The organism is Streptomyces sp. yr375 (assembly GCF_900110755.1).
Classification (GTDB): Bacteria; Actinomycetota; Actinomycetes; order Streptomycetales; family Streptomycetaceae; genus Streptomyces.
The window spans coordinates 280,824-337,481 of record NZ_FOFF01000002.1; the positions used below are offsets into that span (position 1 = coordinate 280,824).

At 71.3% G+C, this 56,658-nt stretch carries 51 protein-coding genes and 1 pseudogene (2 of these 52 running past the window's edge); 26 read left to right on the top strand and 26 right to left on the bottom strand.

All coding sequences use genetic code 11. The features are described from left to right. The 9 genes from BMZ82_RS03750 to BMZ82_RS03805 all read right to left on the bottom strand — a co-directional run. A protein-coding gene (locus BMZ82_RS03750) for a hypothetical protein (protein WP_143098815.1) crosses the window boundary here: on the bottom strand, window positions 1-80 show its beginning. 181 nt of this gene lie to the left of the window's left edge; only the first 80 of its 261 coding nucleotides appear in the window; its start codon is at window positions 78-80; the stop codon falls past the left edge of the window. Continuing rightward, the gene (locus BMZ82_RS03755; protein WP_177244361.1) at window positions 77-1,306 is read right to left on the bottom strand and encodes a Pvc16 family protein; all 1,230 of its coding nucleotides are present in this window, start codon (window positions 1,304-1,306) and stop codon (window positions 77-79) included. The genes BMZ82_RS03750 and BMZ82_RS03755 overlap by 4 nt, the downstream gene beginning before the upstream one ends. A 2,209-nt stretch (window positions 1,307-3,515) precedes the next feature. Next, a complete protein-coding gene (locus BMZ82_RS03775) occupies window positions 3,516-4,250 on the bottom strand; it encodes a hypothetical protein (protein ID WP_143098816.1) in 735 nt (244 codons plus the stop codon). Window positions 4,251-4,258: 8 nt separating this feature from the next. Further along, window positions 4,259-4,780 (bottom strand): phage tail protein, encoded by a 522-nt coding sequence (locus BMZ82_RS03780; RefSeq protein WP_093771588.1) that lies wholly within the window; start codon window positions 4,778-4,780, stop codon window positions 4,259-4,261. Window positions 4,781-4,794: 14 nt separating this feature from the next. Next, window positions 4,795-6,615 carry a phage tail sheath family protein gene (locus BMZ82_RS03785; protein ID WP_093771590.1) on the bottom strand — a complete coding sequence of 607 codons (1,821 nt, stop codon included), beginning with the start codon at window positions 6,613-6,615 and terminating at the stop codon, window positions 4,795-4,797. Between the two features lie 203 nt (window positions 6,616-6,818). After that, window positions 6,819-7,970, bottom strand: a complete 1,152-nt coding sequence (locus tag BMZ82_RS03790; protein WP_093771592.1) for a serine hydrolase — start codon at window positions 7,968-7,970, stop codon at window positions 6,819-6,821. Window positions 7,971-8,081: 111 nt separating this feature from the next. Beyond that, window positions 8,082-10,148 (bottom strand): SpoIIE family protein phosphatase, encoded by a 2,067-nt coding sequence (locus BMZ82_RS03795; RefSeq protein WP_093771594.1) that lies wholly within the window; start codon window positions 10,146-10,148, stop codon window positions 8,082-8,084. 101 nt (window positions 10,149-10,249) lie between these two features. Continuing rightward, window positions 10,250-11,800 carry an esterase/lipase family protein gene (locus BMZ82_RS03800; RefSeq protein ID WP_093771596.1) on the bottom strand — a complete coding sequence of 517 codons (1,551 nt, stop codon included), beginning with the start codon at window positions 11,798-11,800 and terminating at the stop codon, window positions 10,250-10,252. A gap of 15 nt (window positions 11,801-11,815) precedes the next feature. After that, complete coding sequence (locus tag BMZ82_RS03805) at window positions 11,816-12,040, bottom strand: hypothetical protein (RefSeq protein ID WP_107487634.1); 225 nt, start codon at window positions 12,038-12,040, stop codon at window positions 11,816-11,818. Window positions 12,041-12,262: 222 nt separating this feature from the next. On the opposite strand from BMZ82_RS03805, the gene BMZ82_RS03810 reads away from it, so the two are divergent. Further along, window positions 12,263-13,033, top strand: a complete 771-nt coding sequence (locus tag BMZ82_RS03810) for an AfsR/SARP family transcriptional regulator (protein ID WP_371271043.1) — start codon at window positions 12,263-12,265, stop codon at window positions 13,031-13,033. A 46-nt stretch (window positions 13,034-13,079) separates the two neighbouring features. On the opposite strand, the gene BMZ82_RS03815 is transcribed toward BMZ82_RS03810, so the two are convergent. Beyond that, a complete protein-coding gene (locus BMZ82_RS03815) occupies window positions 13,080-14,099 on the bottom strand; it encodes a hypothetical protein (RefSeq protein ID WP_143098817.1) in 1,020 nt (339 codons plus the stop codon). Window positions 14,100-14,159: 60 nt separating this feature from the next. Here BMZ82_RS03815 and BMZ82_RS03820 point away from each other — a divergent pair, with 60 nt between their 5' ends. After that, entirely contained in the window at window positions 14,160-15,842 is a 1,683-nt protein-coding gene (locus BMZ82_RS03820; protein WP_093771604.1) for a leucine-rich repeat domain-containing protein, read from the top strand. A 14-nt stretch (window positions 15,843-15,856) separates the two neighbouring features. Here the strand turns inward: BMZ82_RS03820 and BMZ82_RS03825 are convergent, their stop codons facing one another. The 10 genes from BMZ82_RS03825 to BMZ82_RS03870 all read right to left on the bottom strand — a co-directional run bounded on the left by BMZ82_RS03825 (window position 15,857) and on the right by BMZ82_RS03870 (window position 26,249). Beyond that, window positions 15,857-17,473, bottom strand: coding sequence for an MFS transporter (locus BMZ82_RS03825; RefSeq protein ID WP_093771606.1), 1,617 nt, complete (start codon window positions 17,471-17,473; stop codon window positions 15,857-15,859). Between the two features lie 93 nt (window positions 17,474-17,566). Next, the gene (locus tag BMZ82_RS03830; protein WP_093771608.1) at window positions 17,567-19,012 is read right to left on the bottom strand and encodes a DUF2252 domain-containing protein; all 1,446 of its coding nucleotides are present in this window, start codon (window positions 19,010-19,012) and stop codon (window positions 17,567-17,569) included. A 30-nt stretch (window positions 19,013-19,042) separates the two neighbouring features. Further along, on the bottom strand, window positions 19,043-19,369 hold the full coding sequence (locus tag BMZ82_RS03835; RefSeq protein ID WP_093771610.1) for a carboxymuconolactone decarboxylase family protein: 327 nt from the start codon (window positions 19,367-19,369) through the stop codon (window positions 19,043-19,045). 190 nt (window positions 19,370-19,559) lie between these two features. After that, window positions 19,560-20,138, bottom strand: a complete 579-nt coding sequence (locus BMZ82_RS03840) for a TetR/AcrR family transcriptional regulator (protein ID WP_093771892.1) — start codon at window positions 20,136-20,138, stop codon at window positions 19,560-19,562. Window positions 20,139-20,179: 41 nt separating this feature from the next. Further along, window positions 20,180-21,349 carry a pyridoxal phosphate-dependent aminotransferase gene (locus BMZ82_RS03845; protein ID WP_093771612.1) on the bottom strand — a complete coding sequence of 390 codons (1,170 nt, stop codon included), beginning with the start codon at window positions 21,347-21,349 and terminating at the stop codon, window positions 20,180-20,182. A 26-nt stretch (window positions 21,350-21,375) separates the two neighbouring features. Next, complete coding sequence (locus BMZ82_RS03850) at window positions 21,376-22,173, bottom strand: SDR family oxidoreductase (protein ID WP_256251741.1); 798 nt, start codon at window positions 22,171-22,173, stop codon at window positions 21,376-21,378. Window positions 22,174-22,241: 68 nt separating this feature from the next. Beyond that, window positions 22,242-23,246, bottom strand: coding sequence for a 5-oxoprolinase subunit C family protein (locus BMZ82_RS03855; protein WP_093771616.1), 1,005 nt, complete (start codon window positions 23,244-23,246; stop codon window positions 22,242-22,244). Beyond that, window positions 23,243-23,989 (bottom strand): 5-oxoprolinase subunit B family protein, encoded by a 747-nt coding sequence (locus BMZ82_RS03860; protein WP_093771618.1) that lies wholly within the window; start codon window positions 23,987-23,989, stop codon window positions 23,243-23,245. Before BMZ82_RS03860 ends, BMZ82_RS03855 begins: the two co-directional genes overlap by 4 nt. 29 nt (window positions 23,990-24,018) lie before the next feature. Beyond that, window positions 24,019-24,837, bottom strand: a complete 819-nt coding sequence (locus tag BMZ82_RS03865) for a LamB/YcsF family protein (RefSeq protein ID WP_093771620.1) — start codon at window positions 24,835-24,837, stop codon at window positions 24,019-24,021. A 35-nt stretch (window positions 24,838-24,872) separates the two neighbouring features. Beyond that, window positions 24,873-26,249: an MFS transporter gene (locus BMZ82_RS03870; protein WP_093771622.1), complete on the bottom strand. Its 1,377-nt coding sequence runs from the start codon at window positions 26,247-26,249 to the stop codon at window positions 24,873-24,875. A gap of 460 nt (window positions 26,250-26,709) precedes the next feature. On the opposite strand from BMZ82_RS03870, the gene BMZ82_RS03875 reads away from it, so the two are divergent. The 15 genes from BMZ82_RS03875 (at window position 26,710) to BMZ82_RS03940 (ending at window position 41,495) form a co-directional block, all read left to right on the top strand. Then, window positions 26,710-27,396 carry an RraA family protein gene (locus tag BMZ82_RS03875; RefSeq protein WP_093771624.1) on the top strand — a complete coding sequence of 229 codons (687 nt, stop codon included), beginning with the start codon at window positions 26,710-26,712 and terminating at the stop codon, window positions 27,394-27,396. Beyond that, window positions 27,393-28,460, top strand: a complete 1,068-nt coding sequence (locus tag BMZ82_RS03880; protein ID WP_093771626.1) for a D-2-hydroxyacid dehydrogenase — start codon at window positions 27,393-27,395, stop codon at window positions 28,458-28,460. Before BMZ82_RS03875 ends, BMZ82_RS03880 begins: the two co-directional genes overlap by 4 nt. 68 nt (window positions 28,461-28,528) lie before the next feature. Continuing rightward, a complete protein-coding gene (locus BMZ82_RS03885) occupies window positions 28,529-29,299 on the top strand; it encodes an SDR family oxidoreductase (protein ID WP_093771628.1) in 771 nt (256 codons plus the stop codon). 28 nt (window positions 29,300-29,327) lie between these two features. Continuing rightward, complete coding sequence (locus tag BMZ82_RS03890; RefSeq protein ID WP_093771630.1) at window positions 29,328-30,386, top strand: zinc-binding dehydrogenase; 1,059 nt, start codon at window positions 29,328-29,330, stop codon at window positions 30,384-30,386. Between the two features lie 94 nt (window positions 30,387-30,480). Then, the gene (gene gndA, locus BMZ82_RS03895; protein ID WP_093771632.1) at window positions 30,481-31,938 is read left to right on the top strand and encodes an NADP-dependent phosphogluconate dehydrogenase; all 1,458 of its coding nucleotides are present in this window, start codon (window positions 30,481-30,483) and stop codon (window positions 31,936-31,938) included. Between the two features lie 94 nt (window positions 31,939-32,032). Continuing rightward, window positions 32,033-32,323 carry a Crp/Fnr family transcriptional regulator gene (locus tag BMZ82_RS41510; protein ID WP_256251742.1) on the top strand — a complete coding sequence of 97 codons (291 nt, stop codon included), beginning with the start codon at window positions 32,033-32,035 and terminating at the stop codon, window positions 32,321-32,323. Continuing rightward, window positions 32,320-32,688, top strand: a complete 369-nt coding sequence (locus BMZ82_RS41515; protein WP_256251743.1) for a Crp/Fnr family transcriptional regulator — start codon at window positions 32,320-32,322, stop codon at window positions 32,686-32,688. The genes BMZ82_RS41510 and BMZ82_RS41515 overlap by 4 nt, the downstream gene beginning before the upstream one ends. A 151-nt stretch (window positions 32,689-32,839) precedes the next feature. Continuing rightward, window positions 32,840-33,781: a hypothetical protein gene (locus BMZ82_RS03905; protein WP_093771634.1), complete on the top strand. Its 942-nt coding sequence runs from the start codon at window positions 32,840-32,842 to the stop codon at window positions 33,779-33,781. Next, window positions 33,778-35,976: a hypothetical protein gene (locus BMZ82_RS03910; RefSeq protein WP_256251744.1), complete on the top strand. Its 2,199-nt coding sequence runs from the start codon at window positions 33,778-33,780 to the stop codon at window positions 35,974-35,976. The genes BMZ82_RS03905 and BMZ82_RS03910 overlap by 4 nt, the downstream gene beginning before the upstream one ends. Then, window positions 35,973-36,857 (top strand): hypothetical protein, encoded by an 885-nt coding sequence (locus BMZ82_RS03915; protein ID WP_093771636.1) that lies wholly within the window; start codon window positions 35,973-35,975, stop codon window positions 36,855-36,857. The genes BMZ82_RS03910 and BMZ82_RS03915 overlap by 4 nt, the downstream gene beginning before the upstream one ends. Window positions 36,858-37,032: 175 nt before the next feature. Next, window positions 37,033-37,209, top strand: a complete 177-nt coding sequence (locus BMZ82_RS03920; RefSeq protein ID WP_093771638.1) for an S-type pyocin domain-containing protein — start codon at window positions 37,033-37,035, stop codon at window positions 37,207-37,209. Next, complete coding sequence (locus BMZ82_RS40550; RefSeq protein ID WP_107487635.1) at window positions 37,199-39,328, top strand: hypothetical protein; 2,130 nt, start codon at window positions 37,199-37,201, stop codon at window positions 39,326-39,328. The genes BMZ82_RS03920 and BMZ82_RS40550 overlap by 11 nt, the downstream gene beginning before the upstream one ends. Window positions 39,329-39,385: 57 nt before the next feature. Continuing rightward, a complete protein-coding gene (locus BMZ82_RS03930; RefSeq protein WP_093771640.1) occupies window positions 39,386-40,099 on the top strand; it encodes a hypothetical protein in 714 nt (237 codons plus the stop codon). Continuing rightward, window positions 40,096-40,368, top strand: a complete 273-nt coding sequence (locus BMZ82_RS03935; protein WP_093771642.1) for a MerR family transcriptional regulator — start codon at window positions 40,096-40,098, stop codon at window positions 40,366-40,368. The genes BMZ82_RS03930 and BMZ82_RS03935 overlap by 4 nt, the downstream gene beginning before the upstream one ends. Window positions 40,369-40,445: 77 nt before the next feature. Then, window positions 40,446-41,495, top strand: a complete 1,050-nt coding sequence (locus BMZ82_RS03940) for a ferritin family protein (protein ID WP_093771644.1) — start codon at window positions 40,446-40,448, stop codon at window positions 41,493-41,495. Between the two features lie 55 nt (window positions 41,496-41,550). On the opposite strand, the pseudogene BMZ82_RS03945 reads toward BMZ82_RS03940, so the two are convergent. Continuing rightward, window positions 41,551-42,524: pseudogene (locus BMZ82_RS03945) on the bottom strand (alpha/beta hydrolase). 180 nt (window positions 42,525-42,704) lie between these two features. Here BMZ82_RS03945 and BMZ82_RS03950 point away from each other — a divergent pair. Beyond that, on the top strand, window positions 42,705-43,631 hold the full coding sequence (locus BMZ82_RS03950; protein ID WP_093771646.1) for a helix-turn-helix domain-containing protein: 927 nt from the start codon (window positions 42,705-42,707) through the stop codon (window positions 43,629-43,631). Here BMZ82_RS03950 and BMZ82_RS03955 read toward each other — a convergent pair. Continuing rightward, entirely contained in the window at window positions 43,525-44,574 is a 1,050-nt protein-coding gene (locus tag BMZ82_RS03955; protein ID WP_177244362.1) for a helix-turn-helix domain-containing protein, read from the bottom strand. The genes BMZ82_RS03950 and BMZ82_RS03955 overlap by 107 nt on opposite strands. Window positions 44,575-44,811: 237 nt before the next feature. On the opposite strand from BMZ82_RS03955, the gene BMZ82_RS03960 reads away from it, so the two are divergent. Genes BMZ82_RS03960 through BMZ82_RS40555 form a run of 7 tightly spaced genes read left to right on the top strand, consistent with a single transcriptional unit; the run spans window position 44,812 to window position 51,735 of the window. Further along, window positions 44,812-45,846: an SGNH/GDSL hydrolase family protein gene (locus tag BMZ82_RS03960; protein WP_093771650.1), complete on the top strand. Its 1,035-nt coding sequence runs from the start codon at window positions 44,812-44,814 to the stop codon at window positions 45,844-45,846. Between the two features lie 41 nt (window positions 45,847-45,887). Further along, a complete protein-coding gene (locus BMZ82_RS41520; RefSeq protein ID WP_256251745.1) occupies window positions 45,888-46,013 on the top strand; it encodes a hypothetical protein in 126 nt (41 codons plus the stop codon). Window positions 46,014-46,058: 45 nt separating this feature from the next. After that, complete coding sequence (locus BMZ82_RS03965; RefSeq protein ID WP_093771652.1) at window positions 46,059-48,317, top strand: iron-containing redox enzyme family protein; 2,259 nt, start codon at window positions 46,059-46,061, stop codon at window positions 48,315-48,317. After that, entirely contained in the window at window positions 48,314-48,931 is a 618-nt protein-coding gene (locus tag BMZ82_RS03970; protein ID WP_093771654.1) for a LysE family translocator, read from the top strand. Before BMZ82_RS03965 ends, BMZ82_RS03970 begins: the two co-directional genes overlap by 4 nt. Then, window positions 48,931-49,671 carry a YggS family pyridoxal phosphate-dependent enzyme gene (locus BMZ82_RS03975; protein ID WP_093771656.1) on the top strand — a complete coding sequence of 247 codons (741 nt, stop codon included), beginning with the start codon at window positions 48,931-48,933 and terminating at the stop codon, window positions 49,669-49,671. The genes BMZ82_RS03970 and BMZ82_RS03975 overlap by 1 nt, the downstream gene beginning before the upstream one ends. Next, entirely contained in the window at window positions 49,664-51,544 is a 1,881-nt protein-coding gene (locus BMZ82_RS03980) for a carbamoyltransferase family protein (RefSeq protein WP_093771658.1), read from the top strand. Before BMZ82_RS03975 ends, BMZ82_RS03980 begins: the two co-directional genes overlap by 8 nt. Before the next feature lie 26 nt (window positions 51,545-51,570). Continuing rightward, the gene (locus tag BMZ82_RS40555) at window positions 51,571-51,735 is read left to right on the top strand and encodes a hypothetical protein (RefSeq protein WP_177244363.1); all 165 of its coding nucleotides are present in this window, start codon (window positions 51,571-51,573) and stop codon (window positions 51,733-51,735) included. An 87-nt stretch (window positions 51,736-51,822) separates the two neighbouring features. Here the strand turns inward: BMZ82_RS40555 and BMZ82_RS03985 are convergent, their stop codons facing one another. The 4 genes from BMZ82_RS03985 to BMZ82_RS04000 form a co-directional block, all read right to left on the bottom strand. Beyond that, window positions 51,823-52,854: a LacI family DNA-binding transcriptional regulator gene (locus BMZ82_RS03985; protein ID WP_093771660.1), complete on the bottom strand. Its 1,032-nt coding sequence runs from the start codon at window positions 52,852-52,854 to the stop codon at window positions 51,823-51,825. Between the two features lie 75 nt (window positions 52,855-52,929). After that, window positions 52,930-53,766: an ATP-binding cassette domain-containing protein gene (locus BMZ82_RS03990; protein WP_093771662.1), complete on the bottom strand. Its 837-nt coding sequence runs from the start codon at window positions 53,764-53,766 to the stop codon at window positions 52,930-52,932. Further along, window positions 53,763-54,758, bottom strand: coding sequence for an ABC transporter permease (locus BMZ82_RS03995; protein WP_093771664.1), 996 nt, complete (start codon window positions 54,756-54,758; stop codon window positions 53,763-53,765). The genes BMZ82_RS03990 and BMZ82_RS03995 overlap by 4 nt, the downstream gene beginning before the upstream one ends. A 155-nt stretch (window positions 54,759-54,913) precedes the next feature. Continuing rightward, a complete protein-coding gene (locus BMZ82_RS04000; RefSeq protein WP_093771666.1) occupies window positions 54,914-55,930 on the bottom strand; it encodes a sugar ABC transporter substrate-binding protein in 1,017 nt (338 codons plus the stop codon). 201 nt (window positions 55,931-56,131) lie between these two features. Here BMZ82_RS04000 and BMZ82_RS04005 point away from each other — a divergent pair, with 201 nt between their 5' ends. Next, window positions 56,132-56,658 carry the 5' portion of a carbohydrate kinase family protein gene (locus BMZ82_RS04005; protein ID WP_093771668.1) on the top strand. It continues 436 nt past the right edge of the window, so 527 of the gene's 963 nt are visible here — the first part of the coding sequence; the start codon lies at window positions 56,132-56,134; its stop codon lies off the right edge, out of view.

Below are 56,658 nucleotides of genomic sequence, written 5' to 3' on the forward strand. Positions count from 1 at the left end.
GCGGCCGGGTCCAGCACGAGCCGGCGGATATGCAGTTCGACCCGGGTAGTGCCCAAGCCCATGTCGATGTCCATGCTCATGTGATCACCAGTGCCGTGTCGGCGTCGAAGCGCTCCGCGTCCGGGGCGGCCACCGGGCTGTCCACGCCGTCGACGCGCAGCCGCAGCGGATACCGCCCCGGCAGGCCGCCCGAGGCCAGCCGGAACCGCAGCTTGCGCGTGGCCCGCGAGAAGGGCTCGGCGAGCACGGGCAGATCCGCCACGAGCAGCTCGGCCCGCTGCCCGGGGTGCACGGCGGGAGTGCAGTCCAAGGACAGCACCATCGCCCCCTTCGGGCCCTTGGCCCCCTTCGCGGCGCGTACGACGGTCAGCGGCAGGGCGCTGGTGATGCGCGGCGCGATCTGGAGGGTACGGGGCGCGGTGGTCCGTTCGCTGCCGTCGGGAGCGGTGAGGACGACGACCACCGACCAGTGGCCCGCGCCGAGTTCCTCGCCCAGGGTGACCCGCACGGCGGCGGCCCCGTCGGAGCGGGCGGGCAGGACGACGGGCCCGCCGAGCAGCGGATGCGTAAGACGGACGCTGGCCACCCCCGCCCCCGCCCCGAACCCGCTGCCGCTGAGGACGACGTCGGTGCCCGGCGGCGCGATCGCGGGCAGTACGGCGTGCAGCACCGGCCACGGTTCGGCCGCCGTCGGCGCGGCCTCCGGACCGGCCCCGGCGGCCCCGCGCCGCAGGACCGGCAGGGGAGTGCGGCCCGGCACGGAACTGTCGACGAGCACGACCCGGGCCTCGTACGGCACGGACAGCCGGTAGTCGTGGCCGAGCGCCGTCCACAGCCGCCACATCTCGTCGGTCGGCAGCACCGCCGGGGTGACCTTCACCGGCTCGGGCTGTAGATGCAGATCACTGAAGTCGGCGGCGGCCTTGAGGGCCGTGGCGGGCAGCTCGGGCCGGTCGTGCAACGCCGACATCGCCGCGCAGAGCAGCCGTTCGGGGAGGGTGGAGTCCTGGTCGCGGGGCGCGTAGCCGGTGAGCAGGTAGTGCAGGACGAGGGGCAGCGCGGGGTGGTGGGTCTCACCGGGGTGCGTGTCGAGGGGGTCGGTGTTGCGCCAGGCCGCGTCGATGGCGGTGCGGTAGAGGAAGACGTTGAGCGTGGGCACCGGTCCGTGGCCCTCGTCGCCGACGTCGTCCATGCCGCCGGGATGACGCACCGTCACCACCCCATCCGGCACCGCCCGGCGCACGGCCTCCTGCAACACGGCCCGCAAAGTCTCCGTCACGGCGGCAACAGCCAGCACGTCACTCACGCCCGCCTCCCGAGGTACTCCTCCAGCGACATCTGCGACCGGCGTGGGGGAGTTGGGGCGGCGGAAGCGTTTGGCCGGGGGCGGGTGGTGTGGACGACGAGGCGGTCGATGGTGATGTGCAGGACGGTTTGGGTGGGGGCTGCTGTGGGTGCGTTGGGGGGTTCTGGAGGGGGTGCTGATTCGGGGGTGGGGGATGTTCGGGGCGTGGGGCGGGTGGGGTGCGCGGTGTGCGTGGGGCGTTCTGGTGCCGTGGGGGCGGCGGACCTCGCGGTGCGGACCTGGAGGTGAGGGTGCGGGGCGAGTGGCGGGGGGCTCGGAGGGGTGTTCGAGGGGGCGCTGACCGGGGGCGCGAGCGGGATGGGGGCTGCTTGGGAGGGGGCCGGGGAGGGGGCCGGGGACGAGGAGCGGGGCTGGAGCGGGGGCGGTTCCGGGAGGTGCGGGGGTGTGGCGGTCCGGGACGGGGGTGGCTCGGAGGGCGGCAAGGGAGGCATAGGTGAAGCGGTGTGGGACCGGTGTGGCTGAGTGGCGGCTGGGGGTGCGGTGGTCCGGGACGGGGCTGGTGGGGAGACGGGCGGACGTGTGCTGGCCTCGGGCGGGGACGGTTGGGAGAGGCGCGGGGGTGTGGTGATCCCGGACGGGGGCGGCTGCGAGACGGGCGGAGGTGAGGTTGTCTCGTATGGGGGTAGCGGGGAGGGGGACGGGGGTGTGGTGGTCCCGGATGGTGACGGCGGGGAAGCGGACGGAGGTGAGGTGGTCTCGGATGGGGGCAGCGGGGAGGCGGGTGGAGGTGAGGTGGTCCCGGATGGTGACGGCGGGGAGGCGGGCGGAGATGAAGTGGTCTCGCGCGAGGGCGAGGGCGAGGGCGAGGCTGGGGTCGGGGTCGGGGTCGGGGTCGGTTCGGTGAGGTGCGGAGGCGAGGCGGGGGCGGACCGGGATGGTTCGGCGGCGCTCGGAGACGCGGTGGCGATGGACGGCGGTGGGTCGGAGGCGACAGTCGTCGCTTCCGGTGCCGTCGGCCTCGCGGCAGCCTCGACCGGGGGCACCTTGTTGTGTGCCCGCTCGGCGATCGTCAAGGGGCTGGGCTGGACAGCGCGCTCGGCGAATCCTCCGACGCGCTTGTCGCCGGTTGCCGGGCTGTGGGGCGGTGCCGTGCCTGGGGACTGGGGCGACGTGTTCGGGCTGAGTGGCGGCGAGCCTGCGCCTGGAGGGCGCGGTGGTGCGTTCCGCCGTGTCTCCGGCGTGGCCAGATGCCCGCTGGACGAGGCCGGGTCACGCGGTGCGGCGTCCTTGACCTGGGAGGACGGGCTCGGCTTGCGGCGCGCGGTCGCCTCGGTGGCGCGGGGCGTTGCCGGGGTGCCCGGTGAGGTGTTCTCGGCCTCGGCCTCGGCCTCGGCCTCGTGAGATGCGGTGGGGCGGACGTGCTGCGAGGTGCCCTCGATCTGCGGGGACGGGGCCGTGCCGTGAGATGAGCTGGCCTCGGCTGGCGGAGGCGTGGCAGGGCTGTGGGGTGACGTGCGCTGGAGTGTGCGTGGCGTGGCCGAGTCCCGGGGCGGCGCGGATGGCTCCTGGGGCTGCGCGGCCGGTGCCCGACGCGGCGCGCTTTGCGCCTCGGGTGGCGCGAGGGCGGCTCGCCGGGATGTGTCGGGCGTCGTCCTTGGAACGGCGACCGGGCTGCTGTCCGCTGACGTGGCTCGGGGGGAGGCGTGCGGTGAGGGTGCCCCGGCCTTGGGCGGAGTTGTCGTCGGACCGCCGTGTGGGGACGGGCTCTTGGCCTTAGGGTGCCGGCTCGGTGTCTGTGGCGAGACGGCGGAGTTCTCACCGATCGCCTCGGCGCTCCGGCCCGGCGCGTGGCGCGGTGTCACCGGTGTGGTGCGGGGAGTCGGCCGTGCCCGTTCCGCGCCCTGGGGTGTGTGCCCCGGGAGGTCCGCACTCGGCGTGGGGCGCGCGTCAGCCGTGGGAACGGGAACCTCCACGGCTGGCCCCGCGCCGAGCAAAGAAGAGGAGTGCACGGAGACGTCCGACTCACCGGCCACGCCGACCTCTTGAGCCGCACCGGCATCCGCAACACCCGTACCCGCTTCCCCCACCGGCATGTCACCGCTCGGCACATCACCGCTCGGCAGGCGTCGTGCGCCCGGGTCGAAGATGTTCGGGGTGAGCGGCCTGAGCCGGGGCCCTGGTGCCCGCAGTACCCGGTCCACGAAGTCGTTCATCCGGCGCTCGCCTCCAGATAGAACTGCCGCCGCGCCGGACTGATCGACAGCACGTCGGCTTCGGACCAGCCGTAGGCCCGCGCCAGAGAGTGCACCTCGTGCAGCAACTTGCGTGCGTAGCCGGAGACTTCGGTCCACAGATGGTCGCCGATGTCGAGCGCGGCCTCCCAACGGTGCGCGCACTGCGGGCAGTTCAGCACCAGTACGGTGTCGGCCCCCGGGTCGAGTTCCGGGAGCAGCCGGGCCACCTGTTCGAGAACCTCTTCGGACAGGTCGTCGTCGACAGGCGGAGGACTGACGTGTACGACGCACCGGCGCAGCAGGCTGCGGCGCGCCCGGGGCGTGGTGGCGTCGACGGCCCGGACGTCGCGGCCGGTGAGGGCCCGGTACGTGACCGTCATACCGTCTGTGGTCAGCGTCGCCGTAGCGGGACTTGGACCCGCACCGGCGTCCGAGCCCACCGCGCAGGGCCGCAACTCCTCGGCCCCGACGGTGACATCGAGGCTGTCACCGCACTGCGGGCAGTCCGCCGCGCAAGGCAGCGCGTCACCGAACGCGCCGCGACGCAGCTCCAGCAGAAGGGCGTTGACGGCGCTCAACGGCAGGTCCGCGACGTCCTGACCGGGCGGTGCCGCCACCGAGGCGAGCAGGAGGGAGCGGGCCGCCGGGGTACCGCCGAGCCCGCCCTCCCACACCTCGAGGACGTTCGCCTCCGTCAGCCGACGCGGCATGCGGTCCGTCACCCGGCGGTGTCGCTGAACTGCGGCTCCTGCGGCGGGTTGGTGTGCTCCCGCACCCAGCCGTGGTGCTCCACCTTGATGTGCTCGAAGGCGACGGCGTTGGACCCGGCGTCGAGTTCGGGAAGCCCCTGGTACTCGGAGACCCAGGCCTCGTGGACGGAGTAGGACAGCACCTGCTGCCCACCCTCGTCGAAGACGTCGATGACGAGGTCCCGTCTGAAGTCCTTCAGGGAGGTCTCCAGACCGCCCGCCGAGTTCTTCAGGCTCCAGACCCGGTTGGCCCATTCCTCGAAGGCGGTGTCGATGGTGCAGCCGCGCTCCAGGGTGATGGCCTCGTACTCGGTGCGACCGGGCAGCTTACGGCTGGTGCCCGGGTCGCCGCCGTCGCGGTGCCGGATGACCTCCGTGGTGCGTTTGAGGCCGCTGACCTTGCTGATTCCGGCGATATAGGCGGTCTCCCCGCTGAACTTCACCCGGAAGCGGAAGTTCTTGAAGGGGTCCCGGCGCGTGACTTCCGGCATCGGTCGTCCTCCTCCTAGACCTGGATCTGTCCGGCGAGCTGCTGGATGTGCACGATCACGAACTCCGCGGGCTTCAGCGGGGCGAAGCCCACGTGGATGTTGACGATGCCGCGGTTGATGTCGTTCTGCGGGTTGGTGTCCTTGTCGCACTTGACGAGGTAGGCCTCCTGGGGAGTCCGGCCCTGGAACGCGCCCGCGCGAAACAGCGAGTTCATGAACGCGCCGACGTTCAGCCGGACCGACGCCCACAGCGGTTCGTCGTTCGGCTCGAACACCACCCACTGCGTGCCCCGGAACAGGCTCTCCTCGATGAAGAGGGCCAGCCGGCGCACCGGGAGGTACTTCCACTCGTCCGCGAGCCGGTCCGCCCCGCGCAGGGTGCGGGCTCCCCAGGCGACCGGTCCGGCGGCCGGCAGCCGCCGCAGACAGTTCACGCCGACCGGGTTCAGCCGCCCGATCTCCAGATCGGTCAGCGGCACTTCGAGATCACTGACCCCGCTCAACGAGGCGTCCGTACCGGCCGGCGCCTTCCACACACCCCGCTGGACGTCCGTCCGCGCGAGCACGCCGGCCATCACGCCGCAAGGCGGGAAGGGCTGGAGGGTGCCATTGAGGAGCGGGTCGGGGGAGAGGATGCGGGGGTAGTAGACCGCCGCGTTCTTGTCGGCTTCGTCGCCCTGGACTTCTACGAGCTTGTCGAGGACGGTGTCCAGGCCACCCGTCCAGCTCGGGGGCGGGTCGACCAGAAGGATCGCCCGGCGTTGGACGCACAGTCTCTTCGCCTCGCCCCGAAGGGACGCCGCGTTGTCGCCGAGCAGGTGGGCGTCGGGCAGACACAGGATGTTGAAGATGTCCGTCTTCAACAACTGGTACAGCCCTGTCTTCTGGGCCGGGTCGCCCCTGTACGCATTTGCGTCGGGGGGAGTCTTGTCTCCCGCGGCGCCGCCGCCCCCGGTCGGGGCGTAGTAGGTCGGCTGGGCCCCCGGTGGCTGGTCCTCCGGCGCGACCTTGAACGGATCGGGACCCTTGTCTTTCGGCGCTGGCGAGTTCTCGAGCGGCACCGCGAAGGGGGAGGAACTGGGGACCACGCGGACCAGCCGCGAAGACGCGAGGAGATGCTCCAGATTCTGCGGACTGTCCTGCTCGACGCTGACGTTGAGGTATCTCTCCTCGGCGCCGGTCTCCATGTCACGGACCGTCAGGTTGAACAGCTTGCGCTGCTCACCCTTCGGTGTGGGCTGCGTGTCGTGGTCGACCCGGGCTCGGAGATTCAGCCCCCATCGCCCCGGAGAGGCGGCGATGAGGACAGGGGTGTTGGGGGAGCCCACGTCGGCGCGGGCGGGGGGCGCTGCTTTGGTGCTGCTGCTGCCGCCCGCGTCGCCCGCGCTCCGCTTCTTGTTCTTGTCGTCGGAAGCTGAATCATCTCCCGAGGTGCCTGCGGGACCAGCGGCTTCCCCGCCCTCGCCCGCCGCTGCCGCAGCGGGTGCCGGTGCGGGCGCGGGCGACGACGGGGTGGGCCCCTTCGTCGACTGGCCGGCCGTGAGGGAGAAGGAGACCTGTTCCTCACCGGCCTTCGCGATCCTGACGATCTCGGCCTCGCTGCCACCGTTCAGATAGAACTGGTAGACCGCGTAACTCATCGGGCAGTTCGACTGCAGTCCGCCGAAGACGGCCTCGTAGTCGGCCCAGCCGGTGATGTGCACCGGCCGGTCGGCCGGGCCGCGCGGCGCGTAGCCGACGAAGGCGGCGATCGAGGTCGCCACCCCCGTGATCGTTCTGACGGAACTCTTGACCTCGTCGATGTACACGCCCGGATAGGTGGCGTTCACCGGCATGCCGGCCCCTTTCTCCATCCTGGACGCGCCTGTCCCGGCGGGGCCGGGCAGTGTGCGGGCGGACCGGGGCCGCGGGCGTCGACCTGGAAGGACGCTGGTCGTGATCCGCGTTCACCGTATACACACATAACGTGACACGGCGCTCCGAACGGGCATCGGCTGCGGCGACCAGGTGAAGAGGCGGCCGTCTGTCGCTTCTCGCGTCAGCAGACCGGCACGCCCGGCAGTTGGTTGTCGGGTGACCGGACGTAGATGTTGGTGAGGTAGCCGCCGTACAGCGGCAGATAGGCCCACCAGTCGTTGGCGTACGGCGGCACCTCGACCCGCTGGCCCTGCTTCTGGCAGCGGATCAGCACCTCCACCCCCGCCGGGAGCCTGGTCAGTTCGGCCGAGGAGGTGGTCGTACCGGCGCGGACGCGTACGTCCGAGCCCCAGGTGCCGAACCACGTGCCGGTCGGCCGCACGCCCCCGGGCACGTTCAGGGACCGGACCAGCCGGTTCAGGTTGGTGTACGCGGCGCCGAACGTGGTGCTCGTCGGCTGGAGGGTGAACACGGCGACGATCGTGCGGTCGCCGGCCCCGACGGTCCCGGTGCTGTGCAGCGCCCGCTGCGTCAGGTCCACGTCGCCCGCCCGGACGCCCGGGGCACCCGCGTCTCTACCCGTGACGGCGGCCGTGTCGGAACAGCTTCCGGAGTCGCCGAAGCCCGACCAGCCCTGCTTCACCGCCCACGGCCGTTCGAACGACGCCGGGATGCCGAAGCGCTGGTCGAACCCGTCCGCGCCGCACCGCGCGGACTGCCGCAGGTCGCCCATGACCATGGTGCGGACCGGCTCGGGGGCGCTGTCCAGGAGGTAGCGGTAGATCCGTACGGTGTCGGCCGCCGACAGCGCCGTGTACCCCCAGAACCCCGGATAACCGGCCGGCGGCCCCGCGGTGTCGGCGAGGCCGAGACGGGCGACCATCCGGTCGACGATCGCGCTGCCGCCGTTCTGCGCCCAGTAGTACGAGGCACTCGTGTCGTCGCTGGCCCGCAGCATGGCGTCGAAGCGGGCGCGGTCGGCCGCCGGGAGGCTGTAGTCGGGGCCGCGGTTCCACAGGTGGTCGAGGGCGATGAGCAGCTTGACGACCGACGCGGAGCGGAACCGCGTCCGGGGATTGAGCTGTTCGGTGAAGGTCGCGGTCTGCCGGTCGAAGACCGCGACCCCCGCCGTCACCCCGGGCGGCACCTCGACCGCCCGCACGGCGGCCGGCGCGGACGCGTGTGCCGGGGCCGCCGCCACGCCGACCAGCACCGCCGCCAGAACACACCACCTCAGGACGACCGCGAGTCTGTCCCGTACTGACGCGTACATCAGAAATCCCCCCACCCTCGTGTGCCCGGACCTTCGTGCCCGTGGAGCCTGGGAGCAGTGAACGTCGTCACCGCTCCCGCGTGAACCTCAGACATACGAGGGTCATGGGACTTACAGGGCGCGGGCGACGAGCAGGGCGACGTCGTCGTGGTCGTCGGGGTGGCGCAGGCCGTACAGCAGGAGGTCGCAGATCTCCTCCAGGGGCCGTTCGGGTTCGTCGAGGAAGGTGAGGAGGACGTCCAGGCGGTCGTCGATGGAGTGGTGCCGGGTCTCGACGAGGCCGTCCGTGTAGAGGACCAGCAGGTCGCCGGGGGCGAGGTCGGTCGTGGTGGTCTCGAAGGGGACGCCGCCGACGCCGAGCGGCGCGCCCGAGGGCAGGTCGAGCAGTCTGGGCGGGTGGCCGGGGCCGGTCAGCGCGGGCGGCATGTGCCCCGCGTTGGCCATGCGGCACCGCCGGGTACGGGGGTCGTACACGGCGTACAGGCACGTGACGATGTAGTGCTCCAGATCGCAGGTGATCTTGTCCAGGTGCTGGAGCACGGCGCCGGGGTCGAGGTCCAGGTCCGCGTAGGCGCAGGTGGCGGTGCGCAGCCGGCCCATGGTGGCGGCGGCGTCGATGCCGTTGCCCATGACGTCCCCGACGACCAGCGCGGTCTTGTCGTCGGTCAGCGGGATGACGTCGTACCAGTCGCCGCCGACCTCGCTGGTGGCCTGCGCGGGCTGGTAGCGGGAGGCGAGGTCGAGGCCGGTCTGATGCGGCGCGTGGTCGGGCAGCAGACTGCGCTGGAGGGTGAGGGCGGTGTTGCGCACGCTCTGGAACCAGCGGGCGTTGTCGATGGCCACCGCCGCCCGCCCGGCCAGCTCACCGGCGAGGACGACGTCGTCCTCGTCGAACGGCAGCGGGTTGCGGGTCCGCTTGAGGTCGAGCGCGCCGAGCACCTCGCCGTGCGCGATCAGCGGCACGGCGAGATACGAGTGGACCCCGGCGCGGGCCAGCAGCGAACCGGCCTCCGCGTCCCGGGCGATGCGCGGGAGGTCGTCGTCGCCGACGTGCCGCACCAGCACCGGCCGGCCGGTGTGCACGCACAGGGTGACCAGCCGGTCGCCGTCGTAGGCGGCGAGGTCGCCGGGCGGGTCGGCGGCGCGCAGCGCCACGGTGGGGTGGGACGCCTTGAGCGCGAGGGCCCGGAACAGCTCCGGGCCGTCGTCCGGCCGGCGCGAGCGGCGGCAGGCCAGCGCGGAGTCGAGGACGTCGACGGCGACCACGTCGGCGAGCTGCGGCACGGCGATCTCGGCCAGCTCGCGGGCCGTCCGGTCCACCTCCAGCGTGGTGCCGACCCGCGTCGAGGCCTCGGCGATGAGGGCGAGGCGGCGGCGGGCCCGGTCGGCCTCGGCCGCCGCCCGGTGCCGTTCGGTGACGTCGACGACCGAGGCGGCCGCGCCCAGGACCCGCCCGCCGGGGTCCTCCAGCCGGTAGAAGGACAGGGACCAGGCGTGTTCGCGGTCGGGGTCGGTGGGCGGCCGACCCACGTGGTACTGGTCGAGCAGCGGCGTGCCGGTGGTGAGCACCTGACGCAGCGCCGACTCGATGGTGTCGACGTCGGGCAGCGGCAGGGTCTCCCGCAGGCCCCGGCCGACATGGTCCTCGGCGGGGATGCCGTCGATGCGCTCCAGCGCCGGGTTGACCAGGAGATAGCGCAGGTCGGGGTCGAGGAGGGCGAGCCCGATCGGAGACTGGGTGATCAGCCGCTCGCACAGGGCGAGGTCGGTCTCGACGCGCTGGAGCAGGGTGTGGTCGGCGGCGATGCCCAGCGCGTACACGTCCCCGTGATCGTCCTGGAGGCGCATGTTGCGGAACTCCATCAGCCGGCTGCCGCCGTCCCGGTGCCGGACGGGGAACGTGCCCGCCCAGCTCCGGCCGGTCTCCAGCACCTCCGTGAACAGCCGCACCACGGCTTTCAGGTGTTCGGAGTGGATGAGCAGCCGCGCCGCGTACTTGCCGAGCGCCTCGTCGGCCGTGTAACCGAACAGCTCCTCCGCCTGCGGGGTCCAGAACACGATGCGCCCGTCGGCGTCGAGGACCATCGCGGACACGCTCAGCATGTCCAGCAGACCGGTGGGCGCGGACGTCTCGGGCTGGTACGCGTCACCGGCGGACCGGACGGGTTCGGCTGTCATCGCGGATCCTCCTCCAGCCCTTCCATGCTCCCTCCCCCCGGGCGCCCGGGGAAGCGGAGCGCAGTCCGCGGGAACCGCCGCCGCGCCGCTGACCGGGCCCGTCAGTTCCAGGGGGACACGGTGAGCCGGATCCGCGCGTTGTCGCCGAGGATCTTCTTGGTGGTGGCGGGCAGCCTGATGCCGGCGACCCAGGTGCCGACCTCGGGGTCCTCGTCGGCGAGGACCGAGCCGGTCTGCACGTACTCGCTGATGGGGCCCTTGATGGCGGAGTTCCAGGTGGCCCGGAGAGCGGGAGCCCCGTTCTCGTTGCCGACGTCGACGACGAGAATGTCGTCGAAGTCCGCCGTCTGCTCGATGTGGTCGTGGAAATCCAGGAAACCGTTGTCCTGTTTACGCAGCGACAGGATCCGCAGATGCAGCGCGTACCGCATGGAGCCGGAGCCGTTGGGACTGGCCAGTCTCTCGCACAGGAACGTGTGCGCCAGCGGCACCGCCCCGTCGGAGTCCGCGCCGGGCTCCCCGGGAACGCGCTCCGGGAGAACGCGCTCGGTTCCGTTCTGCAGTTGGATCGGACACCACTGGGCGCTCTTGCGCTCATGCATCACAATCTGCAGACCGCGCACCGACAGTCCGACCTCCGCCTGCCAGGCCGTGTCCTTCCGCAGCGGAATCTGGTGGTCGACGAGGTCGGCCGTCACCTCCAGGTCGCCGAACAGGAAACGCCGCAGATTCTGGTAGCCCTCCTCGGAGTTGACGAGCCCGTACCGTCCGCTGTGGCTGCGGTGCACATAGGCCCGATGCGCGCCGGGGACGTACGCGTTGTCGATCTGCACCAGGCCGTCGCTGCGCGGCCCGACGACGGCGGACGAGAGCCCGAACGCCACGTCGTAGTCGGCCGGATCGGTGCCGACCAGGCAGAACACCTGGTCCAGGGGGAAGGCGGACGCCGGATCGGCGGCGGCCATCGAGCGTGGATCCCAGCCCTTCTTCGGCTTCTGCTTGGCGGTGGCGCCCGGCGTCAGATACTGGAACATCCGCTCCGGGCCGAAGATCTCCGCGCCGTTGACGCCGATCGCGTCCCGCAGCCGCTCCAGCATGCCGAAGCCGAAGTCGAAGGTGATGCCCCCGTGCGGGGTGCCGTAGGTGAAGAGCTTGGCGACGACGTCGGTGGGCTTGCGCCCGGCCTCCGGCAGGATTTTCTGCAGCAGACAACGGCAGATCAGACCGCCCATGGAGTGAGCGACCAGATAGACGCCACTGGCCCCCGACTTCGTCGTCACCTTGTCGATCAGCGTGAGCAGATCGGCCGCGGCGTCCTCCATACGGAATTCCTTGGGATGCCCTCCCCAGGTACTCGCCGACGGATCGTAGAACCGGTGGATCCAGATGGTGTTCGACGGAATCTCGGGCTGGGTGTCCAAATAGACTTCCTGGCTGCCCTCGACGAGGATCTGGTACTCCTCGTCCATGTGCAGGCGCAGCAACGGGCTTTCGAACTGGTAGAAGTCCGGTTCGTCGTCCGGACCGACACGGATGTGCGTGGAGCCCTCGTTGAATCCGTAGAACGGATCCGACACCGCGTTGTTGATGGCCGACTGGCCGCCGGCGAATCCACGGACGTAAATGATGGGGAGTTTCGGCGAATTGGCCATGGGGTTCCGTCCGGGTCAGCATTCATTGACGTCCGGAAGCCAGGCGTCCGGGTGGTCGATGAAAAGGGTGGAGAGAAAACACGTCACCGTCACTCGCGTCGGCCCCGGCAGCACGGCGACGACCGGAGCGTCCAGCCGGGGCAGCGCCCGCACGCCGTCGGCCGCGACACCGCGCCCCGGGAAACGCGCGTCGATCCGATACCGAAGGGTCTCCGGACTGTTAGCGACTCGCCAGGACATCACGCCCTCCTCGACTGGGGATCAATGGGGATGAAGTCGTGGTCGCCGCCGCCCAAGGTACGCAACCGCCGTCAGCGCGGCGTCATCCCGTCGTCACCGGCCCCTGGGCCGACGGAGTTGCAGGGCCTGTGCGGGGGGCCGAAACTGAGGGAAGAGGGAGGCCTCCCCGACGGACGGCACGCCCCGGCGTGGCACGACACTGTGAGCGAGGCGATCGCGTTGGTGTCCCCTCCTCCCCGGCTGCGGTTGCTCGGCCAGTTCCGGCTGGACATCGGTACCGAGACCGTCGAACTGTGCCGCAACGGCCAGCGGCTCCTGGCGTACCTGGGACTGCGCGGCCGGGTCTCCCGAACGGTCCTCGCCGGCACGCTGTGGCCCGAGGTCACCGAGGAGCACGCCAGGGGCAGCCTGCGCACGACCCTGTGGAAACTGCCGCGCGGGCAACCGCCGTTGATCGGGTCCTGCGGAGACGCGCTGCTCGTCGCCCCTGCCCTGCGGGTGGACGTCCACACCCTCGCCCGGACGGCACTCGGCGTCGTCCAGGGCTGCGGCCCGCCCCCGACTTCCCGGCCGCCGCTGGGACTTCTGGTCGGCGAGGACCTGCTGCCGGGCTGGGACGAGGACTGGATCCTGCTGGAGCGCGAACGCCTGCGGCAACTGCGGCTGCACGCGCTCGACGCACTGGCCGAGGCCCTCATCCGGCAGGGGCGACCGGCCCTCGCGATCGAGGCGGCGTGGGCGAGCGTCCGCGCCGAACCCCTACGGGAGAGCGCGCACCGGGCCGTTGTGGCGGCGCACCTCGCCGAGGGCAACGTCGGCGAAGCGGTACGCCACTACGACGCGTTCCGCAGGCTGCTGTACGAGGAACTGGGCGTCGAGCCCTCCCCCCGCTTCGCCCGCATGCTCCCCGAGCGGCCACCGGCACGGACGTCGCCACCGGGCGGACGGCATCCGGGTCGCAACGACCTCGGACTCGGAGCCTGGCCGGGGTGACGCCCCCGCCCCGCACACCCTCCGCGCCGAGAACCCCGCGCCCGCCTCACCCGGCGACCGACCGCACCCACAACACGTCCACGTCCACGGGATCGACGCGCACGCCGTACCCGGCGGCGGCCAGGGCCTTGGTGTAGCGGGTCAACTCCGTTGCGGGATCCAGGGTTTCCGGCGCGCCCGGGGTGCCGGGTGTACCTGGTGTGCCGGGTTCGTCCGGCTCGTCGGCCTCGCAGAAGTACACCTCGTACGGCTCGTCGTCCCGGCCGGGGTCGACGACGAAGCCGTCGTCCCAACGGTCGTGCTCCCGGCACCCGGCCAGGCGCAGAACCTCGCGGACCGCGTCGGCGGGGGACCGGGGAGCCCGTGTCTGCCGATCGGCCGTGCGCAGCAGGGATCGTCCGGCTTTCATCGCCGTCAGGATCGCTCCGCCGTCCAGATCCCAGAAGTCGGGGTCGAGGGCGCGCAGTGCCCGGGTCGAGCGGGAACCGACGTCCGGCAGGAGCCGCCCCTCGAGGTCGCAGACGTACCCTGCCCAGCCGCCCACCTGGACCCGCGCCGGGTCCGCGATCCTCAGGAAGTTCCCGGCGGTGCACAGTTCGGCGGTCAGTCGGCCGTGGAACTCGGTGAGGTGCTGCTCGGTGACCACGACCTCGGCGCGGGCGTCGCCCTTGACGACCGTGCGGCCGTGGTTGTAGACGCCGGCGAGGGTCTGCGCCACGTGGAGGTCGCCCTCGACGAGGATCTCGCTGCCGGCCGTGGCGAGGTTCCTGACTCGTACGTCGCCCCGGACCAGCAGGAACGGGCCGAAGTCCCACTCCAGGTTGGTGATCCGGTCGGCGACCGAGAGATCACCGTCGACCATGACCCCCAGGAACGCGTCCGGGGAGGTCTTCGACAGCCCGCACCAGGCGTCGAGACGTGTGTGGTCGAGCGGCAGGCTGTCCAGGGTCGTGTCGCCGGTGAGGACGACGACCTCCGCCGCGTCGTTCGCACCGAGGGGGAACCGGGACCGGATGCCGAAGCGCTCGTCGGTCTCCGGGAAGGGGACTGCCTCCATGTGCCGCACGCCCGTTGGTCCTTTCCCGCGCGCACTGTGCTGTCAGTGGCGATCGTTACTATCCGGAGCATGAGCACAGAACCTTCACCAACCGCCGCCTACCGTGTCATCACCGCCGCCGAGGCGGAGGAGCGGTTCGGTGTCTCGGCCGACGTCAGCCATCCGTACCAGGACCTCGCGGCCGAGCAGGAGATACGCCTCTACGAGGGCGGGCTGCGGGTCGAAGGCGGTCTGGACGCGGAGCCCGACGGCGACTGGGTACCGTACAACACGATCGTCGACGGAGACCTGACGGTCGGCGGCGACCTGGAGTGGTGGGATTCGGCGAGCGGCAACTTCCTGCTGGTCACAGGCAGTCTACGAGCCCGCAACGTGCTGCTGTCCGGCTGCCCGGACGTGGTCGTGCGCGGCGACCTGACCGCGTCCGGCACCATCCAGGGCAGCTACGGCGACGACGGCGGAAACCTCACCGTGGCCGGTGACACGCACGCCCAGGCCGTCATCAGCTCCCTCTACTTCGTCATGTGCTTCGCCGGGCGGCTGGACGCACTCCTCGTCGCCGACCCCTACCGCGTCAACCTGCCCGTCGACTTCACCGACGACGAGCTGGACGACCTCGTCCTGCCCGGACTCCTCGGCAAGGACGACACCGCCGACGAACGCGCGATCAGCGCCGCCCTGCGCGCCGGGGAGCCGGTCCTGCGCCCCGGCATCCGGCCCCGGCACGTGGTGGCGCTGGAGGAACTCGACGCGCTGCTGCCCCGCGCCGCGGAGATCACCGAACTCGACCTGTCCGACCGCGGACTTCGCCGGCTCCCCGAGCAGCTCCACGCCTTCCCCCACCTGCGCGTGCTGTCCCTCGCCGGCAACGACGCCCTCGGCACCGGCAGCGGCACCGGCGGCACCGGCGGCCTGGACGAGCGCATCGGCGAACTGACCGCCCTGGAAGAGCTCGACCTCTCCGGGACGGGTCTCACCGCCCTCCCGGAATCCATCGGACGGCTGCGCGACCTGCGCGTGCTGAACATCTCCGGCAACGAGCTCACGGCACTGCCCGAGCGACTCGGCGACCTGCCCCGGCTGGAGACCCTCCGCGCCGCCGGACTGTGCTGCGCCGTCCCCGACGCCGTCGCCCGGCTGAGCACCCTGCGCGAACTGGACCTGTCGAACCTGCAACCCGGCGAGTACAACGAACGGGTCGCCTTTCCGCAGCCCGTGACCCGGCTGCCCGCGCTGCGCTCCCTCGACCTGTCGGACGTGTTCCTGGAGACGCTTCCCGACGAGCTGCTGGCGCTGACCGCCCTGGAGGAGCTGAACCTGAGCGGCTCGCTGTCGGCCCGCCTCCCGCGCCTGCCCGACCTGGCGAAACTGCCCCGCCTGCGCGTCCTGCGGCTGAGCGGCGGCACCCGATGGTCCTTCCAGCCCGAACCCGGCCGCGAACTCCTCGCCGGCGTCTGGCGGATCACCACCCTGGAACACCTGGAGATCGACCGCTGGGGCGAGAAGACCGCCCGCGACGAGGTCATCCGCACCGCGTTCACCGCACTGCCCGACGACGCGTTCAGCCGCATGCCGGGGCTGCGCCGCATCGGCCTGTCCTTCAACGAACTCACCACCCTGCCCGAGTCGTTCTTCGAGCTGCGCCACCTCGAAGCGGCCGACCTGCGGCACACCGCCCTCGACCGGCCCACCACCGACCGCCTGCGCACCGTCTTCCCCGACTGCCGACCGGACCTGCGCGACCCTTCCTGAGCCGGGCGACGCGGCTACGGCTCCGTCGAACGGGGCTGGGTCTTCGGGATCCGGTTCGTGAAGAACAGCGCGAGGAGCGCGGTGAAGGCGAGGATGGCGAGTGCGGCGCGCAGCCCGTCGATCCTGGCCTCGGTGTTCGCGTCGAGCGCCGCCTCCGTCACCGCGTCGCTCGTCCCCGCCTCGGCGAGGGCCGACTCGAGCTGGGCGTCCGACAGGAACGGCACACCGCTTTGGAGTTCGACGCTCGCCCGGCTCTTGACCTCGGCCGGGATCGCCGGATTCTGGTCCACGCTGGTCAGGAAGGACATCGTCAGCGCGGCGATCATGATCGACCCGGCGAGCGCCGTACCGATCGAGGCCCCGAGGTTGGTCACCGCGTTCTGGACGCCGCCGACCTCCGCGCTCTGCGACTCGGGCACCGCGGACACGGTGACCGACCCGAGCTGGGACGCCAGCGCGCCCATCCCCAGCCCGATCAGCAGGAGCGGGATCGTCACGATCTCCGCGCCCGCGTCCGCGTCGAGCGCCGCCATCAGGACCAGCGCGCCCGCGAGCAGCGCGAGGATCCCGAGCCGCACCACCCGCCGCGGCGAGACGTCCGGGAAGAGGCGGGGGATCAGGACGGCGGCCAGCAGCAGCGTCACGGAGAGCGGCAGGATGCGGGCACCCGTCTTGAGCGCGGACAGGCCCAGCGCCACCGACAGATAGAGCGGTACGACGAAGAACACGCCCATCTGGACGAGGTACTGGAAGAAGAACATCGTCAGCCCGCCGGTGAGCTGCTTGTTGTGCAGCATGGCCGGGTCGACGAGCGGCTCCGCGCGCCGCCGCACCATGCGCGCCTCCCAGCGGAGGAACAGCCAGACCAGCAGCAGACCGGCCAGCATCAGCCACACGACCAGCGAGACCCCGAGCCACGAGGGCGCGTCGGGCTTCGGCTTGAACCAGCCCCATTCGTCCGACCGGAGCACACCGTAGACGAAGATCCCGAGCCCCAGCGCGGACAGCACCGCGCCGACGAGATCGATGCGCGGTCGCGCGCCGACCGGCGCGTCGGCGATACGGCCGGCCAGCACCAGGATGCCGGCCACCATCACCACCTCACCGGCGAACACCCACCGCCAGGAGAAGTACGTCGTCGCGACGCCCCCGATGAGCGGCCCGACGGCGATCGCCACGGCCCCCGCGGCGGCGACGAGACCGTAGGCGGCGGGACGGCGTTCGGCGGCGAAGTTGCTCGCCACGAGCGCCACGATCGCCGGCAGGATGAGCGCCGCCCCGAGCCCTTCGAGGAACGCCCAGCCGAGCAGCAGCACGGGCAGGTTCGGCGCGAGCGCCGTGGTGAGGGAGCCGCAGCCGTAGACGGCGCAGCCGATCATGAAGGCGCGTCTGCGGCCGATCAGCGCCCCGACCTTGCCGCCGGGGATCATGAACATGGCCATCACGAGGGTGTAGGCCGTGATGGCCCCCTGGATGCCCGTCACGGTCGTGCCCACGTCCTCGGCCACCGTCGCGATCGAGACGTTCATGACCGAGCTGTCGAGCGCCATCAGGAACTGACCGGCCGCGAGTGCCAGCAGCACCACACGCGTCGTCGCCGGACCCTCGCTCGTGCCTGCTTTGGGTGCCATGGGGCGAATCGTCCCAGGCGTCCGGGACGGCGCGATCCACGACCCGCCACAGAGGTCGACCGGTTGGTGGACCTCTGGCCGGGGCCGTCAGGCTCAGGCGGCCAGCGGCAGTTGCTCCGCGGGCAGGCGGCCCGCGCGTACGGCGTCGACCAGGGCCTGGTGGTCACGCTCGTTCTGGTCGGCGTACGCCTCGGCGAAATCGGCCAGCGCCCGGTCGAACGCGTCGCCCTTGCCCAGGTACGCGGCGATCGCGATGCGGTCGCCGGACCGCGCGTGCGCACGGGCGAGGGTGACCCCGCACAGTTCACCGAAGGCCTTCATGCCGATCGGCCGCATGTTCTCCGGCTCGGCGATGCCCTTCCAGTCGCGCAACTGGCGTACGTAGAAGTCGCGTTGCTTGCCGTCGATGCCGTCCACCCGTTCCCAGCCGAGGAAGATGTCGCTGGTGGCCTGCATCAGCCGCTGGCCCGACACCACCCGTTCGCCCTGGTTGCGGTACCGGCTCGCGCCGACGTGGGCGGCGAGTACGGAGGTGTCGGCCTCCTTGGCCTGGAGGAACAGGGGGTCCTGGTTGTCCCGGCCCAGCAGCAGGAAGATCCAGCACCGGGTGCCGACGCTGCCGACGCCGACCACCTTGCGGGCGACGTCCGCGAGCCGGTAGTCCTCCAGGAGGGCGCGCCGGTCGGAGGCGAGAGTGCGGCCGTACCGCTCGACGAGACCGCGGAACTGGCGCTCCAGGGCGTTGCGTTCGATGTCCGGCAGCAGGTCGCCGGCCGGGATGAGCAGCGGGGGGTCCGCCGCGATCCTGGGCCGGCCGTCGACCGTCTCGGTGAGCTTGTCGAAGGCTTGCAGGCTGTCGCGGGTGCGGGCCTTGGCCATGGCGCGGGCCAGGTTCTTCTGACCGCGGTGGTGCAGCCGGCCCGCGGCCAGGGACTCCAGGAGATCCGCGTCGATCTTCGCGTACCAGACGTCGAGGCTGCGCATGCCCGCGAAGCGGATCATCGCCTCTCGGTAGGCGCGGACGGTGGCGCCGACGATGTGGGCGCGCTCGTCGTCGTCGAAGCCGTTCGCCCGGCCGGCGATCACGAGGCTCGTCGTCAGCCGTTTGACGTCCCACTCCCAGGGACCCGGCAACGTCTCGTCGAAGTCGTTGATGTCGAACATCAACTGCCGCTCCGGCGAGGCGAGCAGCCGGAAGTTCAGCAGGTGCGCGTCCCCGCACAACTGGGCCGTGAGTCCCGAGCGCGGGGTGCCTGCCAGGTCGGACGCCATGATCGCGGCGGCGCCCCGGTAGAAGCGGAACGGGGACTCCATCATCCGGCCGTAGCGGATCGGCACGAGCTCGGGCACCCGCGCCGCCGACTGCGCCTCGAGGATCCCCAGCGGGTCCGGCCGGTCGGAGGCCGGCCGGTACTCGGCGTGGCCCGACCGCGGCGACGCGCGCCGCGCGGCCTTGCCGAGCGCCGTGCGCTCCTCGGGCGTGGTGTGCGGCGATGCGCGCATCGCCGTGGTCGCGTTCTGGGACTGGGACTGGGACATCGAAGACCCTCCTGCCTGGTCCGGCGGCCGTCAGCCCTGAGCCTCGTCCTCGGCTTCGGCGACGGCGATGGCGATGCCCAGCGCGGCGGTGATGTTGCCCGCCGCCGTCATGACCCGGGCGGTGCCCACGATGGGCGCGACGGCCACCAGGACGTCCTGCAACTGCTCGGCGGTCAGGCCCGTCCTGAGCGCGGGGTCGATATGCGCCAGGTAGGAGACGGGCGGGGCGTCCGAGGCGGCGAGCGCCGCGATACGCGTGAGGATGAGCAGATCCGGAGCCAGCCCGCAACGCTCGACGGAGTCGACCGTCATGGCGGCGAGGGTGTCCAGGACAGGGGTACGCGATGCGGTGGACATGATGTGTGCCTTCCCTGGGGGTTACCGGGCCCGGGGATTCCCTCCAACCCTAGAACGCATCCGCCCCCGGCGCATAAGGAGCCCCGGGGCCCGAGGCCCGTGGCCTCCGGTGACACGCGGTACGGCCGGGGCGGGCGGGGCCGGACTCCCAGCCCGTCCCGCCCGCCCGTCCGCCCGGCCGTACGACGTCTCAGTCGGGTTCCGGGGTGGACCAGCCGATCAGGGCGCCGCGTAGGGCGGCCACCAAGCGGGTCGCCGCCTCGTTCTCGGTGTGGCCGGTCTTGATGAGGTCGAGGATGTCGCGGGGGTCGAACAGGGCGTTCCACAGGTACAGGGCTTCGTCGCCCAGGTCGCCGAGGCCGAGTTCCTCGGTCGTCTGCCGCAGTGGCTCGGCGAGCGCCTCGGCCTGTGGGGCGAGGTAGCCGGTGCCTTCGCGCAGCCGCTCCAGATAGCCGCGGTGCGAGCGCATCTGCGCCATCGCGCCGCCGTGTTCGAGCACCAGCGACACCCAGTACCGGGACACCGCGTCGAGTCTCGCCATGCCCCGGGTGGTCTGCCGGGCGCTGAAGTCCTGTAGTTCGGAGCCCACTTGGGCGCGGAAGGCGTGCAGGATCTCCTCGACGGACGAGAAGTGGCGGTAGGCCGTCGCGGTGGACACCTCGGCGTGCTTGGCGATCTCGGCGAGGCTGACGGGCGTCGGCGAGTTCTCGAAGAGCCGCGCCGCCGCCTTGATGAGCTGTCGGCGGTTGCGCTCGGTGTCACTGCGCATGGGACGCATGGGACGACTCCTCGCCTCGGACGGGACAGCGGTCATCGTAGGGCCGCGAGACCGTCGGCCAGCCGGCGGACACCCTCGGTGATGGCCTGCGGACCGGCGGCGTACGACAGCCGCAGATGTCCCTCGCCCGCCGCGCCGAACTCGCTGCCGGGCCGCACGGCGACCCCGTGCGCGCGCAGCGCCGCGACGACGTCCACGGAGGGCAGGTCGACGTCGTAGCGCGGGAACTGGTAGAACGCGCCCTCCGCCGCGCTGAGGGTGAGGCCGGGGACGGCGGCCAGCTCGCGCCGCATGATCTCGCCGCGTTCCACGTACGCGGCGCGCATCCGGGCCACGTCCTCGTCGCAGCTCCGCACCGCGACGAGCGCGGCGTCCTGGATGACGGTGTTGACCGAGCCGTTGAAGGTGTTGTGGATGCGCGCGGCGGCGTCGATGAGCGACGGCGGCCCCCAGAGGTAGCCGACGCGCCAGCCGGTCATGGCGTAGCTCTTGGAGAACGTCTGGCAGTAGACCGTGCGCTCGCGCAGACCGTCGATCGAGATCGCCGAGGTGAACGGCCGCCCGGTGTAGTCGAGGTCGGAGTACGCCTCGTCGGAGATGACGATCGTGGCGGTGCCGTCGAGCAGGTCGGCGAGCGCGGTGAGCTCCTCGCGGCTGTGCACGATGCCGGTCGGGTTGACCGGGTTGCAGAAGACGAAGAGCTTGGCGTCCGTCAGCGCGTCGGCGAGCCGGTCGAGGTCCCAGTGCAGGTCGGGCCCGAGCGGCACGGGGACGACGGTGCCGCCGGCCATCGCGACCAGGTCGGCGTACAGGGAGTAGGTGGGGTCGGGTACGACCACCTTGTCCCCGGGGTCGACCATGCCGAGGATCGCCGCGGAGAGACCGGCGGTGCCGCCCTGCGTGATCAGGATGTCGGCGGCGGACACCGGCGCCCCGGCGATCCCGGTGAGCTTCTCGGCGAGCGCGTCGCGCAGGGCCGGTTCGCCGCGCAGCGGTGAGTAGTGGGTGCGCCCGGCGCGGAGCGAGGCGTGGGCCGCCTCGGTCACCTGAGGGGGCGTGTCGAAGTCGGGTTCGCCCATGGCGAGGGAGACGAGGTCGCCCTTGGACTGCGGCTGCTGCGTCCGGCGGGAGGCCGCCTCGATCCGGGCGACGGCGGTCGCCGGGCCGAACAGCGGGGGGTGCGTGGTGACGGTGGGGGGCATGCCCTCTCCTCCTGGTAGTGGGATGTTCAGGCCTGCGGCGCGGCGCCGGCGGGCGCGCCCGCCCAACGGCTGATCTCGAGGTCGCCCGAGGTGTCGCGCTGCCGGGTGGGGGCGACGACGATCTCCTGGAGGACGACGCGCTGGGGCAGGGCGACGGCCAGCCGGATGGCCTCGGCCACGTCCTCCGGCTGCACCATGTGGGCCCGCTCCTCCGGCTTCGGGGGCCGGGCGCGGTTGTCGAGGATCGGGGTGTCCGCCTCGCCGGGCAGCACGGTGATCGCCCGCAGCCCCTGGTTGCGGAACGTGTTGTGCAGGAACGTCATGAAGTTGCGGACACCGGCCTTTGCCGCACCGTAGGCCGCGCCGCCGAGCAGGTTGGGGGTGACCGCGGCGAGCGAGGAGACGGTGACGATGGTCCCGGCGCCGCGCTCCAGCATGTCGGGCAGGACGGCCTGGCTGAGCTGGAAGACCGCGGTGAGGTTGACCTCCAGTACCTCGCGCCACTCCTCGTGGGGGAGCCACTGCGGGTTGAGCACGGACGACGCGCTGCCCGCGTTGTTCACCAGGACGTCCACGGGGCCCAGTTCGGCCCGCACCCGCTCCAGGACCCGGGTCACGTCGGCCGCGCGGGTGATGTCGGCGGCCAGGGCGAGGGCGGTGCCGCCTTCGGCGCGGATCGCGGCGGCGACGGCGTCGAGCGCGTCCTGCCTGCGGCCGACCAGGACGACGGCGGCACCGTCCCGGGCGAGCAGCAGCGCGGTCTCGCGGCCCATCCCGCTGCCGGCGCCTGTGATGAGTGCGGTTGTGCCGTTCGGCGTCGCCACCGGTCCTCCTCCATGAGTCATGCGTGAATGGACCATACGAGAATGAAACGTCAAGTGAGAATATCTTCTCAGTTCGTGTCGGGCAAGGGGACCCGGAAGCCGAGCGCGCCGAACGCCTCGGCGGTCGCGTGTCCGAGGGCGCGGACCTCGGCCTCGCGGTGCGCGAAGCGGCGCAGCGCGCTCTCCCGGTCGGTCCACCGGAACCGCAGCCGCCGCCCCGGTGCGGCCTGCCCGAGCAGGGGCAGGGACACCCGTGCGGCGACCCCGACGATGGGGTAGCCGGCGGTCAGGCTCCGGTACCGGCCGAGGACGATCAGCTCGTCCGCGTGCGGGATCTGGAGTGCTCCGATGGGCACGCCGTGGGACACGATCTCGGTGTCGGAGTCCGGGTGGCGCACCGGTCCTTCGAGCCGCAGTCCGACGTGGTCGGAGCGCGGGGTGACGGTGTACGTCGCCTCCTCGATCACCTCGCGGATCCCGGGGATCGTATGGATCCCGTGGCCGGGGACGACGTCGACGACCCAGGGGCCGTCGTCGAAGCGCGGGACGGGCACGGGGAGCCGGAACAGCGCCGGCTGGAACGGCCGGCGGCCGAAACCCCGGAACTCCGTGTCCAGCAGGACGCGCGAGCCCCGGGCGACGGTCTGCCCGAACCCCATCCGGGGGTCCGGCGCGGCGCTGCCCAGCAGGGTCGGCGTGTTCAGTTTTCCGTGCACGGCCAGATAGGTGCGGGCGCCGCGCGCCAGGTCGCTGCGGACCCGGACCTCGTGTCCCGCCGGCACGACCAGCGGCGACCAACTGTCGGCGGGGCAGCCCGCGACGGTGACCAGGGCGGGGGCGCCGGTCACCGCGAGCAGGACGTCGGCGTCGGGCACGAGCGCCAGTTCGCCGCCGAGGTTCTCGATCAGGGTCGCCTCGCGGGGGTTGCCCACGAGGAGGTTCGCGACCGTCGCCGAGTGCTGGTCGGCCGCGCCGCCGGTGGGGACGCCGCGCCGCTCGGTGTCGCGGCGGCCGAGATCCTGGAACGTGGTGATCCAGCCGGCGGAGGTGATCTCCAGCGCCACGGTGTTCATACGGACTCCTCCGTCGGCAGCAGGAAACCGGCGTCCAGCGCCGCCGCCTCGGCCCGGCTGACGGGGACGAAGCGCACGGTGTCGCCGGTGCCGAACGAGACGGGGTCCGGGCGGGAGATGTCGACGATGGTGTGCGGGGTGCGCCCGACCACCCGCCAGCCGGTCGGGCCGGGGAACGGCTGGATGATGGCGTTGGTCCCGGCGATCATGATGGCGCCGGGGGCGACGTCGGTGCGCGGCTCGGCCCGCCGGCGTACCGGCCTGGGCAGTTTGAGCCCGTCCATCATCGGGGCCATCGCCGCGCCGAGCAGCGCGATCGTGAACGTGGACCCGGCGATCGCCTCGACGACCTCGGCCGAGGTCAGGCCCGTCTCCTCGGCGACGGACGCCAGATCGGGCCCGTCCTCGTCGTCGAAGACCACCGGGATCGCGAACGCCCGCACCGCCCGCGAACCGGCGGAACCGGCCGGACCGTCCGACGGCGACGGCGCCCACCGTGCCACCAGACGGGCCGCGTACTCCACGTGCGGGAGCGCGGTTTGCAGCGGGTCGAACTCGATGAGCAGGGATTCGAGACCGGAGACGACGTCGAGCACGCCGTGCGGCCGGTTCGCCAGGAACCGGTCGCGGAAGGCGACGATGCCGGCCCTGCGGACGGCCTGGTCGGTGTGGGGGATGGTCACCATCACCGCCGAGTCCCCGAAGGGCTCGACGGTGACGGCGCCGTACGGTGCTGTGGTCATCTGGTCATCGCCTGATCGTGCGCCCGGCCTCAGCGCGCGAGAGCGGCCTCCGCTCCCTTCGCTGCCTTCTCGGCGAGGACGTCCCGCAGGCCCGTGACGTTGATGCCCTCGGCGTCGAGCGCGGCCCGCAGGGCGATGCCGTTCGCGAGGACGGACGGGTGGTCGCCGTGCAGGAGCAGGACGTCGGCGTCGTGGCCGAGCGGCACCACGTTGCCGTCGACCGAGAGCACGGTGCCTTCCCGTACGACCTGCGCGGACCGGCGGCCGATCAGCTCGGGGTCGTGGATCAGACCGCCCTCGTGCGAGCGGGACACGGGCATGCCGTCGTCGCCGTAGCCACGGTCGGCGAGGAAGACGTAACCGACCTCGAGACCGCGCTTGCGGGACTCCTCGGCGAGCAGCCCGCGCTGGCAGATCACGATGTAGTCGGTGTTGTACGCGGCGATCGCGTCGGTGATGGCCCGCGCGTGCTTGGCGTCGGTCTGCGCGATCGAGCCCATCCGGCCGTGCGGGGCGACATGGCTGATGGTGCCGCCGTGCACCCGCGCGAAGGCGTCGAGCGCGCCGAGCTGGTAGAGGACGTCGGTGCGGATCTCCTCCTCGGTCGCCTCGATGAGCCGGCGGCCGAAGCCGACGAGGTCGGGGTAGCCGGGGTGGGCGCCCAGTTCGATGCCGCGCTCGACGCAGTCGGCGACGGTCTTGTCCATGATGCGCGGGTCGCCGGCGTGGAAGCCGCACGCGATGTTCGACGAGGTGACGAGCCCGAGCAGGGCGCCGTCGTCGCCGATCGTGTAGTTGCCGAAGCTCTCGCCGAGGTCGGCGACGACGGCGACGGAGTTGATACCCATGCTTTCTCCTGGTGTGTGGGGGCGGGTGAGGCGGCTCAGCGGGCCACGAGGGGCCGGCCCTTGGTCTCGCGCAGGAAGGCGATGGTGACCAGTGTGATCAGCGCGGTGATGATGGCGGCGAACGCCGGCACCAGGTTGGAGCCGGTCGACTTGATCAGCTCGGTCATCAGCAGCGGCGCGCTGCCGCCGAAGATGATCGTCGAGATGCTGAACCCGATGCTGTAGGCGGAGTAGCGCACGCTGGTCGGGAACATCTCGGCGAGCACGGTGTGCACGACGGCGGCGTGCCCGGAGAAGGCGATCGCGAGCACGATGGTGCCGATACAGGCGAGCCCGAACTCACCCGTGGTGATGAGCCGGAACATCGGGTACGCGACGACGGCCGTCGCGACGGCGGAGATCGTGAGGACGGGCTTGCGGCCGATCCGGTCCGACAGCCGGGCCATGAGCGGGATGCAGACCGCGATGGCGACCAGGCTGAACGCGGTGACCGTGAGCGCCCGCAGCATCGAGAAGTTGTGCTCGCCGAGCGAGGTCTTCAAGTAGGTCGGCATGTAGACGAACAGCAGGTAGTAGCCGGGGCCGTTGAGCGCCGGCAGGAAGATCGTGAGGGCGATCGCCTTCAGGTGGCGCTTGGAGGTCAGGGCCTCGCGCAGCGGGTTGCGCGCCACGGTGTTCTGCGCGCGCAGCGCCACGAAGTGCGGGGTCTCCTCCAGTTGGCGGCGGATGTAGAAGCCGACGTAGCCGAGCGGGACGGCGAGCAGGAACGGCACCCGCCAGGCCCACGAGGTCATCGCGTCGTTGCCGAGCGTCGTGATGAGGATGGCGGAGAAGGCGCTGCCGAACATCAGGGCGATGAACGAGCCGACGGCGATGAAACTCATCATGTAGTTGCGGCGCGCGTCCGGCGCGTACTCGCCGACGAAGGACATCGCGCCGGCCACCTCACCGCCGGCGGAGAAGCCCTGGAGGACCCGGAGCAGGACGAGCAGGGCGGGCGCGGCGACCCCGATGACGCTGTGGGAGGGGATCAGGCCGATGGCCGCGGTCGCCCCGGATATCAGCACCAGGAGGGTGGCCAGCAGGCTCTTGCGCCCGATCCGGTCCCCGAGGTAGCCGCAGATCACGCTGCCGAACGGGCGGGCGATGAAGCTGATCAGGAAGCCGACGTTGGTGAGGAACAGCCCGCCGGCCTCGGCTTCTCCCATGATGTTGAGCGCGAGGTAGGTGACGAGCAGGCCGTAGATGCCGTAGTCGTACCACTCGACGAAGGATCCGACCGCGCCCGCGATGGTGGCCTTGCGGACGACCTTGCCGTCGGCGGTGACGACGTCGACGGCTGCCGCGTCGGGCTTCTCCGACGCGGTCTTGGGGCGATCTGAAGTGGTGTCGAGCCGATCTGACGTTGTCATTCGCGTTCACTTTCGGTGTCGCGGACCCGGGGACGGAGTCCTGAGAGACATGCGTGGAACGTGGTCGCTGCCGGCGGTCGATCCAGTGCCGAGGGGCACCCATATGTTGTGGGTCCTGTGTGGGGAAGGCGGTGGCGCCTCGGGGGGTCGCGTGGCTCTGCGGCGGGTCATCACAACGCCGGAGCCGAATGCGACTCGAATCGCGAATGAGAATAGATTCGCATTCTGAGCGCGGTCAAGGATCTGTGTTGCCCCCACGTTAACCTTCCGCTTCCATCGCGCTCCCGGTCTCGTCGCCGCCCTCCGCGCAGGCCGTCGCCGCGCAGGTCGCCCCTTGTCTTGCGGCCCGGATGCATGCAGACTGACCCCCAAAACGCGAAAGCTTTCTCGTTTTCCGGACGGGATCCACCCCAGACCCACCCCCTCCACCCAGCCGGGACCCACCCCCAGGGAGACCGCCATGACCCAGGCCAACGCGCACGACGATGTGCAGGACGGCGTACCGCACTACGTGCAGGACAACGTGCGTGTGAACACCTCGTGGGAACGCGTCGACGAGGCGCTGCTCGACCGGTTCCGCGCCCACTCCGTCGCCAACCTCGGTGACGCCCTCGACCGGCTGAACATCGTCGACGGCGGCATCTCGGCGGTCTGGAACGGCGCCCGCGCCGTCGGCAGGGCGCTCCCCGTGCTCACCGTCGCGGGCGACAACAAGGCCGTGATCGCCGCGCTCGACCACATCCGCCCCGGCGACATCCTCGTCATCAACGCGTTCGGCTACGACGGCCGCGCGATCGTCGGCGACAACCTCGCCCAGCGGTTCGCGGTGTACGGCGCGGTCGGCGCGGTCGTCGACGGATACGTCCGCGACGCCGCGATCATCGAGCAGCTCGGCGTGCCGGTCTTCGCCCGTGGGCTCACCCCGGCGGGGCCGTTCAAGAACGGCCCGGGCACGATCGGCGAGGCCGTCGCCATCGGCGGCGTCGTGGTGAACCCCGGCGACATCGTCGCCGCCGACGGGGACGGCGTCATCGTCATCCCGCCGCACCGCGCCGAGGAGGCGCTCAAGGCCGTCGAGGAGATCGTCGCCCGCGAGGCGGCGCTCGACGCCGAGGTCGAGGCGCTGCGGAACAAGGCCGCCCGATGACCGGGCACGGTCCGGTGCCCGAGCGCCTCCGCGTCGCCGTCGCCGCACCGCTGTCCGAGGAGAACTGCGCGCGCATCCGGGAGCTGGAACCGCGCATCGACCTCGTCGTCGACCACTCCGTCCTCCCGCCGATGCGCTGGCCCGCCGACTTCTCGGGCGACCCGGCCTGGCAGCGCACCCCCCGCCAACAGCGCGTCTACGAAGCCGCCCTCGACTCGGCCGACGCCCTGTACGGCATCCCCGACGTCGACCCGGCCGCCCTCGCACGCGCCGTCCGGGCCAACCCCCGCCTGCGCTGGGTGCACACCATGGCCGCCGGCGGAGGCGGCCAGGTCAAGGCCGCCGGGCTGAGCGCCGACGAACTCGACCGGGTCCTCTTCACCACCTCCGCCGGAGTGCACGGCCGTCCGCTCGCCGAGTTCGCCGTCTTCGGCGTCCTCGCGGCGGCCAAGGACCTGCCCCGCCTGACCCGCCAGCAGCGCGACCACGAGTGGAGCGGCCGCTGGACGATGGGCCAGGTGAGCCGGCAGACCGTGCTGGTGCTCGGCCTCGGCGGGATCGGCCGGCAGGTCGCCGCCGCGCTGCACGCGCTGGGCGCGACGGTCATCGGCACGAGCCGCAGGGACGTCGACGTCCCCGGCGTCGCCACCGTGATCCACCCCGACCGCATCACCGAGGTGGCCGCCACCGTGGACGCGGTCGTGAACACGCTCCCCGGCACCGAGGCGACCGAACACCTCCTGGGCAAGCGGTTCTTCGACGCCGTACGCTCCGGCACGGCCCTCGTCAACGTCGGCCGCGGCACCGTCGTCGACGAGGCGGCCCTCCTCGAAGCCCTGGACTCGGGCCGGATCGGCTTCGCCGCGCTGGACGTCTTCGAGACCGAACCGCTGCCCGCCCACAGCCCGCTCTGGGACCACGAGCGCGTGCTCGTGAGCCCGCACACCGCCGCGCTCGACGCCGCGGAGGACCGCCGCATCGCCGAACTCTTCGCCGCCAACGCCACCCGGCTCCTCGACGGACAGCGCCCGCTCAACCGCGTGAACACCGTCGAGTTCTACTGACCGGCGCCGTCGGTTCCCCCGCCCCTGCCCCTGCCCCGACTCCCCTGACCAGGAAGACAGTTACGCACATGACGTCCCCCTTCGACCTCACCGGCAAAGTCGCCCTGGTCACCGGATCGAGCCGGGGCATCGGACTCGGCATCGCCGCGGGACTCGCCGACGCCGGGGCCACCCTGGTGCTCAACGGCATCGACCCGGACCGCCTCGAAGCGACCCGCACGGCGCTCGCCGCCCGGTTCGGCGAGGAACGCGTCGCGGCCCGCGCCTTCGACATCGTCGACGAGGACGCCGTGGCGGAGGCCGTCGCGTCGATCGAGTCCGAGGTCGGCCCCCTCGACATCCTGGTGAACAACGCCGGCGTCCAGCACCGCGAACCCCTCGTCGACGTCAGCCTCGACGACTGGCGGCGCGTCGTCGACACCGACCTCACCGGCGCCTTCGTCGTGGGCCGCCATGTCGCCCGCCGGATGCTGCCGCGCCGCACCGGCAAGATCATCAACATCTGCTCGGTCCAGACCGACCTGGCCCGCCCGACCATCGGCCCCTACACGGCGGCCAAGGGCGCCCTGCGCAACCTCACCCGGGCCATGACGGCGGAATGGGCGGGCGACGGACTGCAGATCAACGGCATCGCGCCCGGATACATCCACACCGAGATGACGCAGAAGCTCGTGGACGACGACGAGTTCAACGCCTGGATCCTCGGCCGCACCCCCGCCCGGCGCTGGGGGACGGTGACCGACGTCGTCGGCCCCACGGTGTGGCTCGCGTCCAGCGCGTCCGACTACGTCAACGGCCAGATCATCTTCGTCGACGGCGGCATGACGGTCGTCGTCTGAGAGCCGCCCCGCGAGATTGGGAACACCCATGTCCTCCAGCAGCACCCCCGACGCCACCCCCGAGGCCACCATCGCGGTCGTCGCCCACGGCGCCGACGACCTCCGCGTCGAGCGGATCGCCGTACGCCCGCCCGGGCCCGGCGAGGCGGTCGTCGCCGTCGCCTACGGCGGCATCTGCGGCTCGGACCTGCACTACTGGCGGCACGGCGCCGTGGGGCAGTCCGTGCTGCGGGCGCCGATGGTCCTCGGGCACGAGGTGGTCGGCACCGTCGTACGGGCGGCGGCCGACGGCACCGGACCGGCCGCGGGCACCCGCGTCGCGGTCCACCCGGCGACGCACGAGGACACCGACGCCCGCTACCCGCACGACCGGCCGAACCTCTCCCCGGGGGTGCGCTACCTCGGCTCGGCCGCCCGGTTCCCGCACACCGAGGGCGCGTTCGCCCGCGAGATCGTGCTGCCGTCGGCGATGCTGCGCGCCCTGCCCGCGGGACTCGACCTGCGCCTCGCCGCCCTGGCCGAGCCGGCCGCCGTCGCCTGGCACGCCGTGGCGCAGGCGGGCGACCTGCGGGGCAAGCGGGTCCTGGTCGTCGGCAGCGGGCCCATCGGCGCGCTCGCCGTCGCGGTGGCCGCGCGCGCCGGGGCCGCCGAGATCGTGGCCGTCGACCTGCACGCGAAGCCGCTCGAGATCGCCACCGCCGTCGGCGCGACGCGCACGCTGCACGCCGGTGACGCCGAAGGCATCGCCGCCGTGGACGCCGACGTGGTGATCGAGTCCTCCGGCAACCACCGCGGTCTCGCCTCCGCCCTCGCCGGCGCCACCCGGGGCGGCACGGTGGTCATGGTCGGTCTCCTGCCCAACGGCGACCAGCCCGTGCCGATCGCGCACGCCATCACCCGGGAACTGCGCATGGTCGGCTCGTTCCGGTTCAACGACGAGATCGACCACGTCATCGCGGCGCTGGCCGACGGGAGCCTGGCCGTCGGACCGGTCGTCACCCACACCTTCGAACTCGACGACGCACTGAAGGCCTTCACCGTCGCCGCCGATGCCTCGGTCTCGGGCAAAGTACTCCTCACGTTCTGATACAGAGTGACTGACACAGACTGCCCAACCAACCGTTTAACCAAGTGTCAGAGTGACTGACCGACTGACTGATCTGATCGAAAGAGGCCCCCGGATGAGCACCAGCGCAGTGGCGAACATCGGCGTCGTCGGGCTGGCGGTGATGGGATCGAACCTGGCACGCAACCTCGCCTCCCGCGAGGGCAACACCGTCGCCGTCTACAACCGCACCCATGCCCGTACCGAAGAACTCGTCGACGCCCACCCCGAGGCGGGCTTCGTGGCCGCCTCGTCGATCGACGAGTTCGTCGCGTCGCTGGCCAGGCCGCGTACCGCGATCATCATGGTGCAGGCGGGAGCGGGCACGGACGCGGTCATCGACCAGCTCGCCGAGCGGTTCGAGCCCGGCGACATCATCGTCGACGGCGGCAACGCGAACTTCCAGGACACCATCGCCCGCGAGCAGCGGATGGCACCCACCGGCATCCACTTCGCGGGCGTCGGCATCTCCGGCGGCGAGGAGGGCGCCCTCAACGGCCCGTCGATCATGCCGGGCGGCTCGGCGGAGTCCTACGAGACCCTCGGGCCGATCCTCGCGTCGATCGCCGCGGTCGCCGAGGGCGAACCCTGCGTCACACACGTGGGCACCGACGGCGCCGGCCACTTCGTCAAGATGATCCACAACGGCATCGAGTACGCCGACATGCAGTTGATCGGCGAGGCCTACGACCTGCTGCGGACGGTGGGCGGGCTCCAGCCGCAGGCCATCGCCGACACCTTCGCCGACTGGAACAAGGGCCCGCTCGAGTCGTACCTGATCGAGATCACCGCGGAGATCCTGCGCCAGGTGGACGCCGCGACCGGACAGCCGTTCGTGGACGTCGTACTGGACCAGGCAGGCTCCAAGGGCACCGGCGTGTGGACCGTGCAGAACGCCCTCGACCTCGGCATCCCGGTCGGCGGCATCGCCGAAGCGGTGTTCGCCCGCGCCGTCTCCTCGAAGCCCGCGCAGCGCGCGGCGGTCCGACGGCTCGTCACGTCCCGCCCGGACGTACAGAAGGTGGACTCCGCGTCCGGCTTCGCGGAGGACGTGGCCAAGGCCCTCTACGCCTCGAAGGTCGTCGCCTACGCGCAGGGCTTCGACGCGATCATCGCCGGAGCCGAGAAGTACGGCTGGAACATCCACAAGGACGCCATCGCCAAGATCTGGCGCGGCGGCTGCATCATCCGCGCCCGCTTCCTCAACCGCATCGCCGAGGCGTACACCGAGAACCCGGACATCGCGACGCTGCTCGAAGCCCCGTACTTCGCGCAGGCCGTCGCCGAGGGCGAGGCCGCCTGGCGGCGCATCGTCGCCACCGCCGCGCTCTCCGGGGTGCCGGTCCCGGGCTTCAGCTCCGCACTGAGCTACTACGACTCGCTGGCCGCCGAGCGGCTCCCCGCAGCGCTCATCCAGGGGCAGCGCGACTTCTTCGGCGCCCACACCTACCGCCGCACCGACAAGGAGGGCACCTTCCACACCCTGTGGTCCGGCGACCGCACCGAGACCGAGACCGAGGGCTCCAGCCACTGACCGAACCGTTCGGTTCCGGCCGCATCATCTGACCGCGAGTACGGGATATCGCATTCCGTACTCGCCCGGTCACCCGTTCGCCTAGCGTGATCGCATGAGCGAAGATCATGTCTTCTCGGTGCGGACCCTCCGGGATCTGGTGTCGGACGAGGCGTGGGCAGGGCTGACCCGGCACCGGCCCAGAACCTACCCGGCGGACAAGACCCTGTTACGGCAGGGCGACGCGGGCACCCATGTGCTGGCCCTGATCAGCGGAATGGTGAAGGTGGTCCGCACGGACCGCGACGGGCGGCAGCGGCTGCTCGCCTTCCGCGGCCGGGGGAGATCCTGGGCGAGATGGCGCTCCAGCACGGCGGAGAGCGCCTGGCTGATGTGCAGACCATGAGCGAATGCAAAGCATCGCTCATTCTCGCCGAGGACTTCCGCCACTTCGTACGCGACCACCAGTTGGCCGATCCCCTTGCCACGCTGGCCTCCAGCCGACTGCTGGAGCAGACCCGCATCTACGACGGCTCCGTGTGCGAACGACTGGCCATGGCGCTGCTCCGCCTGGTCGAGGTCTCCGGCGACGTGCACTCCTTCTCCCTCACCAGGGAGGAGCTGGCCCAGCACATCGGAGTGGGCCGCAACTCCGTCACCAAGGCCCTGACCCAGCTCGGTCCGGGTCTGGTGCGCGCCGGGAAGGACCGCATCGAGGTGACCGGCGTCGACGGGTTGAGGAAGACGCTCGCCGCCGCCACCCGCGCCTGAGCGCCGTGGCCCACGTCACACTCCGTCCGCACTCGCGAAGCGGACCGTCCACGCCCCCGCTGTGAAGCTCGAGTGGCACGACCACCCCGAACACCCGCGTCCCCGCCCGGCCCTGCGACGGGCCGGGCGGGGCCTCACGGAGGAGCGACACATGCGCGAGCACATCGGCGACCTGCCCCAGGAGAGTTCCGGTCCCAACACCCGGAGTCGTCCGCTGCCCCCTTATCGGGGCATCCTGGCCGTGGATGCCAAGGGCTTCACGGGGCACCCCGCCATCGAGCACGAGATCATCAGCCGTGCCGTCCCGCGACTCCTCGAAACCGCCCTGGTGCGGGCGGAGTTGCGGGAGCTCTGGAACGACCGCAGGTTCCCCGCCTCGACCGGCGACGGCTACGTCTTCGGGTTCGACCCCACCCTGATGCCCTTCGTGATCCATCCCCTGCTGCTCACGCTCCAGGACGTGCTGACCGACTACAACGTGCTGTCCCACGGCGCGGTCCCCATCAGGCTCCGGGTCAGCCTGCACATCGGCCCGCTGCCGGACACCGGCGACGAGTTCGGCGGGAACGGGACGGCGCGCAACGACACGCACCGGCTGCTCGACTCCGTCCCCGTCAAAGCCGTCCTCGCCTCGCACAAGGAGAACATCACGCACGTGGCGGCCATCCTCTCGGACCGCTGCTACGAGGACGCCGTCGCCGGCGGCTACACCGGGCGCCACCTCGACCACTTCGTGCAGGTGGCCGCGACCGTGGACGGCAAGCCCTTCGCCCAACGGGCCTGGATCTACGTACCCCAGCCGTCCGGGCCACTGTACGAAGAGGCGCTGACCGACGGCGGCAGCACGGCCGAGGCGGCGGTACGGGAAGGTGCCGACGAGGACGCCCGTCCGCCGAAGAAGGCCAAGCCGCAGGGGAGCCGGGTGAAGAACAGCGCGCCCAACGGAAACATCAACACGGGTACGGTGCACGGCGGTCAGAGCGTGGGCAACTACCACGTCGCCGGGGACCACGTCGAGGGAAACAAGGCCGGTCGCGTCCGCGGCTTCCAGGGCGACCAGGTCCGCGGCGACAAGAACCAGGGCCGATCGTGACCACGGACGAAACACCGGACGAAGCGCCGGACGAGACACCGGACGAAGGGCCGACGTCCGAGGGCCGGTCCGAGGACGAGTCGTCGCGCGCCGAACCGGAGCACGACGTGTCCGAGTTGTTCGCCGCCCTCGGCGGAGCGACGGGCAGACTGGGAGCGCCGATCGTCTACGCCCCGGGCGGAAACATCAACGCGGGCTCCGTCCACGGCGGCCAACGGGTGCAGAACAACCAGAACAACCGGAACAACCCGACGGACGAGCGGCGGACACGTCGTGCGGCGAGGGTGCACGAGGGGCCGGTCCCGGAGGCGGAGGTGCGGGCCGCCGCCTTCGGGTTCGCGGAACCCGCATGGTTCCCGGACGCCCTCGCGGAGCTGCGACGAGGGCTGCTCTTCCTCGCCGGACGCCCGGGATCGGGCCGCCGCACCGCGGCACTCAACCTCCTGCGCGAGCGCTGCGGGAAGGACGCCCCGCTGCGCGCCCTGGACAGCGTCACCGAACTCGACCGGTGGCAGCCCGCCGACACCTCGGCGCGCGGCTACCTCGTGGACGGCCTCTTCCCGTCCCGCCCGCTCGGACCCGGCGTGCTCGGCCATGTGCGTTCCCTGCTGGACGAGGCCGAGGCGTGCATGGTGATCGTCCTGCCCGACGACACGGCCCTGCTGCGCCGCCTCGAACAAGACCTCCATGTCCGCCCCGTCATGTGCGAACCGCCGCCGCCGTCCGCGGTGTTCGGCAGCCGCTTCGCGGCGGAGGTACCGGACCAGCGCGAGCGGGAGCGCCTGCTGACGGCACTGAAAGGCCCCCTGCTGGGGGAACTCCTGGTCCCCGAACTGGTGCCGGCCGAAGTCGTCGAGCTGGTGACGGCCATCGTCGAGGCCGACGGCGACGCGACGGCGCTCGGCGACCTCCGGGCCCGGCTGAGCTACCGGGCCGAGCGCGAAGTCCCGGAACTCATAGGCAAGTTGCGCGACGACCCCGACGCCCTGGCCTTCCTGCTGGCCGCGTGCGTCTTCGAGCGGCTGGACCACCGGATCGTGAGGGAGGAGGCCGACCGGCTCCTCGAACTCTCCGAGGGGCGCCTGACGGCGGTGTTACCGGCGACGGACTCCCAGGGCACCCGCAACGAGCGACAGCCCAACCCGGACTTCGTCTTCCGGCGCCCCCTGACGGAACTGCTGCACGCCGTCCGGGCCTCCCGGCAGCCGCGTCAGATCCGTACCGACGGGGCCTACGCGCACAGCGTGGAAACGGTCGCCTTCGTCAGGCACCGGCAGGCCGAAACCGTCCTCAGACATGTCTGGCGGGAGTACGGCCAACTGTCGGAGCTGCTCGTCAAGTGGCTGCGCGAGGTGAACCGCGACAGCGAACTGACGCAACCGGTGGGCCGGGTCATGGGCATGGCGACGAGTTGGGGAGGCGGACGCCGGGCACTGCGCCACGTTCAGGCCCTGGCCGAGTCCGAGCGCACCACCAGCCGCCTCATCGCGGCGCACGCCCTGGGCATCGCCGCCGAGGACCCCGTGCTGGTCGCGGAGGTGCGCTACCGCCTCCAGCGCTGGAGCCTGGCGGTCAGCCCCCATCTGAGGACCACGGTGGCGTACGCGTGCGGTGCGGAGTTCGGGCTGTCGCGCACCGATGTGGCGCTGGGTCTGCTCCACACCCTCATCCGTGGCGTGCGGACGGGCGACGGACACGACGAGGGGGAAGTCCGGGTCGGCATGGCGGTGCGCGTGGCGATCCTGAGCCTGTTCCAGGCGGGCAACGAGGAGGCGGTGTTCGGCCGTCTGTGGGAGTGGCTGACCGCCGACGAGTCGGACCCGGAGCAACTGCTCGTCCTGTTCGCCCAGTTGCTCCAGTCGCCGGCCCCGCAGTGGTTCCAGCGACAGCTTGCCGACGAGACCGCTCAGGGGCGGCTGATCATCGACGTCATTCGCCGGGCGTTGAATGCGGACGGTTCGTTCGACATGACCTGCGCGGCATTGTTGCGGTGGGCGGATTGGGGCCGGTGGGACGAAACCCTGGCCCGGGCCGTGGAACATCTTTTCGCCGCATTGGCACGCTCCATGCGACACGGTGAGTTCCGGCTGTTCGTGGAAATGAGCGAAAGAGACACCGAAGGCTGGGCGGGGCACGACCTCGCCCGGAATTCCATCGACCGATGGCGCAATGGAGTGCAGGGGGAGGCGGCGTGAGCGACGAATCGGCCGAGCGGCTCTACGTCCGGACGGTCAGACCGCCCTGGCGGGAAATCATCAGTCACCGCTGGTCCGCCGCGAGGGACTGGTCCCTCGTGCTCAGAGACACCGAGGGCGCCTATTTCGTACTGGGCCACCGTGGAGATCCCGACGACACGGGCGCTCATCTGCCGGTGCCGGACGAGGCCGCGGCGCCCGCCACGGGCGGCAGCTACACCGACGTCTTCCGCGTGGACGTCACCGAGCACGTGGACACCCGGGCCATCGGACTTCCCACCGTGTACGGCACCGAATCGGTGGACCTGTGGGTGGCGTGGTGGGTGCACGATCCGGTGCGCGTCGTGCGCACGAGAACAGTGCACGGCTGGCACGTCGTCCGCACCCGTCTCACCGCCGTCCTGCGCGACTTGGCCGAGGCCCAGACGGTGGCGGGCAACGGGCTCGGCGCCCCGGAGATCATGCAGCACCTGGGCATACCGCAGCGCGTCGAGGAAACGGGCCTGAGCTACCGGGTGTTCGACGTACGGCTCCGGGAAACCGGCGAGGAACTCCTCCTCGGCCAGCAGGAGAACGAGGGGGTCCGCTACTCCTGGACGACCAGCCGGCGCGGCGAATACGAGTTCTGCCTCCAGGCGCTGCACGCCGGACCGGTGTCCTTGGCGGCGCTCTGGCTGCTCCGGCACCCCGATCAGGTGCGCCAGGTGCTGGACTGGTCGGTGGACCATCAGGACCTGCTCAGCCCGCCGCGCTCCGACTGGCAGGAAGAACTCGCCGTCCTGCTCGGAACGTTGACCGACCAGGAACGTAAGGAAATCTCCTACATTCTGCGCGACCGCATCTCCGCGCTGGGCCGCCAGGTTCCCGGCATGTCCAACTGAAACTCGAACAAGCCGAGTAACTCTCATAGCTGGACGGGCGCGTTGCCTTCGGGCGGCGTGCCCGTCTTCCTTATGTGAGCAGCGCGCTGCACTGCCCAGCATATGTGACTGCGGTCACTTTCCGTGTGCACTCCGGGAGCAGACGGGTGGGCGGGGATGCGCGAATCTCGACGACATGAGAGAAGAGGAATTCGAGGAGCCGGATAACGCCGAAGAGCCGGAAGTCCAGCCCGCCATGGTGCTGAACGCCGAGCGCGGAATCATCAATACCGGCACCGTCCACGGCGGCCAGCACATCACGTCCATCGACTTCTCCGGCCATCTCGCCGACGGAGTTGACGGTGAAATCTGAGGCGTCCGAGGCGTTCCAGGCCGGTGATATCGACGCTCTCGTCGCGGCCCTGGCCGCAGGGCGGGAGACGGTGGTCGTCGCGCCGAACGGCACGGTCAACACCGGTGTGGTGACGGGAGATCAGCGCCAGATCGTGTCCACCATGGCGGCGGCCGGCAGCCCTGCCGCGGGACCGATGCGTCAGGGCCCCGTACGGGCCAAGGACCTGAAGGCGGCACGGCGTCGCTTCGTGCCGCCGCCCGGTTTCGAGGGCGCGCTCGCGGCACTCGACGCCGGCGTCTCCGTACTCGTCGGCGCACCGGGGACCGGCCGCGAGACACATGCCCTCAATCTGTTGGCGCACGGCAGTGAGGATCCCGTGCTGGTCCAGGTGGACGGCGCGGTCGACCTCACCCGGTGGGGGCCGCGACCGCAGGGCGTGCACGGCTACCTGGTGATGGAGCCCCCGGATCCGTTCGAACTCCGCCCCTGGGACCTGTCCCGGCTGGAAGCCCCCTTGGCGGAGGCGGGCGCCCGCCTCCTCATCGTGCTGGCGGACGCCCCCGGCCTGGCCACCGCCCTGGCCGACCACCTCGGCACCCCGGTCCTGCGGCACCAGCCACCCGACCCACGGAAGGTCTTCGCCGCCCACCTCGCGGACGTCTGCCCCGACGACGACGTGCGCGCCCGGTTGCTGCGCTCCCTGGGATCGGGCTTCCTGGACCAGTTGCTGCCCGCCGAACTGCCGCCCCGCCATGCCGCACAGGCGGCGGAAACCGTGGCCCGGCTGGGCGCCGCTGACGGTGCCTCCCATGACGTCACCTGCGCCGAGGTGCTACACGCCCTGGCCCGGGCAGAGGCCCCGGAACTCATGGCCAGGGCGCAGCAAGACCCCGCACTCCTCGCCCACCTGCTCTCGCTCAGTGTCTACGGCGGCCTGGACCACGGCGTCGTAGCGGAGCGGGCGGCGGACCTGCTGGGGCTGGGGCTGGCAGGCTCCGGCCGGGAACGGGAACGGGAACGGGAACGGGAACGGGAGCGGGAACGGGAGCGGGAGCGGGAACCGGCAGCGCTGAGCCTGCGCGGCGCGCCTCGTCAACGCCCCCGGTCCGTAACCCTGCCCGCAACCCTGCGCGCCCTCGGTGCGCACCGCACACCGCAGGCAGGGACGGGGACGGGTGCCCCGGACGACGACACGGTGTCGTTCTTCTGGCCGGCCGTGGGCGATGCCGTGTGGGACGTCGTATGCCGTGAACACACCGACCTGCTGCCCTTGTTGCACGTGTGGCTCGCCGGGACCGGAGACGAACCGGACCAGATCGAACGGGCCGGGCGGGCGGTCGCCGCCCTGGCCGTGGGAACCGGTGGCAGGACCCTGGACCTCCTGCGCCACCTGCCGCTGACCGCGTGGCCGCCGGCCGTCGAGGTGGCCGCCCGCTGCCTGGGCACGGCTGCCCGGGATCCGGCCACGGCGGCCAGGGCGGCGGAGCTGCTCGACGAGTGGAGCGTCGCGCCCGAGGCGGCCCTGCGCAAGGCGGTGGCGCACGCCTGCCGCGCGGACTACGGCGAGTCCACGGTCGGCCGGGCCCTGGAGCTGATGTTCCGGATCATGGCGACCCTTGGCCACCACCAGGACGACGCGGACGACGTGACGGTCGCCGCCACCGTCGCGGTGGTGCTGCTCCAGCGGTTCGCGGCGGGCGACGCCCCGGCCAGGGGAACCATCCTGGGCGAGCTGCGGGACTGGGCCGAGTTCGACGGCGTACCAGGCCTGGTCGCGGCCCTCACCTTTCCCGACATGGCGGGGACGGACCTCGCCTGGTGCGGCAGCCAGGTGCTCGCCGGTGCCGAGACCGCCTCGCGCATGGTCGAGCTGACCGGCCACGCGCTGAACGAGTCGGCCGCCTACCCGTCCATGCGCGACGTCCTCCTCGACTGGTGTTGCGGGGCGGACGGCACGCAGCAGCCGGATTTGGCCCTGACGCAACTCCTCGCAGGCCTGGCAGAAGCCCGGCACCCCGGCTTCCTCCGCTGGCTCCTGGCCGTCGACCGCGGCCCGGACGCCATGCCCGGCAAGGAACTGGCAGTGCGGCTCCTGACCGCATGGCGCGGCAAGCCCCCACCCCCGAACACGAACTGACGGACTCACGGACTGACGGACTGTCGGACTGTCGGACCGATCGATCAGGAGGAACCGATGCCACTTCCCCCTCACCCCGGACTCTTCACCGCCGTGGAGCGTCAATGCGCGGGCCGAAACCCGACACCCGAGCTACGACTCGTCGACGGATCAGCCGGATCAGCCGGATCAGCCGGATCGGACGACGTTCCCATCACGCTGGAGCAGGCCCGCCAGATGCTGTACGACCGCTCCGCCGCCCCGGCCGCGCGCACCGCCCTCTGGCACCAGATCGCGGAACGGGGCCGCCTCGGCGCCGACGGGTCCGACTGGCCGTCGGCAGTCGTGTGGTTGGGGCTGCCCGGGCTCCGCCGTACCGCGTTCAGGATCACCAACTACTGCCGGGCGGAACGCGTGGACGTCGAGGCCGAACTCGTCACGTGCTACCTCGAAGCGCTGGCGGAGGTCGAGGCCGACACCGCCGACCCCGGCGGCCAGGTGCTGCGTACGGCCTGTTCACGGGCCTGGACCGTATGGCGCAAAACCCGCCCCGAGCATGCCGTGGAGGACGTGGAAGGCGTGGGAGGCGTCGCCGCCCCCGTGCCCGGACCGTCGGCCGGGCTCTCGGCCGGTCTGCGGATCACCGTCCCCGCGCACCGCGTCGAAGGCGTACGGATCGGCGCGCTGGCCCAGGCCTGGGGCCTGGCCGACACGGCCACCGACGGCCGGCACCAGCGCCGGGGCCGCCAGGTGGGCGCGATCTCCCTGCGCCGGACCGGGAGGAACGGATGACCGACCGCGACGAGACAGCGCTCACCTTCCGCGAGATCTTCGACCTGCCGGTCAGCGTGGATCTGCGGACGGCGGCCAGGGCGTTCGGCATGTGCCGGGGCACCGCCTACCGGCTCGTCGCCCGCGAACTCTTCCCCTGCGAGACGGTCCGGGTCGGCGGACGCCACCGGGTACGCACCGTGGACCTGCTGCGCGCGCTGGGCATCGAGGAGCGCCCCGTCTTCGCAGATGAGATCGCCGACGGAGTGGCGCTCACCCTCTTCGACTGACCTCGACGCACCTCCACCGACAAGACACACCACACCACACCACACCGCACCCACGAACATCTCCGAAGGAGCCTGCCATGCCCACTTGCCTCGCCATCGGCGCGACGACCGTCGCCGGGCCGCATCGGTCCCCGGCCCGGTCGACGCTCTTCTACGAGGACGTCATGCGCCCCACCTGTGAACAGCTCGGCCTCACCCTGCTCCGGGCGGACGAGCTGACGGGCGCCGGTCTGCCCGCGGACCAGTTGCTGCGCCTGGTCGTCGACGTGGACGTCGTCGTCGCCGAACTCGGCGGCTCCGACGAGGAGTTGACCTTCGGGCTCGGCATGCGCCACGCACTCGGCCGGTGCACCGTCCACGTCACCGAGGGCTCTGCCACCCCGCCGGGGGCGGGCCGGATTCCCCTCGTCGAGCTGCCGTCCCACCCCGTCGGCGCGGTCACGGCACGGCAGCAGCTCACGGCCCTCCTGAACGACGCCTTCAGCGCGGCGACCCCGGTGACACCCATGCCCCCCATGGCCGGCATGGCTGCCGTGACTCCGTCCCCCGACCCGGCTGCCGAACCCGACCCGGACGCCCCCGGTCTGTTCGACCTGGTCGTCGAGGCCGAAGCGCAACTGGAGGCCATGTCGGGTGACATGGCGGACGTGGAGTCCGCCTTGACGGATCTCGGGGCGATGCTGGAGCTCCTCACCGAGGACATGGTGCGGGTCAGTCATCCCGGTGCCTCGATGAGCATGAAGCTGGCGGTGGTCAACCGTCTGGCCAAAGCCATCGACGGTCCGGCCGGCGACCTCGAAGCCGCGGCCGAACGCTTCGCCGAGCGCATGCGGGCGGGCGTCATCGCGTTCGGGGCGTTCCTGGAATGGGCGGCGAACACCCCGCGCGGCGAATGGTCGGACGGAGTCGCGGAGACCCTGGACCACCTGGCCGAGATCTCCGCGGACATCCAGACCGCGGCGGCCGACTTCCAGGAGGTGATGGCACTGGTCAACCTCTTCGGCACGTCCAGCCGCCAACTGCGCGGACCCGCCCGGCGGATCGGTGCGTCCTTCCAGACCATCTTCCGCAGCGTGGCCGTACTGGGGGAGTGGCACGGCACCGCCGTGAAACTCAAGCAGACCTGACCCACCCGCATCCAGAACACCAGCAACACCAGGTACATCAGCAACACCAGGTACATCAGGAACAGCGCGCCGCCAGGGCCACCCGGGGAGACTCCGGGCGGCCCTGGCGGCCCTGGTGGCCGAGCTGTGCGGCGAAGAAGCCGGTCAGCTTCTCCACCACGGGGCCGACGTACTGCTCCTTGTCGTAGAGGTCGACATGGCTCGCCCCTCGACCCAGTGCAGCTCCTTGGGGCCGACCGCTCGCTGAAACGCCTCGATGCTCATCCACGAAGTCACCGCACGGGTTCCGACGACCATCAGCAGCGGGCGCCGGCCGATGAGCGGGATGAGGGCGAAGGCGTCGAAGGCGGCCATCCTGTCGATGCCGGTCCAGTCGAAGAACGACGCCGAGCGCGGGTGCTGGGCGCGCGGGGTGCGGTAGTACGCGAAACCCTCGCCGCCGTGCTCGCCGCCCAGCGCACGGGCCTCCTCGATCGACTCGGGGAACAGGGTGAGCGCCTGCGGTGTCTCGCCGCGGGCCGTGGCGGTGCGGGCGCTGGCCGCCGCGTCCAGCATGCCCTGGAACACCGCCGGGTCCTGGGTGCCCTCGGCCCCGAGGCGGAACTGGCGGGCGATGTCCACCGCGCTCACCGTGGCGACGGCCTTGATCCGGTGGTCGCCGCCCGTGGCGGGCAGGACGTAGCCGCCGGAGGCACAGATGCCGAGCGCGCCGATCCGGTCGGCGTCCACCCCGGGGCGGGTGGTGAGGTAGGAGACGGCGGCCTTGAGGTCCTCTACGCGGTGGGCCGGGTCCTCCAGGCCACGCGGGGTGCCCCCGCTCTCGCCCTGGTAGGCGGCGTCGAAGGCGAGGGTGACGAAACCCCGCTCGGCGAGCCGGCTCGCGTACAGCCCGGCCGTCTGTTCCTTGACCCCGCTGCCCGGGTGGCCGACGACGACCGCCGGACGCGTGCCCGCGCCGGCGGACGGCGGGGTGTACAGATGGCCGGCGAGGGTGATGCCGGCGCTGTCGAAAGTGACGTCCGTTCGCATCGCGAAGAGCTCCGTTGCGCAGTCGGGGCGGAACCCACCGCGAGAGGGGTTCCGGCCGGGCACCGTGCCACGGCGTGCTCCCACCGTCGCCCCGCTCCCGTACGGGCAAAAGAGCCACCATCCTGCCCGGGAAGAAACCTGCCCCCTCAGCAGGCACGGGACAGCGCCCACAATGGATGCATGACTCCGCCTTCCGAGCCCGGCGCGCTCGGCGCGTTCCTCAAGGCTCGCCGGGCCCGGCTGACCCCCCGCGCAGTCGGTCTGCCCGAAACCGACGGCCCTCGCAAAGTCGCGGGGCTGCGCCGCGAGGAGGTCGCCCACCTCGCCGCGATCAGCGTCGACTACTACACCCGACTGGAGCAGGGCCGGGTCCAGGCCTCGGCAGCCGTGCTTGCCACCCTCGCCCGTGCGCTGCGCCTCGACGACGACCAGCAGACCTACCTCTACGAGATCGCGGGCAAGACCGACGCGAGACCGCGTCGCCGACGGGCCGCCCAGCGCGTACGGCCGGCCGCCCGCCGACTCCTCGACCAGCTCACCGAGACCCCCGTCCTCGTGCTCGGCACCCGCATGGACATCCTGGCCTGGAACCACGCCGCCACCGCGCTCTACACCGACTTCGCCGGCGTCCCCGCCGCCCGCCGCAACTACGTGCACCTGCTGTTCACCGACCGCGCGTTGCGCGCCCTGCACGTCGAGTGGGAACACGACGCCCGTGACGCGGTCGCCGCCCTCCGCATGGAAGCGGCCAAGGACCCCGACGACCCTGCCCTCACCCGACTCGTGGGCGAACTCTCCGTACAGGACGCCGACTTCCGCACCTGGTGGGCCGAACACCGCGTCAACTCCGCCGGCCACGGCACCAAGCGCTACCGGCACTCCGCCGTCGGGGACCTCACCCTCGACTGCGACATCTGGGACAGCCCCGACGGCTCAGGCCAACGCCTCATGGTCCTCACCGCGGAACCCGGCTCGACATCGCACGACGCGCTGCGCTTCCTCAGCTCCTGGGCACCCGCCGGCCGACCATGGCCCGCTCCGGTACGCGGTGGGAGTGCAGGAGATACCCGAGATGCAGCCGGTTCCGCGCCCCCAGCCTCCGCATGATGTCCGAGATGTGACGCTGGCAGGTCCGCAACGACATCCCCAGCCGACGGGCGATGACCTTGTCCTCCAGCCCCTCCGTCAGCAGATGGGCGATCGTCGTCTTGATGTCGTCCAGGGCCTGGTCGACGGTCACCGGGTCGTACCTCGGCCGGAACGGGACGGCTGTCGTCCACGCCCGCTCGAACACCGTCCGCATGACGTCGACCACGTGCGGATCCCGGACGACCAACGCGCCGCACCGGTCGTCGCGCAGCGCGGTCACCGCCACCTTGCCGTCGAACAGGAGCAGCTTCATGAACCCGTCGCCCTGGGTGCGGACTTCGGCTCCCCGCTGGCTGACGTGCTGAACGAACTCCGTGGTCACCGGGCTGAACCGTGCGGTGTGCTGGTAGAGGGTCCGCAGCCGGACGCCCCGGTCCAGTAACTCGTCGGTGCGCGCCAGCGATTCCTCGAGCGCCTCGGCGGGTCGCGCTCCGCCGGGCTGCGAAGTGATCACCTCCTCGGTGGCCTCGGCCGCGAGCCGCGTGAGCGTCTGACGGACCGACGGAAGATCCCGTACGACCTCCAACGGGCTCGTCCTGGCTCCGTGCAGCGTCGCGTTCTCGTAGACCTGCGCGAGTTCGGAGTACACCTCGCGGACGGCGTCCATCTCACGCTGACGCCGGTTCAGCTCCCTGACGATCGGCCAGACGAGCTGCACCCTGGCGCAGTCGGGCGGGACGGCCCGCAGCGTGCCCTTCTCCCACGAGGACGCGCACAGCAGCCTGAGCGCCATCAGCTTGCCGACCGCCCGGTCCAGCGACTCGGCGGACAGCCGGGTCCGCGCCCGCACTTCGTGGGTCGAGACGCCGTCGGGGACCTCGGCAAGGAACCGGTAGACGACCCGGGTCTCCTCGTCCAGGACAGGCCATTCCCCCGTGGCATGAAGGCCGGATACCTCCACGTGCACACCCCCGTGTGTCTGAGCCGCGCGCCATACCCCCAGAAAGCGGCTCGAATACCCAATCACTCCCACTTTAGACGGAGTTGACGATCCCCGTGCGGTTCGTACGACTTCCCCTCGCGACCCCCGACGCATCCGCGCCAGACGCAGACACGACACCCCGGGTGTGTGTACGCGCCCCCTGTCGGCACGCACGCTCAATACGGTGCCGTTCCCTGAAGACCCGGAGCTTCCGTCGTGAACGCAAGGCGTAGCGCACTGACCCCGCAGATGGCCCAGTACGACGACTTCGTCGACCGCGCGGAGACCCGCTGGGTGCCCTACCTGATGTACTTCCACCGCGCTGACTACCGATCCGAGGTCGTGAACACGGACCGCCTCGGGTTCCGTGTCTCGCACGGCGCGACCGGCACCGCCTCCGTCGTCGACGCACCCGCCGAGGGCACGGTCAACGTACTGGCGGGCAGCTCCACCGCGTTCGGCGTGGGCGCCACCCGCGACGCCGCCTCGATCCCATCCCGCCTGTGGACCCGGTACGCGCCGTCCGCCCCCTGGCTGAACCTCGGCGCCCGCGGCTACTGCTCCACCCAGGAGACGATGCTCTACCTGCTGCACCGCGAGATGCTGCCTCCGGTCGACCGGATCGTCATCCTCTCCGGGCTGAACAACCTCGCGCTGGCCGGTCTGCCCCGCGCCCTGCAAGGCGACTACGGGGCCTTCTTCTTCTCCGGCGAGTACTACCAGCAGATGGAGGAGCTGCGCTCGCGCCACCGCAAGGCCAGGCGCACCGGCCGGTTCGGGCTCGGGGAGCGCAGGACCGCCGCGCCGCAGGCACCCTCCGACGAGACGCCGGTGACGCTCGACGAACGCCTGGCGACCGCCGTCGAGCGCACGGCGCTCGACCTGGAGCGGTTCAAAGTGCTCGCCGGCACATCCGGCACCCGCGTCTCCTTCGCTCTCCAGCCGCTCGCCACCTGGGTACGCGAGACACCCGCCCGCGAGGAGGCTGCACTCTTCGCCGAACTGGACCGGAAGGAGTCGGCGTTCTGGCGGCTCTTCGGGGAGATCGCCCCCGCCGAGGTCGGACGCCGTTACGCCGACGGCATCGCGCAGGCGTGCGCCAAGCACGACGTGGCGTTCCTGGATCTCAACCCGCTCGTGGCGGCCGCCGCGGATCCCCGGCAGTGGCTGTTCGTGGACCGCGCGCACTTCACCGACGAGGGCTACGACCTGGTCGCCGGCCTCCTGGCCACCGGCCTGGACCTGACCTGACCCCGCGCACCCGCACCCGCCGCTTCCGAAGGGAGCCACTCATGGCACTGCTGCACAGACTGCTCGGATTCCTCAAGCGCACGTGCAAACCCAAGTACAGGTCCAAGTACAGGTCCAAGCGCAGGTCCAAGTCCAAGGACGACGCCTCCATCTACCCGATGTTCTGACACCCCGGAACCACCAGAAGCATCGGAACCACAGGAGGAGCGTCGATGCAACGCCAGCAGGCGGAGACCGGCACCGCCGGCCTCCGCTCCCGGGTCGCCGCGGCGGACTGCCGCACCCTGTACGTCCAGGTCGCGGACCCGGAAGGAATCCCCCCGCTGGTCACGATCCCCGACGAGCCGGCCGAGGCGCGAGCGGCGACCGCCGATGCCCTGGAGGAGTGGGAGTGCCGGGCCGGCGACTGGTCGGCCCGGGCCGGTGACCGCTATCGCGCACTCGCGGCCCGGGCCGCCGACCAGGAGTCGCGGGACGCCCTGGTCCGCCGGGCCGTCCTCGGCACGGCCCCGCTCGCGCTGGTCTCCGGTGCCTGGCTGCAGTGGCTGAGCGGTCCCGGCAACGGCGACAGCGAACTGACGATGCGCACACTCTCCCTCTACGCCCAGGACCTGGGCGCCGGGCATCCCCGCGCGGACCGGGGCAGCGCGTATCTGGCGCTGCTGCACCATCTGCGGCTCGCGGAGCGCGTCGTACCCGCCGCGCGGCTGGCCCAGGACCCGCAGGTGTCCGACCTGGCCTTCGCCCTGCCCGCGCTGCTCCTGGCCATGAGCCGACGGCCCGACGAACACCGCGCGGAGCTGCTGGGCGCGGATCTGTGCCTGCGCGCCGTCGGGCTGCTCCCGCCCCTTGCCGCGGTGCGCGAGCTGCTTCCGGCGGCGGCCGACTGGACCGCCCTGGACCCGGGGGCCGCCCGTCACCCGGACGCGCCGACCGGCCTCGCGCTCGCACGCGCCGCCGCTGCCGCGCTGCTGGCGGAGACTCCGGCCGCGCCGGGGCTCCTCACGGGTTTCCGCTGGGCACTGGACCTGCTGCGGCACTGGAGCAGCGGCCTCGACCAGGAGGTGTCGGCCGCCCTGGATCCGGCCTACGACATGGCGGAGCTGCTGAGGCTCCGGGCCCGCGAAGCAGCCCTGTACCACCGGGAGTTCGAGTTCGAGGGCCGCTCGCTCGGCGACTGGTTCACCGAGGCCCGCACCGCACCGCACGGCCTGCTCCGGGCCCTCGCGACCAGCCGCCTCGTCAGACCGGGACACCCCGAGCGCAGCCCACTGCTGCGCGGCCTGATCTCCGAGAACGGTCCGATGTTCCGGATCTTCTCACCCACGGACGAGGCCGTGATCCGACGCTGGATCCGTTCCCTGCCAACTTGCAACGGCTGTAAGGAAGTTGACCGTACGGAAGTTGGCCGTAAGGAAGTCGGCCGTGAGGGGGAGGGCCGTAGCGGGGCGGACCGTACCGGACAAGGCGCGGCACAGCCCCCGCCGCTCCCCGCACCCACCGTGGCATGGCGACGCGTCGCCGCACAGCCCGATCGGGCACCCGGTTCGCTGCGCGAGGCGTACCACCTCCTGCTCAGCCGTACGGACACGCGCGCGTTGCACCAGTACGCGACGGGATACGTGCACGGCCGGCTCGCTCGCTCCCGCGTCGGGTGGGACACGGCCGCGCATCTGCCTCCGCGCCGCCGGGATCCACGGGGGCTGCGCCCGTGGCTTCAGGAGCAGCACGACCGGCACGGCCGGGAATTCGAACAAGGGGCGGGCACCCCTCTGCCCACCAAGGAGGCGCTGATCGAGGCCACGGTGCAGCTCGCGCCCCTGACCCTGATAGACGGGAGCTGGCTGCAGGGCTTCACGGACTACGGCCATGCCTCCTCGGACGTCGGCCATCTCCTCTTCTCCACCTACTGGGACGAACTCGGCAACGGCGACCTCCACCTCAACCACCCCCTGATCTACCGCGAGGTCCTGCGGGAGATGGGCGTCGAACTGCCGCCCACGGCCTCCCGCGAGTTCGCGCGGTGGCCCGGGTTCCGCGACGAGTCGTTCGAGCTGCCGGTGTACTGGCTGTGCGTCGGGCGGCTGCCGCGTACCTTCCTGCCGGAAGTGCTGGGACTGAACGTGGCGATGGAACTGTCCGGCGTCGGCGGCAGCTACCGGCGCGCTCGCATCGCCCTGGAGAAGTACGGGTTCAGCACCCGCTTCGTCGACATCCACAACACCATCGACAACATCGCCACCGGCCACTCCGCCTGGGCCGCCGACGCGGTGGACGCGTACCTGGCCACCGTGCCCGCCGTACTGGGCCAGGGCCGCGAACCGGAGATCTGGGAGCGGGTCAGGACCGGCTACCGGTCACTGACCCCGCCCGACGGACTGCTCGCCAGAAGGGCGGCCCGCCAAGCCACCCGCGCGTACGAGACCCGGCAGAACCGTGAGAACCACGAGAACAAGGGAGAGACGCATTGAGCCAGGTCCTCGCCTTCATCGCTGTCGCCCTGGTGGTGAACCTGACACCAGGGCCGGCGATGCTGCACTGCGTCGCGAGCGGCGTCAGCAGAGGTCCGCGGGCCGGCGTCCGGGCTGCTCTGGGCGTGGAACTCGGGGTCTTCGTCTACGTCGTGGCGACCGTGACCGGGCTCGCTGCGCTCCTGGTCTCGGCTCCGACGGCGTACACCACGGTGCAGCTCATCGGAATCTGCTTCCTGACCTACATGGCCTGGACGAGTGTCCCGCGCGGCACGCAGGACGAAGGGGAGGACGGCGCCACCCAACAGGGTTCCGGGTCCCGCCCGTTCGTCAAGGGCTTCCTGCTCAACGTGTCCAATCCGAAGATCGCCCTGTTCTTCCTGACGATCCTTCCCCAACTGGTGCCCTCCGGAGCCGGCTCCTGGCAGTTGCTCGCCTTCGGGCTGGCCTTCAACCTCTCCGGATTCACCGTGAACACCCTGGCGGGCCTGCTCGGCCACCAACTCGCCCCGGCCACCGACCGGTTCAGTCCCGTACGCGGTGTCCTGCCCTGGATTCCTCCCGCGGTGTTCCTTCTCCTCGCCGCGGCCGCGCTGTGGAGTGTGGTGACGTGATGCGAGAACGACTGGAGGCCCTGCGGGCACGAACGGCTGCCGCGGCCGTGGCGGCAGGCCGACGCCCCGACGAAGTGGAACTGCTCGCCGTGTCCAAGGGACACCCGGCCGCCGCCGTCCGCGAGGCCCTCGCCCTCGGTCTGGAGCGCTTCGGCGAGAGCTACGTCGGCGAAGCCGTCCCGAAGGCGGCCGAACTCGGCGGCTCGGGTGCCCGGTGGGTGTACCTGGGTCCGATCCAGACCAACAAGACCAGGCTCCTGGCGGAGAACTTCTCCTGGGTGCTGGGGCTCTGCTCGCACAAGGCGGCCCGACGGCTCGACGCGCAGCGCCCCGACGGCCTGCCGCCGCTCCAGGTGTGCGTCCAGGTCAACGCCGACGGCGATCCGGCCAAGGCGGGCCTCGCCCCAGATCGGCTCGACCCGTTCCTGGAGTCGATCCAGGACCTGAAGCGCCTTACGGTCCGCGGCCTGATGACCATTCCGCGCAAGACGGAACCGGAGCCGGCGACGGGGGCGATGCCTGTGACCGGTCCACCCGCCTTCACCGTACTGGCCGACCTGTTCGCCAAGCACGTCGCGGCGGGGCACCCGTGGAACACCCTCTCCATGGGGATGAGCGGCGACTTCGAGGCCGCGATCGTTGCGGGATCGACGCAGGTGAGGATCGGGACGGCACTGTTCGGCCCGAGGCCCGGCAAGCCCGGCGCCCAGGCCGACGGAGAGGGCGCTCACCATGGCTGACCTCGTTCTGGGCATCTCCGCGTACTACCACGACAGCGCGGCGGCACTCGTGGACGGCGCGACCGTCGTCGCCGCGGCGCAGGAGGAGCGCTTCACCCGCCGCCGCCACGACCCGTCCTTCCCGGCACACGCGGTGACGTACTGCCTGGCCGAGGCGGGCGCGACACTGCGGGACGTCAGCGCCGTGGCCTACTACGAGGATCCGGCGCTCAAGTTCCGCCGCGTGATGGCCTCGTACGCGGGGGCCGCGCCGTTCGGCTTCGCCGCGTTCCGGGACACCCTGCCGGAATGGCTGAGCTGGAAACGGCGGCCCGAACAGACCATTCGCCGAGAGCTGGCGGCCCTCGACCCTGGCCCCGGCCCCGGCTTCGGCCTCGAAGCGGTGCCGGAGATCGTCTGCCGCCGCCATCACGAGTCGCACGCGGCCTCGGCGTTCTTCCCGAGCCCCTACGAGTCCGCGGCCGTGCTCTGTATCGACGGGGTCGGCGAGTGGGCGACCACCTCGCTCTGGCACGGACGCGCAGACCGGCTCGAACCCCTGGCCGAGCTGCGGTTCCCCCACTCGCTCGGCATGCTGTACTCCGCGTTCACCTACTTCTGCGGATTCAAGGTGGACTCCGGCGAGTACAAGCTCATGGGCCTGGCCCCCTACGGCACCCCCCGCTACGCGAACCTGATCCGCGAACGGCTGATCGACCTCAAACCCGACGGCTCCTTCCGCCTGGACATGCGCCACTTCGCGTTCCTGCGCGGTCAGGTGATGACCGGCCGCCGTTTCGAGGAACTCTTCGACGGTCCGCGCCGCCACCCCGAAAGCCCCCTGACGGAGCGCGAGTTCGACCTGGCCGCCTCCGTGCAGCAGGTCACCGAGGAAGCGGTGCTGCGGCTGGCCAGGGAGGCGCAGCGGCGCACCGGCGAGACCAGGCTGTGCCTGGCGGGCGGGGTGGCGCTCAACTGCGTCGCCAACGGCCACGTCATCCGCGAGGAGATCTTCGACGGCGTGTGGGTGCAGCCGGCGGCCGGTGACGCGGGCGGTGCCCTGGGCGCGGCGCTGGCCGTCGCGATGGAGGGCGGCGCCGAGCGCGCCCACCTCGGGAGCGGCCGGGACGCCATGTCCGGCGCCCTGCTGGGCCCCGCCTACCGCGACGAGGAGATCCAGGCGTACCTGGACGGCGCGGGTGTGCCGTACACCCGGCTGGGGACGGACGCGCTCGCGGCCAGGACGGCCGCGGAGCTGGCGCGGGGCAAGGTGGTGGGCTGGTTCCAGGACCGGATGGAGTTCGGGCCGCGTGCCCTGGGCGCGCGGTCGATCCTGGGCGACCCCCGCGACACCGGGATGCAGTCCGCGATGAACCAGAAGATCAAGTTCCGGGAGTCCTTCCGCCCCTTCGCACCGGCCGTCCTCGCCGACGACGCCCAGGACTACTTCGAACTCAAGCAGGAGAGCCCCTACATGCTGGTGGTAGCCGACGTAGCCGCAGCCCAACGACTGCCCGCACCGAACTCCACCACAGACGCCGACACGGAGGCCGGCCCCCGAGGACTGGACCGTCTGAAGATCCACCGCTCGACCGTCCCGGCCGTCACCCACGTGGACATGTCGGCGCGCGTGCAGACCGTGAGCCGGGAGGCCAACCCGGCCTTCCACCGCCTGCTGACCGCGTTCAAGGCCGAAACCGGCTGCCCGGTCCTGGTGAACACCTCGTTCAACGTGCGGGGCGAGCCCATCGTCCGCTCACCCGAAGAGGCGTACACGTGCTTCATGCGGACCCGGATCGATGTCCTAGTACTAGGCGGCTTCCTCCTCCTGAAAGAGAACCAGCCACCCTGGCACGAGGACGCCGACTGGCGCACCGAAATCCCCCTCGACTGACCAACCTGACAAGAGAGAACCGCCCCATGGCCCTCACCACAACCACAAGGAACCTTGCCCTCCTCCTGCTCTACTGGCTGATCGTCGTCCCGGCGGGGTCGGCGGCGAGGCTGGTCCGCGATCCTCTGCACCGAGTCGTGGACCGAGACGCCGAGAGCTACTGGATCGACACCAGACGCACCCACGCCTGACCGGTCGCGGCAGGACCACCACCGCCGGTCGACAGGCCAACTCCAGCCACTCCGACGAGCGCCTCACCCCGCACCGAACGCCTCCGCTCAAGCCTCTCGCGCGGTGTCCGTGGGGAGTTCGCCTGAGCCTCGGATGATGAGGCGGGTGGGGACGGTGATGGTGTGGGCGCGGGTGCGGTCGCCGTCGAGGCGGGCCAGGGCTCGGGCCGCCGCTGTTCTGCCGAGCTCTTCCGGGTCCTGGGCGACGACGGTGAGGGCCGGCTCGAGGGCCTCGGCGAGCGGGACGTCGTCGAAGGCGACGACGGCGACGTCCTTGCGTCCGCTGCGGGCGAGTTCGGTGACGATGCCCAGCGCGACGATGTTGTTGCCGGCGAACAAAGCGGTGGGGGGATCCGGCAGGCCCAGGAGTTGGACGGTGGCGTCGGACGCCCCGTGTTGGTCGTGGGCGCTGGTGAGCAGGGAGCGGTCGTAGGGGATGCCGGCGCTTTCCAGGGCCGTTCGGTAGCCGGCGAGGCGCTCGCGGCGGGTGTGGAGCTTGGTGGGCAGGTCGCCGACGAAGCCGATGCGCCGGTGGCCGTGGGCGATGAGATGGGCGACGCCGTCGTGCGCGCCCGTGCGGTTGGAGCTGACGACGCTGTCCGCGGCCAGGCCCGTGCCCGGCCGGTCGAGGAAGACGACGGGCAGGCCGGCGGCGCGGTGCGCCTTGAGATGGGTGTGGTCGGCGCCGACGGACGGCACGACGATGAGGATGCTGACGCGGCGGGCGAGGAACTTGTCCGTCAGGGCGCGTTCGCGGGCGGGATCGTCCGCGGAGGAGCCCATGAGCAGGGTCAGCCCGCGTTCGCGGACGGTGTCCTCGATGGCGCGGGCGACGGCCCCGAAGAACGGGTTGGCGAGGTCGGGGATGACCAGGCCGATGGTGGTGTCGGGTCCTCCGACACGGATGTTGCGGGCCATGAGGTTCGGCTGGAAGCCGAGCTTGGCCACTGCGGCCAGTACCTGTTCCCTGGTCTGCGCGGAGGCGGGCCCGTCCTCGTTGAGGACTCGGGAGACCGTCTTGGCGCTGACGCCGACTTCTCGGGCGACGTCGGCCAGGGTGGGGCGGCGGTTCGCTGCCATGGAGGAAACCGTCTCCTGAGGGCTCTCGGTTCCGGCCGCGGCCTCGGCCGGAAGGTGCGAGAGCGGGTTGTGCTGTCAGGTGGCCTGGACTCCGGCTGCCTTCGCTGCCTCCGAATCCGCTACGACAGTATCTCCGGCCTCGTCGATGGTGAGCGCGCCGGTCATGATGGCGACGACCTCGGCCATGGAGTAGTCGGAGGGCTTGATCAGGGCGCCGCGCCGGCCGAGGCGGTGGACGTGGATCCGGTCGGCGATCTCGAAGACGTGCGGCATGTTGTGGCTGATCAGGACGACCGGCATGCCCTTGTCGCGGACCCGGCGGATCAGGTCCAGGACCTGGCCGGACTCCTTGACGCCGAGGGCGGCGGTGGGTTCGTCCATGACGACGACGGAGCGCGCCCAGGCGACGGAACGGGCGACCGCGACGGCCTGCCGCTGTCCGCCGGACAGCGTCTCCACCGACTGCGTCAGCGAGCGCAGGCCGATCTTCAGGTCGGCCATGTGCTCGGCGGCCTCCTGACGCATGCGCTTCTTGTCCAGCATGCGGAAGACATTCCCGAGGACACCGGGGCGGCGCAGCTCGCGGCCGAGGAACATGTTCGACGCGATGTCCATGGAGGCGGCCACGGCGAGGTCCTGATAGACCGTCTCGATGCCGTGGGCGCGTGCGCTCTGCGGGCCGGAGAAGGCGATGGGCTCGCCGTTCAGCCGTATCTCGCCCGCGTCGGGGACCACCGCGCCGGTGAGAGCCTTGATCAGGCTGGTCTTGCCGGCGCCGTTGTCGCCGATGACGGCGAGGACCTCGCCGGGCAGCAGGTCGAAGTCGGCGCCGTCGATGGCGGTGACCTGGCCGTACCGCTTGATCAGACCGCGGGCCTGCAGCACGGGCGTGGGGGAGGAGGTGGCGGTCATCGGGCCTTCTTCCGGGAGATCTGGTCGACGGTCACCGCGAGGATCACCAGGACGCCGGTGATCAGGGTCTGGTAGATGGAGGCGACGCCCATCAGTTGGAGGCCGTTGCGGAACACGCCGACGATGAGGACGCCGATGAAGGTGCCCAGGACCGAGCCGCGGCCGCCGAAGAGGCTCGTGCCGCCGAGGACGACGGCGGTGATGCTGTCGAGGTTGTCGGTCTGCCCGGCCTGCGGGTCGCCGACTCCGGTGCGGGAGATGAGCAGCAGGGCGGCGACGCCGTACAGCAGACCGGCCACGGTGTAGATGCCGATGGTCAGGCGGGAGGTGCGGATGCCGTTCAGCCGGGCGGCCTCGGCGCTGTTGCCCAGGGCGTAGACATGGCGGCCCCAGCCGGTGCTGCTCAGCGCGTAGGCGAGGAGGAGGAACAGGGCGATGGTGACCAGCGAGCCGTAGGTGATGTCGGTGTGGCCGAGCGGGAAGGTCTCCCCGAGGGCCGTCAGCGAGCCGGGCAGGCTGGTGACGGTCTGCTCCTCGGAGTAGATGTGCGTCAGCGCGAACGCCACGTTGAGCATGCCCAGGGTCACGATGAACGGCGGCAGCGGGATCTTCTGCACCAGAAGCCCGTTGAGCAGGCCGAACCCGCCGCACACGGCCAGCCCCAGCGCGATCGCGACGAGCGGTGGCACGGAGCCCTCGGCCGCCATCTTGGCGATCACGATGCTGCCGAACGCCATCACCGCCCCGCACGACAGGTCGATCCCCGCCGTCAGGATGATCAGGGTCTGTCCGATGGCGAGGGTGCCGACGACCATGACCTGCTGCACGATCAGCGAGAAGTTGCCGCCGGTCAGGAACTGATCGGTCGAGAAGGCGAAGAAGGCGCAGGCCAGGAGGAGGGCGGCCAGAGGTCCGGTGGTCGGCGCCGTGAGCAGTCTGCGGGCCGCGCTCGGTGCTGTGAGCTCGGCGTACGGCGTGGTCGTGGCTGTCATGCGAAATCCTTGTCGGAAGACAGATGTCCTTGTCGGAGGACGAGGGCACAAGCCCCGCCGCCGGGACAAGGAGGGCGGTCGACCCTGGCTGGGGAGGGTGGGCCGCCCGCCCCGCTGAAGGGGAGCGGCGGTGTCGTACGGTCCTGAGGTGCGGCTCAGCCCCAGCAGTTCGCCAGGCCGTAGGCGGTGTCCTTGGAGGTGACCCCGGCCTGCACCTTGTCGGTGATCAGGGTGACGCCGGTGTCGGTGTAACCGGACGCCTTCTTGCCGCCCTTGGCGTACGTCACGACGGCCTTCACGCCCTCGGCGGCCATCTTCAGCGGGTACTGCTGCGAAGTCGCGGCGATCTTGCCGTCCTTGACGGCCTGGGTGCCGGTGCAGCCGCCGTCGACGGAGACGATCAGGACGTCCTTCTCCCGGCCCTTGGCCTTCAGTGCGGTGTACGCGCCCAGCGCGGCCGGTTCGTTGATGGTGTAGACGACGTTGATGCCGGGCGCCTTCTGCAGGCAGTTCTCCATCGCCGTCTGGCCCTTGGCCTGGTCGCCGCCGGTGTCCTGAGCGCACACGACGTCCTTGTCGGTGGCGCCGAAGCCCTTCAGGAAGCCGTTGTGGCGCTGGACGCCGACGGAGACGCCCGGCGCCAGGTCGAGGGCGGCTATCTTCGCCGTCTTGCCCTTCATGGCCGCCTTGGCGTACTCGCCGATCAGCTCGCCGGCCTTGAGGTTGTCGGTGGCGAAGAGGGCGTCGACCGCGCTCTGCGGGTCGGTCGGGGTGTCCAGGGCGATGACCAGGACACCCTTGGCGCGGGCCTTCTGGATCGCGGGCACGATCGCCTTGGAGTCGCTCGGGGTGATCAGGATGCCCTTCACCCCGGCGGCGACCATGTTCTCGATGGCGGTGACCTGCCCGGCGTTGTCCCCGTCGAACTTGCCCGCCGCGGTGGACAGTTGGGCGCCGTTCTCCTTGGCGGCCTTCTCCGCGCCCTCCTTCATCTTCACGAAGAACGGGTTGGTGTCGGTCTTGGTGATCAGACCGACCTTGACGCCGCCCGAGTCGGAGCTCGTGGAACCGGAACCGGAGCCGGACCCGCAGGCCGTCAGGGTGAGGGCCGCGACGCCCGTGACCGCGGCGACTCTGAGGAGGGAGGAGGAGAGGCGAGTGGTGCGAGACATGATCGACTCCTGTGGGATATAGCGAGCGGCACGGGTTGGGATCTGGAGCACGCCGCCCGGGTGTCATCGTTGACTTATGTCATCGTTGACACCGCCTGGCGAGGATGATGGACTCCGGATCCCGGCAACGTCAATGCCTTCCACTTGTCACAAATCGGCAACGTCAGATCCCTTCCGATCCTCTTCGAGAGTGAGCACCCGATGAGCCCTCGTCAGATCACCGTGCTGGGAGAGTGCGTCGCGGACGCCTTCACCGAACCGGCAGACGCCTCGAACGAACTCGTCCTGCGGGTGCTGCCGGGCGGCGGACCTGCGAATACGGCAGTGGCCCTGGCCCGCCTCGGCACGTCGGCCCGCTTCCTCGCCCGGCTCTCCGGCGATGTGTTCGGCCGCCTGTTCCGGGCCCACCTGGAGGCGTCCGGCGTGGACCTGTCGAACGCCGTCGCTGCCGCCGAGCCCAGCACGCTGGCGGTGGCGGAGCTGGACGCCGCGGGGCAGGCCGCGTTCTCGTTCCACGCGCAGAACACGGCCGACTGGCAGTGGACCGCGGAGGAACTGGCGCAGGTCGATCTGTCCGGCACGGCCTGTGTGCACACCGGGTCGCTGGCGCTGGTCAGTGAGCCCGGCGGGGCGGTGGTGGAGGAGTTCCTGGCGACAGCGGGGCTGCGGGCCACCGTCAGCATCGACCCCAACGTGCGGCCGCTGCTGGTGCGCCCCGAGGTCTACCG

Bases quoted from the DNA above. Each gene is read 5' to 3' on its own strand.
- BMZ82_RS03775 (WP_143098816.1), bottom strand. From the start codon at position 4,250: ATGCCGCGTCGGCTGACGGAGGCGAACGTCCTCGAGGTGTGGGAGGGC.
- BMZ82_RS03780 (WP_093771588.1), bottom strand. From the start codon at position 4,780: ATGCCGGAAGTCACGCGCCGGGACCCCTTCAAGAACTTCCGCTTCCGG.
- BMZ82_RS03785 (WP_093771590.1), bottom strand. From the start codon at position 6,615: ATGCCGGTGAACGCCACCTATCCGGGCGTGTACATCGACGAGGTCAAG.
- BMZ82_RS03790 (WP_093771592.1), bottom strand. From the start codon at position 7,970: ATGTACGCGTCAGTACGGGACAGACTCGCGGTCGTCCTGAGGTGGTGT.
- BMZ82_RS03795 (WP_093771594.1), bottom strand. From the start codon at position 10,148: ATGACAGCCGAACCCGTCCGGTCCGCCGGTGACGCGTACCAGCCCGAG.
- BMZ82_RS03800 (WP_093771596.1), bottom strand. From the start codon at position 11,800: ATGGCCAATTCGCCGAAACTCCCCATCATTTACGTCCGTGGATTCGCC.
- BMZ82_RS03805 (WP_107487634.1), bottom strand. From the start codon at position 12,040: ATGTCCTGGCGAGTCGCTAACAGTCCGGAGACCCTTCGGTATCGGATC.
- BMZ82_RS03820 (WP_093771604.1), top strand. From the start codon at position 14,160: ATGAGCACAGAACCTTCACCAACCGCCGCCTACCGTGTCATCACCGCC.
- BMZ82_RS03825 (WP_093771606.1), bottom strand. From the start codon at position 17,473: ATGGCACCCAAAGCAGGCACGAGCGAGGGTCCGGCGACGACGCGTGTG.
- BMZ82_RS03830 (WP_093771608.1), bottom strand. From the start codon at position 19,012: ATGTCCCAGTCCCAGTCCCAGAACGCGACCACGGCGATGCGCGCATCG.
- BMZ82_RS03835 (WP_093771610.1), bottom strand. From the start codon at position 19,369: ATGTCCACCGCATCGCGTACCCCTGTCCTGGACACCCTCGCCGCCATG.
- BMZ82_RS03840 (WP_093771892.1), bottom strand. From the start codon at position 20,138: ATGCGCAGTGACACCGAGCGCAACCGCCGACAGCTCATCAAGGCGGCG.
- BMZ82_RS03845 (WP_093771612.1), bottom strand. From the start codon at position 21,349: ATGCCCCCCACCGTCACCACGCACCCCCCGCTGTTCGGCCCGGCGACC.
- BMZ82_RS03855 (WP_093771616.1), bottom strand. From the start codon at position 23,246: ATGAACACCGTGGCGCTGGAGATCACCTCCGCCGGCTGGATCACCACG.
- BMZ82_RS03860 (WP_093771618.1), bottom strand. From the start codon at position 23,989: ATGACCACAGCACCGTACGGCGCCGTCACCGTCGAGCCCTTCGGGGAC.
- BMZ82_RS03865 (WP_093771620.1), bottom strand. From the start codon at position 24,837: ATGGGTATCAACTCCGTCGCCGTCGTCGCCGACCTCGGCGAGAGCTTC.
- BMZ82_RS03870 (WP_093771622.1), bottom strand. From the start codon at position 26,249: ATGACAACGTCAGATCGGCTCGACACCACTTCAGATCGCCCCAAGACC.
- BMZ82_RS03875 (WP_093771624.1), top strand. From the start codon at position 26,710: ATGACCCAGGCCAACGCGCACGACGATGTGCAGGACGGCGTACCGCAC.
- BMZ82_RS03880 (WP_093771626.1), top strand. From the start codon at position 27,393: ATGACCGGGCACGGTCCGGTGCCCGAGCGCCTCCGCGTCGCCGTCGCC.
- BMZ82_RS03885 (WP_093771628.1), top strand. From the start codon at position 28,529: ATGACGTCCCCCTTCGACCTCACCGGCAAAGTCGCCCTGGTCACCGGA.
- BMZ82_RS03890 (WP_093771630.1), top strand. From the start codon at position 29,328: ATGTCCTCCAGCAGCACCCCCGACGCCACCCCCGAGGCCACCATCGCG.
- gndA (WP_093771632.1), top strand. From the start codon at position 30,481: ATGAGCACCAGCGCAGTGGCGAACATCGGCGTCGTCGGGCTGGCGGTG.
- BMZ82_RS41510 (WP_256251742.1), top strand. From the start codon at position 32,033: ATGAGCGAAGATCATGTCTTCTCGGTGCGGACCCTCCGGGATCTGGTG.
- BMZ82_RS41515 (WP_256251743.1), top strand. From the start codon at position 32,320: ATGAGCGAATGCAAAGCATCGCTCATTCTCGCCGAGGACTTCCGCCAC.
- BMZ82_RS03905 (WP_093771634.1), top strand. From the start codon at position 32,840: ATGCGCGAGCACATCGGCGACCTGCCCCAGGAGAGTTCCGGTCCCAAC.
- BMZ82_RS03920 (WP_093771638.1), top strand. From the start codon at position 37,033: ATGAGAGAAGAGGAATTCGAGGAGCCGGATAACGCCGAAGAGCCGGAA.
- BMZ82_RS03930 (WP_093771640.1), top strand. From the start codon at position 39,386: ATGCCACTTCCCCCTCACCCCGGACTCTTCACCGCCGTGGAGCGTCAA.
- BMZ82_RS03935 (WP_093771642.1), top strand. From the start codon at position 40,096: ATGACCGACCGCGACGAGACAGCGCTCACCTTCCGCGAGATCTTCGAC.
- BMZ82_RS03940 (WP_093771644.1), top strand. From the start codon at position 40,446: ATGCCCACTTGCCTCGCCATCGGCGCGACGACCGTCGCCGGGCCGCAT.
- BMZ82_RS03950 (WP_093771646.1), top strand. From the start codon at position 42,705: ATGACTCCGCCTTCCGAGCCCGGCGCGCTCGGCGCGTTCCTCAAGGCT.
- BMZ82_RS41520 (WP_256251745.1), top strand. From the start codon at position 45,888: ATGGCACTGCTGCACAGACTGCTCGGATTCCTCAAGCGCACGTGCAAA.
- BMZ82_RS03965 (WP_093771652.1), top strand. From the start codon at position 46,059: ATGCAACGCCAGCAGGCGGAGACCGGCACCGCCGGCCTCCGCTCCCGG.
- BMZ82_RS03975 (WP_093771656.1), top strand. From the start codon at position 48,931: ATGCGAGAACGACTGGAGGCCCTGCGGGCACGAACGGCTGCCGCGGCC.
- BMZ82_RS03980 (WP_093771658.1), top strand. From the start codon at position 49,664: ATGGCTGACCTCGTTCTGGGCATCTCCGCGTACTACCACGACAGCGCG.
- BMZ82_RS40555 (WP_177244363.1), top strand. From the start codon at position 51,571: ATGGCCCTCACCACAACCACAAGGAACCTTGCCCTCCTCCTGCTCTAC.
- BMZ82_RS03985 (WP_093771660.1), bottom strand. From the start codon at position 52,854: ATGGCAGCGAACCGCCGCCCCACCCTGGCCGACGTCGCCCGAGAAGTC.
- BMZ82_RS03990 (WP_093771662.1), bottom strand. From the start codon at position 53,766: ATGACCGCCACCTCCTCCCCCACGCCCGTGCTGCAGGCCCGCGGTCTG.
- BMZ82_RS03995 (WP_093771664.1), bottom strand. From the start codon at position 54,758: ATGACAGCCACGACCACGCCGTACGCCGAGCTCACAGCACCGAGCGCG.
- BMZ82_RS04000 (WP_093771666.1), bottom strand. From the start codon at position 55,930: ATGTCTCGCACCACTCGCCTCTCCTCCTCCCTCCTCAGAGTCGCCGCG.